The sequence below is a fragment of the Micromonospora sp. CB01531 genome, assembly GCF_001905095.1.
GTDB lineage: Bacteria > Actinomycetota > Actinomycetes > Mycobacteriales > Micromonosporaceae > Micromonospora.
In genome coordinates this window covers 1-50,133 of sequence record NZ_LWLS01000099.1, presented here as the reverse complement: position 1 = coordinate 50,133, position 50,133 = coordinate 1, and the positions used below count along the sequence as shown (strand labels likewise).

Sequence of the window (50,133 nt, the reverse complement as noted above, 5' to 3'; positions counted from 1 at the left end):
GCTGGTCCGGGAGTTCCCGACGGTCACGTTCGAGCGGTATTGCGACGATGCGGTGATTCACTGCGGTAGCGAGGAACAGGCCCGCCAGGTGCGCGACGCCCTCGCTCAGCGATTGGCGCAGGTCGGTTTGGAGCTACACCCGGACAAGACGCGCATCGTCTACTGCAAGGACGCCGACCGGCGTGGCGATCATGAGGTCACGTCGTTTCACGTTCCTGGGGTACACGTTTCGGCCTCGGCTGGCCCGTAACAAGTGGGGGAAGAACTTCGTGAACTTCCTGCCCGCGGTCAGCAAGGACGCGATCAAGGCGATGGGTCGGGAGATCCGTTCCTGGCACATCGCCCGCCGCAGTGACAAGTCCCTCGGCGACCTGGCACGCATGTTCAACAGCATCGTGCAAGGCTGGATCAACTACTACGGGCGCTTCTACAAGTCCATGTTGTATCCCCTCCTACGGCGCATCAACGAACACCTGGTGCGCTGGGCCATGCGCAAATACAAACGGCTACGCCGACGCGAAACGCGGGTGCGACAGCTGCTGGCGGAAGCCTCCCGAAGGTCCCCACGACTGTTCGCCCACTGGCGCATCGGCCTCAAACCTGACGGCTGGACGATGGGAGCCCGGTGAGCTGAGAGGCTCCCGCCGGGTTCTGCGAGCGGCGGGGGGTGAAATTCCCCCCGCCGACTCTCCTGTTGGTGATGTGCAAGTCCAGCGAGCAAGCCGACGCCGCCCTGCAGCGGCTGCGGCAGTTGCTGGCCGATCTCGGCCTGGAGCCGAAGGAGGCCAAGACCAGGATCGTGCACTTGCAGGCTGGTGGGGAGGGCGTGGACTTCCTCGGCTTCCACCACCGCCTGGTGCGGTCCCGGCCTCGCGACGGGCGACGCCCGTTCACGTTCCTCGCCCGCTGGCCCGCGGACAAGGCCATGCAGCATGCCCGTGACCGGATCCGGGACCTGACCGCCCGGCGCAGGCTGCTGCTGCCTGTTGAAGCAATCGTGCAGGACGTCAACCAGTTCCTGCGCGGCTGGACCGGCTACTTCAAGTACGGTCACTCCGCCGAGCGCTTCAGCAAGATCAGGTACTACGTGCGGATGCGGATCGCGTTGTGGTTGAGCAAACGCCATCGCCGCAGCCGACACTTCGGCCGTTGGGCGCTGCTGAACTTCACGCCCAACGAGTTCGGCCTGATCAGGCTCTACGGAATCGTCGTGCAACCCAGGGCCGGCAAGCCCTGGCGGGACAAGCCGAATGCCGGCGGTGAACGACGTCGGTAAGCCGTGTGCGGGAGAACCGCACGCACGGTTTAACGGGCGGGAGTTGGAAACGGAGCACGTCAAGGCCAGGGTCACAGCAGTGGGACAACCTCACGGGAAACCGCAGGAACACGAAGGCTGCTGGACCTACCGCAATGGCACGCCACCGCGCCAGCTCCCGACCCTCCATCCTGGGTAGCGGTTGGCTTCGACGTGGTGCAGTACAAGGATGGCTTGCACGATCGCGGTGGCGCGGCGTGGGCAGCAGCGTAGCTTGGCCAGGATCTTCCAAATCTTGAGGATGGCGATCGCCCGTTCGCCGCGGGCGCGGACTTTCGCGTGCGCCCGGTTCACGGCCTTCTGCCGGCGTGACAGCTTCGGCCGATCACGGCGCCGCTTGAACGGGGTCCGCACGCTGCCGCGGGCACCTTGGTAGCCCTTGTCCGCGAAGGTCATTACGTCTGCGCGGCTCAGCGCTTCGATGATGCCGTGGGTAGGTGTCGGCGTTACGCAGATGAGCGAGAGCAAGCAATGCCTGCCGTCCCGCACCGAGGCGCCGCCAGCGGGATCGATGCTGCTTACGGTAGCTGCGGATGCGGTCGGCGAGGTGGTTCAGGGTGCGGCTGGACAACGTGATCGTGGACGGGGGTAAGACAGCACAGGCGAGGCTCCCGGTCGGGGCATCGGGTTTTGATCGACTGCTGTCTTACCTGGAGCCTCCTCCTTATCGATGTTTGATCAACCTGCACCTGCCCTGAGCTGCACGATCAGCTTGGAAAGGCTCTATGAAGCGTCAGCCTCGCGGGAGCTGCGCAATGCGCCGACGGCCACCAGTCCCGCACCGGCGAGCGCGATTGCCGCCTCTATGGCCCGAGATACCTGAGGAAAGTCTTCCGTTGGCGTGCTCACCATCACTCCTAGCGTCAGGACGACGCCGTCGGCAGGTTCGGCTAGGTTCCACCAGCCTGACCACACCCCGGCGAGATCCGAGTAGGCGCGAGCCGCTCCGAGTGACAGCAGGAACAACCCCACCGGGAGCAGCCAACGCCGGTCGGCCCGCCACCCTGACAGCGCGAGTGCCCCCATGGCCACGAGGGCAGCGAGCAGCGCTGGCCACACCGCCCCGAGCAGGTCGATCAGCGGATAACGGCCGAACTCCCGCGCGGCGCTCAGCCCGAACCAGGCGAGTAGGAGCAGCGCGAGGACTGTCGTCGCGACACCCCGCCGCCTGCCGCGTGACGGTAACGCCAACGCACCGGCCGCGAGACAGAGAACGCCAAGCGCCAGACCCAGCGCGGCGAGCCTCTCCCGGTCGATCATCTCCTGCCAACGCGCCAACATGGACGTCTTCGCTACCCCTTGGCCGTATGTCAGCCAGCCTGCTTCATCGACCTGCTCCTGGTACCAGAACAGTCTTACCGCCGCGACCACGGCAAGTAGCCCGATACCGGCGGCGACGGCCCACCTCACGCGGCGCACACCCCGGCTCGCCAGCACGTAGCCGAGCAGTGCGAGCAGCATGACCAGGCCGAACTGCAGCGACGCGGCTGGCATGGCGAGCAGCGCCGCCGCAACCGAGAGCAGACCAGCCGCGACGGATGCAACGAGCAGACCGAACGAAAGACGCATGGCCAAGATCGTGACACATGCGCCGGGCGAGCGGTCCGCATCTGGTCCGCAAGAGGCCGACGCGCAGCGGGGGAGTGGTGTGAGATGTCAAAGGTGTTTCCGCTGCTAGACCGCCATGTGCCCATGCCCGCGGGACGGGCAGTTTGATCTCGTAAATGCGTAGGTCATCTCAGCCATAAGTCCAGCGCGCACTTGCGCCGTGAGGACCACCTCGTCGCAACTGTTGACGATCGCTTGCCTGCTGCGGCCTCCAAGGTGATCGTCTCCGTATCATCCAAGTCAACGTGGATCGGTCGGCTGCTCTGCCGGTCCAGACGAACCCGAACCACGTACGGTCCCGGCGCTACGACGAAGCTCTGACTGGCACCGCGCTCCAAGCTCCCGATGATCTCCCCGTCGATTTCGATCATCATTTGCCGAGATATCGCAACGTCAAAGGCTCGACGGAACGTGATGACCGGCATGAGTCGTGCACCCCTTATTAGAAGGCTGTACAGCCATCCGTACAGCCAAGACCGCCGCCAAGCGCCGACACTGACGGACGACGACGGACGGCATAACCAGGGACATCGTCACCCGACCAGCCATCCGCGATCTTCTTCTAAACTCCGGGCGGCTCGGTCCGCCGGCGCTTGACAGCCGACATTGAGACCTCACGGGTTATGAACGTTCGCCGAGCGTGCCAGTTTGCGCTGAACGGCCCGGAGGAGAAAGATCGTCTCTTCGTCTGATAGGCCGGTCGTGGTCGACCAATCACAACCGGATCCGAAAATGTCGCTGGCAAAAACTACCTCAGTGGCTATCAGGACACGTCGCCAGTCACGACGGCTAAGCGGCGCTTCAGCGCGGATCGACGCGTGCAAAGGACCGGCCTGCGCATAGAAATCCTCGACCCCCTCGAAGCCCATGGCGACCGCCAACGCCTCAGTGCTATGAGCCGGCCCGCCCCACTCCATGAGCCCCCGGGCGAGTAGGTGGCGTTCAGCTTCCGTGAGGTCGACCATGACCAGGTCGCCGAGAGCCGCGGCTGGCTGACCTGGTTGCGCGTCCGCTCCGTCCATGCGTCGATCGTGCCAGCCTGCGAGCAGGTGCGGGCCATCCCACCACACCGCGCGCACCTGCTCTGCCACCGTCGCCCGGTCATCGCCTTGGCGCTCGATGGCACTCGGCCCCACGCTCTCCAGCTTCGACGGTGGTCGGGCTGAGCTGGTCATCTCGTCGCGGTAGTCGCGCCACTGCTGGCGCAGCTCGTCGTGGCGGGGCTCAGCGAGTACCCGCGACAGGCCCAGCTCCTCACCGGCGCTGAGCTTCAGGAGCCAGACCGTGGCTGCCGCCTCTGGCGTCGCCTCGCCGCGCTCGGCTTCCAACTGCTTCCGCACGGCCCATGATGCGGCCATGACGGCTGACCTTGCCCGTCGGCCAGCCAGGCTGGTTCCATTTGGTGGTGGCTAGCGCGCCGTGTGACCTGGGTAACAGCCGTTCATGGGGTGCGGGACCGTCTCGTCTCTGTTGGTGAGCACGAACGAACGGAGACGTCATGAAGATCTTCATCGCCGGAGCGTCGGGCGCGATCGGCAGCCACCTGGCTACCCAGCTCGTGGCACGCGGCCACGAGGTCGTCGGCACCACCCGCTCGGCCGCCAAGACCGGCGCTTTGCGCGCGCTGGGCGTCGAACCGGTCATCGTCGACGCGCTCGACCCCGAGTCGGTGGCCGATGCCGTGGCCAAGGCCGAGCCGGAGGTGATCGTGCATCAGCTGACCGCGCTGAGTGGACCGGCGGACTTTCGGCACGCCAAGCAGATGGCGGCCGCCACCAACCGGCTGCGCACCGAGGGCACTGACCACCTGCTGGCCGCAGCGCGTGCCGTCGGGGTGCGCAAGTTCGTAGCGCAGAGCAACGCGATGTGGATGGAACGCACCGACGGGCCGGTCGCTGAGGAAGACGGCCGGATCGAGCCGAACCCGCCCGCTGATGCCGAGGAGGCCGTAGCCGCACTGCGCCACGTGGAGACCGCGGTGACCGGTATTACCTGGGCCGAGGGCATCGCGCTTCGCTACGGATGTTTTTATGGTCCGGGGACCGGAATCGAGGCCGCACCGGATGCCGTCATGGCCGTGCAGATCCACGCGCGGAAGTTCCCGATCGTCGGCAGCGGTGCTGGGGTGTGGTCGCTAGTGCACATCGCCGATGCCGCGTCGGCCACGGTCTCGGCCATCGAACACGGCAGGCGCGGTATCTACCATGTCGCTGACGACGATCCGGCACCGGTCCGTGAATGGCTGCCTTACCTTGCCCGCGCGCTCGGTGCCAAGCCTCCCCGCCGCTTCCCGGCGTGGCTTGTCCGCTTGCTGGCCGGCGAGGCGCCGGTGAACCTGATGACCCAGGCTCGCGGGATCTCCAGCGAGAAGGCCAAACGCGAACTGGGCTGGACGCTGCAATACCCGAGCTGGCGCAAGGGTTTCATCGAGGGGCTGGGCTGACCGGTGTCATCCGCTGATCTCTACGGCGAGCTGCGCCCGCGGGCGTTTGCCATCGCGTATCAGATGCTCGGCAGCGTGAGCGAGGCCGAAGACGTGGTGCAGGAGGCGTTCTTGCGGACGCATCAGACCCTGCGGCGCGACGAGGCGATCAGCTCGCCGCGGGCGTACATCGCCACGCTGGTCACCCGGCTGTCCATCGATCAGCTCCGCTCGGCCCGGGCGCGGCGGGAGCGGTATGTCGGGGAGTGGCTGCCCGAGCCGTTGGTCACTGGTCCGTCACCCGCGGACCACGCGGAGACCGCTGATTCGCTGTCGCTGGCGTTCCTCGTCCTCCTGGAGACCCTTTCGCCGCGGCAGCGGGCCGCGTTCCTGCTGCGCGAGGTATTCGACTATCCGTACGCCGAGGTCGCCGACATCATCGGCACCGACGTCGACAGCACCCGACACCTGGTGGCGAAGGCTCGCGCCCACGTCCAGGAGCGTCGGCCGCGGTACCACGCATCTCGGCAGCAGCGAGAAGAGCTGGCCCAGCGCTTCTTCGCCGCCGCCGAGCAGGGCGACCTGCGGGCGTTGGAGGCACTGCTGGCCCAGGACGTGGTTCTGCACGGCGATGGTGGCGGGAAGGTCCCCGCGCTGGCGCGGCCGGTCAACGGCCGGAATCGTGTGGCACGGCACCTGGTGACCGCGATGTCCGTGGTGGCACCGCACGGTGGCGTGCGCATCCAGATCGCCGAGGTCAACGGCCTGCCCGGCGCCATGATGTTCGACTCGCAGGACCGGCTCTTCGGTGTGCTGGGACTCGACATCGCCGACGGTGAGATCCAGGCGATCCACTCCATCGTCAACCCCGACAAGCTGCGCCACCTCGACTCGGTCAGCGACCTCGGTGCTCAGATCCGCGCAGCCCGCCGATCCGGCAGCGACACCTGAACCATTGATGACGCCGGCGCCACGACCCCGAGACGGACGTGCCGCATGACGGCTCATCACCGGACCCGACGATGCCCCTCACACGGATCCGATCGCCACTCCGGCTTCAAGACCGGAGCCCCCTCCAACCCCGCAAGGAGAAACCCCATGAACCTGACTCTGTGGATCATCGCCGCACTGCTGTCCGCTGCCTTCCTCGCCGGCGGCGCCATCAAGCTGACCCAGCCCAAGCAGAAGCTGGCCGCCGCCCCCAGCGGGGGATGGGTCGAGGACTTCAGCGCCGGTGCCGTCAAGGCCATCGGAGCCCTCGAGGCCCTGGCCGCGGTGGGCCTAGTCCTGCCCGCCGCCATCGGCATCGCGCCGATTCTTGTGCCGCTGGCCGCTGTCGGTCTGGCGTTGATGATGGCCGGTGCGATGATCACGCACCTCCGCCGCCACGAGACGAAGGTGATCGTGGTGAACCTGGCCTATCTCGCCCTGGCCGCCTTCGTAGCGTGGGGCCGCTTCGGCCCCGAGTCCTTCACCAGCTGACCGGGCGCGGCGTCCGGCCACACCGAATTGCCCCTCGACTCGGGCGAGGGGGCCATTCGACGCCCACGCCACCGGCGCCACCCGGCCCGAGCGGGTCGCCCTCAGCTCAGGCTAACCGATTTGATTATCGATGATCAGTGATCATAGATTGGCCTGTGTGGAATGTTTTCGGCTTTCCAGGGCCGGGAAGCGTGTCGGTGTTCACCCCGTGCACGTTTGGGTTGGCTCGGGGAGGGTTCCGGTGGTGTGGGTCGGCGGTAGGGCCGGTTTTTGTGGATCGGTGTTGAGGCGTTGAGTCGGTGAGCGGGAAGCTGCGGCTGGCCGAGGGTGAGGCGGCCCGGACCGCGTGTGCCCGCGGTGTGCTGCGCGCGGGGGTGGACGAGGGGACCGGTGAGGTCCTGTCGCAGGCGGTGCTTGCGCAGCGGGTCGGCTGGTGTGCCGATCTGGTGGCGGGGATGGTCTCCGCGTTGTTGGCGGAGCGTTGGAACGCGGGCGATGTGGAGGTGCTCGCCTCCGGTGTGGACGCCGGCGGCCGGAAGCTTCCGTCGAACGCGTGGATGGCGCTGCGGCGCTTGGGCTGGACGGTCGCCCCGCCTGGGGGTGTGAGGGTCAATGATCGGGTCGTGCGGATGGCGCAGGAGCAGGCGGGGCGTGCGCTGCGTTCGGCGGCGTGGCGTGCCGAGGTGACGGCCGGGGTCCTGACGGCCTGGCCGGCTGATCCGCGTAAGCGCACCCCCGCCGAGTGGGATCAGGTGCGGGCCTCGATCCCCGGCGGGCAGCATCTGCCGTCGAGTGTCATCAAGGGCCGCACCCGGCAGATCGTCACGTTCGTCAAGGCCAATGGTCGCCTGCCGGTGGACGTGTTCGAACTCGAAGGCGTCCCGAGGATTCCGCGGATGTTGCTGTTGGCCGCGTGTGATCGGCAGCAGGCCACCATCGAGCGCAGCGACACCGACCCGGCGAGAGCGCTGCTGCGGCTGCAGCTGCCCGCCCGTCCGGATCCGCGAGGGTATCGGGACTGGACGTGGGTCGAGTGCCGGATCACGTTGCCGCCTACGGTTCCCGCCACGGCGGTGCTGCACCTGCCCACCCTCCGCCTCACCGACGGGACGGTGCGTGCCGACATGGCATACACGCACGCCGTGCCGAAAGCCCGGGCCACCGGTCACTCGGTGGCGCTTGGCGTGGATTGGGGCCTCAACACTCTCCTCAGCGCCGGAGCCCTGCGACTGCATGACACCGGGCGGATCACGGCGTTGGGGGCTGGTGGACAGTTCCGCGCCGCTGGGGTCCTGGCCAAGCAGCACCGCCTGCGCCGCCTGTCAGAGCGGCTGCATGCGAAGGCCGACCAGTACGCGCGGCTGCTCGGCGGCCGCCCCGACGAGCATCTGAGCGCGAAACAGGAGGTGCTGGCCGGCGAGATCCGCCACGTGTCCGCCCGCCGCGCGAACCTGAACGACGCGCTCGCGTGGGCTGCCGCCCGCTGGGCCGTCGACCAGGCGATCGCCGCCCGGGCGTCCGTCATCTATCTGGAAGACCTGCGGTCGATGGAAGCCAAGGGCATGGGCGCCACCGGCAACACCCGCTTGTCCCAGCAGGTCCGCGGAAAGATCAGCGACCGGATGCGGCACCTCGCCGCCGAGCACGGTATCGCCGTGGTCACCGTCACCGCCCGCAACACCTCCAAGCACTGCCCGCAATGTTTGACCCCGCTACAGCACCGTAAAGCCCCCGACAAGCGGACCGTCGCGGGCTGGAAGTGGGCCATCTGCCCCAACCAGTCCTGCCGCTGGCAGGGCGACCGTGACCACGGCGCATGGCGGCGGATCGCCGCCCGCGGCCTCACCCATCAGGGCAAGACCGTCATCGACAAGACCAGCGGGCAGATGGTGATCCGCTCGGTCGTGGACACGCGCGAAGCCGCAGCCGTTGTCACCCCGAGCACCTTCAAGACCAGTCGGAGGGATCGGTCGAAGACCGGCCCCACCCGGCCCCGCACCTCACGCCCCGCGCCCAGGCGACGCAGGGCACCCTCCCCCACCCGGCCCCACAGCCGAGCGGGAAAGCGTCCGGAGGGACACGCACCAACGGACCGGCCGAGGCTGCCCCGCGCAGCCCACCGACACCAGAGCGTGAACACGATCAGCACACCCACCACCACCGGCCACCGGCCCCGAGGAGCCGCACTGGGCGCGGGATTCCATCTCCACGTCCATGCATCTCCACCACGGTGGGAAACGATCCCGGAAACCCCATCCGACTCAGGATCGCTAAGCTGATCAGGGACGCTTCGTGATCATCATGCGTTCGTGACCATCGACGAGCCTGACGGCCTGGGGCGTAAGTTGCATGGCCCGCTCATCGTCGTCCGCGAGCTGACTCGCGCCTATGAGCGCCACGACTTCCGGACAAGTAGCCGAGATGAGGGCGCCGGGCCTCCCGGGCGCGCGACAGGTGCATCGGGCGTGGGATAACGGTCTAGCATCGAGCGGTGAATTCGTCCCTTGACACGTTGCCGAAGATCGGCGCGCCAGCGACGCGGGCGCTGAACGCCGCCGGCTACACCGCGCTACGCCAGCTCGCGGGTGTGCCACGCGCAGAGCTTGCCAGGTTGCACGGCATGGGGCCGAAAGCATTGGACATCATCGAGGCCGCCCTCGAACAGCACAATCTGCGGCTGAGCTGACGTCGGCCTGACGCGACGCGCCAAGTCCCGTTGCCAGTGGGCGAGGGTCAGGCGTTGGCGTACTGGGCGGCGACGTCGAGGATCCAGGTGATGCCGAAGCGGTCGGTCAGCATCCCGAACGCCGGCGCCCACTGCGCCGGGCCGTACGCCTCGACGACGGTGGCGCCATCGGCCAGCTTCTCCCACAGCGCGCCGACCTCTTCGACGGTCTCGCCGCGGACGGACAGGAAGAACGGCTCGCCGGTCAGCGTCATGCCGTTCTCGCGCCGGGTGGAGGGCGCCGGCGCGATGCCGGCTCCGGCCTGGCTGGGCACGTCGTAGGCCATGACGTGGAAGCCGTCGTCGGCCGAGACCTGGCCCCAGACGACCTTGCTGGCGTCGGGCAGGTCCTTCGGCATCCCGAAGTCGCCGTACGTGATGACCATGATCTCGCCGCCGAACACCGAGTGGTAGAACTCCAGCGCCTGCATCATGGCTGAACATTCCAGGACGCGGCCAACGAACCGCGCACGAGAGAGGCGTCCTAACTCGGCGGGCCGCCGAGCATGGCGGCCCGCAACAGCGCGTCTCGCAGCCACAGTGGCCGCAGGCGGGTCAGTCCGGCCGCCGCGCCGGCGATGCTCGCCAGCCGTTGCACAGTACGGCGACGCTGCCGGTCGTACCGCTGAAGCCCGTCCGCGACGGTCGGCGCCCGTTCCAACGCCTCGGCGAGTGCGACGGCGTCGATGAGCGCCTCGCAGGCGCCCCGGCCCAGATCAGGTGGCATGCCGTGCGCCGCGTCGCCGATCAGCGCGACGTTGTGCCGTACGAAAGACGCCAGGCGCGGCACCGCGTACAGATCGTGGCGCAGGATGCCGTCCTCACGGATCGCGTCGAGAACCGGCCTTACCGGGGCCGTCCAGTCCCCGAAACGGGAACGCAGTTCGGCGAGCTCGGCTCCGGGCGAGAACGCACCCTCCGGTGCCGTGGTGGTGGCGTACCAGTTCGTCCGGTCGCCCTCCTGTGGCGTCACGCCGAACTTCGCACCCGCCCCCCAGGTTTCGGTGAACGCCTCGGTCGCCATGCCGTCGAGCCAGCCACGCCACGCAGTTTTTCCCGTGTACCGCGCGCGCCAGCCGGCGCCGAACAGTCCCACCCTGACCCGGCTGAAGATCCCGTCCGCCGCGACGACGAGGTCATGCTCCCGGCGCAGCGGATCGAGGTCGCGTACCGGTGTGGCGAACCGCAGCACCGACGGATCGACCGCCTCGCACAACAGGGCAAGCAGCGCCGGCCGGGACAGCAGGATGACCGGGTCGCCGGTGCGCCGCTCAAGCTTGGCGACGTCGATGGCGGCGATGCGCCCACCGTCGAGCCGCTGAAACGTGCCGGCACGCTGGGGCTGGCCCAGTGTACGGACCCGGTCACCGAGGCCGATTGTGTCCAGCGCGCGCAGCGCCGCGGGCCAGATCCCCAGCGCGGTGCCGGCACCCGACAGGTCGGGCTCTCGCTCGTACACGGTGGGGCGCCAGCCACGCTGGTCCAACGCGACGGCGGCGGCGAGCCCGCCGATGCCACCTCCGATGATCGCCACGGTTCCCTTCATGTCCTCAACGTACTACAGATGTAGTCCACAGACTACTGATGTAGTGTCCGTAGCATGCCGACCCGTCAAGAGCAACTGCTCGACGCCGCCATCGCGATCCTCGGCGGCCAGGGCGTCCGCCACCTCACGCACCGCGCCGTCGATGCTGCGGCCGGGCTGCCAGCCGGCTCCACTTCGAACTACTTCAAGACCCGCGACGCGCTCGTCGAGGCCGTTGTCGACCGCTTCGCCATGCGCGAACAGGCCGTATGGGAAACGATCGCCGGCCTGGTGCGCCCCAACACGCCGGATGAGCTCGCCAGCGCGCTCGCCGCGTTCGTACACCGGGCCACCGGCGAAGAACGGGCGACGACGCTGGCACGGTACAGCTTGTTCGTGGAGGCTGCGCTCCGGCCGACGCTGCGCCAGAAGCTCGCCGAGACCGCCGAGGCGATCCGGGATTGGGCAGCGCAGTGGCTGCGCGACCTGGGCTCGGCCGACCCGCACGCAGACTCCCGGCTGATCCTCGACCAGCTCGACGGGATCATGTTGCACCGCCTGGCATTCCCGGACCCGACGGCGGAACCGACCCAGCAAATCACCAAGCTGGTACGCGCAGTGCTCGGGAAGAAGGTGATCGACCAGGGGCTGTCGGCATGATCAGCCGGGGTGCCCGCGGATGTGCAACGCTCAAGATCAAGTTAGTTGTAGACCAAGGTCGGGCCTGGAGGTCAAGAGGGCTCACGACCTGCACGGATGCCCTTCTCGGCAGGTACACGGTCAGCACACCGCAGGTCGGCTCGACCCCGCCGAACTACTCCCGATGGTCGACCCGGCCGCTTCGGCGCCGGCAGCAACGGCTCCGACACCGCCCACTGCACGTCAGTCAGGTCGAACCGCGTCGTCACCGCTAGGGTGTCCACGAGGTCTCCGGTTTCAGGTTCTGCTTTGGTCGCTGAACCATCTACCGGAGACCTCGCCCATTTTCGATCTCCGACACGCGAAGACCCTCAAGCCAGCTCAAGCCCCTGACACAGGCCCTAGCCCGAGGGCGGTTCACTCGCTAACCCGACCCGAAGCTGGTCCACGGATCGTAGGTAAGTGCGCGGCCTCTAGATAGCAGTCCGGACGGCCGGCGGGGGACGCACCTGCCGGCCGTCACGGATTTCGGGCCGGATAGCGTCTCTGATCAGCTTTGCGATCCTGAGTGTCGGATTGAGTTTCCGGGATCGTTTCCCACCGTGGTGGAGATGCATGGGCGTGGAGATGGAATCCCGCGCCCAGTGCGGCTCCTCGTGGCCGGTGGCCGGCGGTGGTGGGTGTGCTGATCGTGTTCACGCTCTGGTGCCGGTGGGCTGCGCGGGGCAGCCTCGGCCGGTCCGTTGGTGCGTGTCCCTCCGGACGCTTGCCCGCCTGGCCGTGGGGCCGGGTGGGGGAGGGTGCCCTGCGTCGCCTGGGCGCGGGGCGTGGTGGTTTGTGCCGAGTGGGGCCGGTCTTCGACCGGTCCCTCCGGCTGGCATTAGAGGTGCTTGGGGTGACGACGGCTGCGGCTTCGAGTTCGTCGACGACCGTGCGGATCACCATGTGTCCGCTGGTCTTGTCGGTGACGGTTTTGGTCTGGTGGGTGAGGCCGCGGGCGGCGATGCGCCGCCAGGCGCCGTGGTCGCGGTCTTCCTGCCAGCGGCAGGACTGGTTGGGGCAGATGGCCCACTTCCAGCCCGGTGTGGTGGGCCGGTCGGGGGCTTTACGGTGCTGCAGCGGGGTCAAACATTGCGGGCAGTGCTTGGAGGTGTTGCGGGCGGGGGCGGTGACCACGGCGATACCGTGCTCGGCGGCGAGGTGCCGCATCCGGTCGCTGATTTTTCCGCGGACCTGCTGGGACAGACGCGTGTTCAGGCTGTGCCCCAGGCCCTTGGTTTCCATCGACCGCAGGTCTTCCAGACAGATCACCGTCGCCCGGGCGGCGATCGCCTGGTCGACGGTCCAGCGGGCGGCAGCCCACGCGAGCGCATCGTTCAAGTTTTGGCGGCGGGCGGACACGTGGCGGATCTCGCCGGCCAGCACCTCACGTTTCGCCCTCAGCTGCTCGTCGGGGCGGCCGCCGAGCAGCCGCGCGTACTGGTCGGCCTTCGCATGCAGCCGCTCGCTGTGGCGGCGCAGGCGGTGCTGCTTGGCCAGGACCCCAGCGGCGCGGAACTGGCCACCCGCCCCCAACGCCGTGATCCGGCCATCCTTTCCCAGTCGTAGGGCACCCGCGCTGAGGAGAGTGTTGAGACCCCAGTCCACGCCAAGCGCCACCGAGTGACCGGTGGCCCGGGCCTTCGGCACGGCATGTGTGTATGCCATGTCGGCACGCACCGTCCCGTCGGTGACGCGGAGGGTAGGCAGGTGCAGCACCGCCGAGGCGGGAACCGTGGACGGCAGGCTGATCCGGCACTCGACCCACGTCCAGTCCCGATACCCTCGCGGATCCGGGCGAGTGGGCAGTTGCAGCCGCAGCAGCGCCCTGGCCGGGTCGGTGTCGCTGCGCTCGATGGTGGCCTGCTGCCGGTCACACGCGGCCAGCAGCAGCATCCGCGGAATCCGCGGGACGCTTTCGAGTTCGAACACGTCCACCGGCAGGCGACCATTGGTCTTGGCGAACGTGGCGGCCTGCCGGGTGCGGCCCTTGATGACATTGGATGGCAGGTGCTGCCCGCCTGGGATCGAGGCCCGCACCTGATCCCACTCGGCGGGGGTGCGCTTGCGCGGATCGGCCGGCCACGTCGACAGGACCCCGGCGGTCACCTCGGCACGCCACTTCACCGAACGCAGAACACGCCCTGCCTGCTCCTGGACCATCCGCACGACCCGGTCATTGACCCTCACACCCCCAGGCGGGGCGACCGTCCACCCCAGACGCCGCAACGCCATCCACGCATTCGACGGCAACCTGCGCCCACTCGCATCCACCCCGCCAGCCAACACCCCCACATCCACGCTGTTCCAATGCGCGCCGACCAGCGCGGCTGCCATGCCCGCCACCAGATCGGCACACCAACCGACCCGCTGCGCCAGCACCGCCTGAGACAAGACCTCACCGGTCTCCTCGTCCACACCGGTGCGCAGCAAGGCGCGGGCACACGCGGTCCGGGCGGCCTCACCCTCGGCCAGCCGCAGCTTCCCGCTCACCGACTCAACGCCTCAACACCGATCCAGAAACACCGGCCCTCACCGACGACCCGCACCACCGGAACCCTCCCGAGCCAGCCCAAACATGATGCGCCACAGGGTGAACACCGACACGCCTCCCGGCCTGAGGAGAGCCGAAAACGTTCCACATAGGCCAATCTATGGTCACTGATGATCGATAATCAAATCGGTCAGCCTCATGAGCGGGGCCGCCCGGCTTTGTGGTGGTGGCGAACTTTAGTACGGCAGGTCGATGCGTTGCCGGCGGGCGAACTCACGGTGGGCGGTGACGACCGTGTCGATGAAGTAGGCCGCCATCTCATCGGCCCGTAGCACCCGGGCCGTTTCGACCCTGAAGTTTTCATCGCAATAGCGTTCGGCGGAGACGACGCAGGGCTGCACCTCGAGAGCGTCCCTGAGGAGATCTACGGGTTCATCCCCGGCATCGACGATGAACTTCACGCCGTCGCCGAAGCTCAACTCCCAGTGCAGCCCGTCGTCAGTACCGACCCAGAGCTGCTTGCAGACTGTGTCTGGGGTCTGGGAGAACATCTTCCGCATCAAGCTGTCGTCCGAGCAGATCGCCGACATGACGCTCGGGGCGCCGCCGATGGCCGCGGCGACCGGGGGGAACCCGGCGAGTCGGTCGACGCGGTAGAGGACGTAGCTCGGGTTACCGCTGGGTTCCTCGGACTCGATGTCGGGCACCGCGTACGGGGGGAGTTCAGATGTCATGGCTTCATGTTCCTTCATGGTGCGCCGGGGGCCGGGCTGGCGACCCGGCCCCCGGCCTACTTGGCTAGTCGCCTATCGGGAAGTGGATCGTGAAGGGGATGTTGTTCTTTTGCAGGCAATCGAGCACGGCGTCCGATATGCCAAGTGAGTCATACTTTCCGTGTGGCATGAAGTGCCAGTGCTTCCCCTTGACCGCCCTGTCCCCGAGCTCATTTCTCCGGAACTGAAAGTTGCGCTCATTGTCTTGCAGGACCTTGGCCTGGTTGGCCGGGTCGGCGTACCAGGCGTCCTCGTTGCACTGAATCAGGTTCTTTCTGTCGTCTTCAATGGGGATCCCGGTCTTGACCTCGTGGAGGGTCCAGCCGTCGGGGGAGAACTCACCGTAGTCCATCGACCGGCCGCTGGGCTCGAACTGCCCTGGCGCCCCGGCTTGCATCAGCCACAGTTGGGGCTGGCCGCGAGTGCGGTCATCACGGAATCCCATGATTTCGTCGACGAAGATGTTCTGGCCGTCGGTACTGCCCCTGGCCCATCTGACGTCGGGACCGGGGAGGTGCAGTTTTTGTCCGTTGGTGCCCACCGCCTGCATCGCGAAGTGCAGCTTCTTGAGGTCGGTGCGTTCGCCGCTGAGCAGCCTGTTGAAGTTTTTCTTGCTGATCTTGCTGCTGGCCGCTGGTGCCAGGCCTTCCGGTTCGACGAGGGCTGCCCAGACCTCCGGCATGATGAGCTCGTAGGTGAGCTCCTTGACCGTGTCGGGGATCTTGTCGTACTTTGCGACGAACCGGGCCGCCGGCATGAGGCGGTGGGTGTACTTGAGGACGAACTTCGCGACCTTGGCCGGGATAGCGATCGCATCGCCGGCGTAGGGGACGACGCCGAGGATGCTGAGCCCCGCGCTGACCCACTCCCCGTGGATGAGCGCGGCAATGGTGTCGCGGATGTCGGCGAGCCCGCCGAGGATCCAGCCGACGACCGGGATGACGCTCAGCCCGCCGCTACACAGGTTGCCGGCGAGCCATGCCATCGAGTCCTTTTCGGCGAAGTCGCCGGCGAACATGCCGAGCAGGAAGTCGCTGACATACGTCCACTTGCTGATCTGCTCGTCGAAGCGGCCGGGGTCGAGGCCCTGGGACTCGGCGTTGGCGACCTCGTAGTCGTCGCGTAGACCGTCTCCGTCGCTGTCCTGAGAACGCGCGTTGATCGAGAGGTCGTCCTCGGTGTAGTCCGAGAGCCCGTCGCCGTCGGTGTCGACGTTGGCGGGGTCGGTGAGGCCGTCCTCCTCCACGAGGTCTGGCAGGCCGTCGCCGTCGGTGTCGGTGTCGGTGGGGGTGGGGTCGATCGGCGGGACGTCGCCGGGCGTTGGCGGGGCGCGTGGCTGGTCGGCCACGAGCGGGTTGCTGCCCTGGGCCACCTCGGCACCGTCAGTGGCTCCGTCGCCGTCGGTGTCCGGGTTGGTGGGTGACGTGCCGAGGTCTTGTTCCTGGAGGTTGGTGAGCCCGTCGCCGTCGATGTCCTCGGCGCCGTCGGCGATCGAGTCCTGGTCGGTGTCGACCGCGTTGGGTCGGGTCCAGCCCGCCAGTTCGGTGATCTCGAACTTGTCGGTCAGTCCATCGCCGTCGGAGTCGACCAGCAGCGGGCTGGAGCCGAACCGCAACTCCACTACGTCGATGACGCCGTCGTTGTCGTGGTCACCGGTGTAGGTGATGCCGAGCCGCGTGAGCACGTTGAAGCCGTTCGACCACGCGTTTCCGGCCTGAATGGTCGCCGGCTCCGGGTTGGCCTTGACCAGCATGTCGTCGGCCTTGGCCAGGTTGACCTTGGCCGCATCCAGGTCCGCGAACGCCTCGGCCAGCCCCGCCGGGGCGGGCGCGGGCGGCGGGCTGGCCCGGAACGGGCCGATCGTCGCCTCAGCGTCCTGGATCGCCGCGTCCGCCAACAACCGCACACCGGTGAGGGTCTCCACCACGGCGGCCACGTGGGCCTGCTCGGCCTCCCCGTTGGGCGGGCTGGCACCGTTCAGCCGGCCCTTGAGGAACGCCTCAAGGTGCTTCAGATTGTCGAACGCGACCGCGCCATCAGCGACGCTCTTCAAGCGGGCGCCATCGAAGTACCGGCTGCCGACATCCGCCAACACCGTGTCGATCCGGCTGTCACCCAACCCGCCACCGACATACGGGCGCAACGCCTGCGTGGCCTCGGTGACGTAAACCTTCGCGTCACGCGTGTACTTGGCGGTGGGAATCTTCGCGACCTCCACCTCCCACAGGCGGCCCGACCCTGCCGACGCCGGGGCGGCAACGAGCGCCACCTGCGCGGCAACCAGAGCCGCAACCACCGCGGCAAGTCTTGACCGCCATCGTCTTCTGTTTCTCACCGGCACCTCCGTCGATACGTAACCAACCAAGAACCCGCCAAGCATATTCACAAAAGTAATTGTCCAAAGTGCCCACGGGAACTACTGGTCGAAAATGGACAGGCCCGCGCGAATGGTCGACTCCCAGTGGCGCTTCGAAGAGTTGTTCCAAAACCGGCAAGGGTTTGACCCGAGCAGCCGTGCGTCCACTATGGAATCGACACACGCGATCGGCTGATCTTGTTGCATTCCTGCGCGTCGCATTGCAGGCCGATGCCCTCTCGTCCGGCGCACGGTCGCCCCGGCGTGCGAGGAAGCGTGTCCGCCTCAGCTGGCGTCGTCGATGAGGGCGGCGAGGCCGTCGAGGGTGCGTGCGAGCCGGATCGGCACGGGGATCGACCCGGCGGCATTCGCCTGGGCTGGCCTACCATCGCGCCCGTGAGCGATCACCGCTGGCGCGGATTTTGCATAACGCGACGGCAGCTTCGCACCGAGCGGACGGTCCCGGTCGCCGTCGCTCGCCTGGTCGGGACCCTGACGGCGGTCACGCCGGCGCGGCCTTGCCGCCCAACCGGCTGCCCTGCCCTACTTCGAGGTTGGTCAGGCCGTCATGACGGCTTCGCGGCCGCCGGGCGAGCGGATCGGGCCGGACAGGTCGCCTCGCGTGACGGCTGCAGCCACGATGCGTTCGGCGCGGCGGCGGCGCATGCGCAGGACCGGCGCGGTCACGCCCTGCTCGGCGGCCAGGTGCTCGATCAGCGTGTCGCCGAAGCGGGTCGCGCTGATGAGCTCGGCGGCTTCGGCGGTGATCAGGCCGGCGACGGCTGCTCGCCCGAGCAGCAGGTCTGGGTGCCCGTAGGGCATCCTCGGCGACCGCGAGCCGCTGGGCAGGTCCAGCGGTAGTTCCTCGCCGTCGTCGGCCTTGACGACCGCGGTGCCGGCGCGCCATGCCGCCCAGCACAGCCGCAGCCACAGTCGGGGCGGGGCGAGGTCCGCGGTGCGCAGTGCGAGGAGGAACCCGGCCAGGACTTCGGAGTCCACGTCGTCGGCGTGCCGGGCGTGGCCGCGGCTGATCTTTGCGGCGAGGTGTGTCAGTGCGGGCAGGGCCACGCCGATCGCGCCGACGACCCAGGCGGGTCCCCGGTCGCGGGCGTGGTGGGCCAGCTGCCGCCACAGCTCGTCGGTGGTGTCGCTGTCGTAGCGCTCGTGCACCAGCAGGCTGCGCAGCTCGTCCAGCGGCATCGTCGTGTCCGGCAGGCCCGGCACCGGACGCGCGTTGAACACCAGCGGCGCGGGTTCGCAGGTCAGCAGCTCGAACGCTTTCTCGGCGGTGGTCAGGGCCGTGTCGGCCGTCCTCGTGCGGGTGGTCGTTGCCATGCCGATGTCCTCTCGAAGGGGGAGCGCTTCGCGATGTGCGATGGCTCCGAGACCTCGATTGGGACAGCCCGACCTGACACCAGAAGCGTTTGTCAGACCGGGACAGGTCGTGCCCGGTCGTGTCAGGTTCGCCGCTGCGCCGACCGCCCGCGCCCACCGACGCGGCCGTCAGAGATCGGGCTGACTGGATCTGTCAGGCCGGGGACGGGTTCGATCGGCCTGTCAGCGGCGCACTGAGGACCGTCAGTACGCCCGCCGGTCCGGGGGCCACCATGCCCATGACCGAGAGAAACCATCACAACGCACCCGCCCCCGTCGGGGACGTGGTGCCCGGCGACCCGCCCGTGCCCATCACCGTCTGGCCGATACCCGCCCCGCAGCCGGGCGAGACCATGTCCACCGCGATGGGCATGCGGCTGGTCTACAACCTCACCCACCCGTCCGACCTGATCATCGACCTGACCGAAGGGCCGCAGCTTGCCGGCGCCATCCTCGCCGCTCACCGCCACCTGCAGGCGCCGCGTTCGACGGGCTGGGGGAGCGAGACGGCGATGCTGATCGTCACCGGCTGGCCACTCGCCCCCGACGCAGGCGAACCAGTCGAGTTCTTCGCTCGTGGTCGGGCGAAGCTCCTGCCCGGCGGCTGCCTGGTCGTGCTGCTGGCGCACGGCGACCCGATCCTTCCGGTCGACGTCGTCATCGCGGCCAAGCAGGCAGGTCTGTCCTACCTGCAGCACATCGTGGCGGCCGACCAGCCACCCACGCGCGGCCAGCGGACACAGCTGGACATCCACACCGACGTCCTGGTCTTTGCCCGCCCGACCGAGGGAGGCGACCGCGATGCCTGAGCCGATGCCGATCACGTCCGTGTGGCTGACCTGCCAGCAGCCTGCTCGTGACCAGCGACGCGGCCGGTACGTACCGGAGTCGTCCACTCATCCGGGCAAGATGCTGCCTCACCTCGCCGCGCACGCCATCGCCGCCTACACCGCGGCGGGGGACCTTGTGCTCGACCCGATGTGCGGGTCGGGCACCACCCTCGTCGAGGCCGTGCACCTTGGGCGGCACGCGCTCGGCGTGGACATTGAACCGCGGTTCACCGCCTTGGCAGCCGCGAACGTCGCCCTCGCCGCGTCCCAGGGCGCCGCCGGCATGGCGAAAGTCATCACCGGCGACGCGACCCGCCTGCTCGATCTCGCCCCCGCGTCCGCGGTCGGCGAGGTCGGGCTCGTGCTCACCTCACCGCCGTACGGACGGTCCACCCACGGACTTGTCCGCATGACCGGTACCGGGGTCAGGAAAAGGGCCCACCTGTACGGCGACCGCGCAAGCGGCAACCTCGCCTACGCCGGATGGTCCGGGCTGCTCGACGGGTTCACCGCGATCCTGTCCGCCAGCTACCAGCTGCTGCGCCCCGGCGGCACGGTAGTCATCACCTGCCGCCCGGTACGCCGCAGCCCGGACGACTTCATCGACCTGCCCGGTGAACTCCTGACAGTCGCGCAGACGGTCGGGCTGATACCGGTGCAGCGGTGCGCGGCGATGCTCGCCGCCGTCCGCGACGGCCAGATCGTGCACCGCGCCTCGATGTTCGGGCTCATGGCGGTACGCAAGTCCAGGGCCCAGGGCCTCCCTGTGCACCTCGTCGCGCATGAGGATGTCCTAGTCCTGCGACGTGGCCAGCCGAACTCCCGCGCCACGCCCGCCGACGGCTGACAGCAGGTGAGCTGGGCTGTCAGGTTCTGCCAGGCGGCCGGACCTGACAGCCCCAGCTCCACCGGCAGCAACGCGATTAGCCTGAGGGCTCTTCTCCCTATTTCATGTGCTGATCTGACACGCCCGCGACGGCATCGCGCCCACCCCTCCCGGTCGGCCGCCGTCCGCCAGCCTCAGACCCTCAGCACTCATCACCCCGCCCCTCGCCTCACCTGCGACCGGGGCAGGGCACCCCCATCCCTGCAGGCGGCCACCACCCGATGGCCGACTTCCTTCGAGTCCCAAGGAGGACCGATGCTTTGTCGCGCCTGGTATCTGACAGGCGGTGATCCCCTCGCCGACCACAACGCAACCCCGCCCGATCTCCTCAGCGGTGTCACCCCAGTCGTCGGCGGAGACAGCGGCTCCGGCCGAGCCCACGACATGGCCACGTTTCGGCTGGCGTCGTGCGCCGGGCTGGTCACCGGCATCCACTCGGCTGCCGCCGGCAATCGGGCGGCGCAGCAGCAGAAGGCCGTTGAATGCTGACCGGCCGCCGCTACCTGCTCGCCTTCATGCCGGAGCAGGCTGCCTACGCGGAGACGGTGGGCGCGATCTGCCGGGCGGTGTGGAACACCGCGTTGGAGCAGCGCCGTGAGTACCGCCGACGCGGAGCCTGGATCAACTACAGCGAACAGGCCCGGCAGATGGCCGAAGCGAAGAAGGACTCGGACTGCGGGTGGCTGGCCGACGCCCCGTCGCACACGTTGCAGCAGACCCTGCGCGACCTGGAACGCGCGTGCAAAACGCACGGGACGTGGAAGGTGCGGTGGCGGTCCAAGACACGCACCGCGCCGTCGTTCCGGTTCCCCGACCCAGAGCAGATCGCGGTGCGGCGGCTGAGCCGGCGGTGGGGTGAGGTGCGGCTGCCGAAGTTCGGGCCGGTGCGTTTCCGGTGGACCCGTCCGCTCGGCGGTGTCATCCGCAACGCCACGGTCTCCCGCGACGGTGGCCGCTGGTACATCTCGTTCTGTGTCGAGGACGGCGTTGCCGAGGCCGCACCGAACGGTAAACCGCCGATCGGCGTCGACCGGGGTGTGGCCGTCGCGGTGGCCACCTCTGACGGTGGTCTGGATGATCGGGCTTTCGTCACCCCTGGCGAGGCGGTCAGGCTTAAGCGGTTACAGCAACGCATGTCCAGGTCGTTGCGCGTGCACGGCCGTAACCGCGGGTCGAAGCGCCGCGACAAGGTACGCGCTGAGATCGGCCGGCTCAACGCCCGTATCCGGCATCGGCGGGGCGACTTCGCCGCGCAGGAAGCCGTGCGGCTCGTGCGTGGCCACGGGCTGGTCGCCGTCGAGCGCCTGCGGATCAAGGACATGACTGCCAGCGCACGGGGCACTGTCGAACAGCCCGGCCGGAATGTGAAGGCCAAGGCCGGCCTAAATCGAGCCATCCTGTCCAAGGGTTGGGGCGGGTTCCTGCTGAAGTTGGAGCATGCCGCCCGCTACCACGGTGCGAAGATCGAAAAGGTCAACCCCGCGTACACGTCGCAGACCTGCAACTCCTGCAAGCATGTCGCACCGGAATCCCGCAAGAGCCAAGCGGTCTTCCGGTGCGTTGCCTGCGGACACCAGGACCACGCCGACGTGAACGCGGCCAAGAACATACTCGCCGCCGGGCTGGCGGTAACAGGGCGTGGAGACCTCGCCGTTGGGCGGTCCGCGAAGCGCCAACCATCCGCAAGGCTCACGGCGTGAACACGCCTCAGCCACGGGAATCCCCCCGCCTGCAGGCGTGGGGAGGAAGTCAACTGCCGGCCCGGCTGCGAAGACGCCCTCGCCACATGGGGGCTTGAACCGCTGCCGCAACGATGGACCATCTCCTCCGAAGGCTGGCGGATTCCGGGGCGCCACGAGTATGAGATCTGGCTCCGCGGCCACACCGCCTCAGCCGGCGCTACCGCAGCCACCGAAGCCCTCGTCCGCGCCGACCTGACCCGGGCGCTCGCCGGCATCGACCACCACCCGACCACAGTGACCACCAGCCTCGAGGGTGTCGGTATCGACCTGTACCCGGACCCCGACAGCGACCGAACCCTCAGGCGCGCCGATCCGGTGATCGGCACGCCTGTTCCCGCAGGGGCCGCGTCGCGCTGCGCCCAGCCGACGCCGGGCACGCGCGGCGCCTACCCGCTCGCCTCCGGCCAATTGTCGACCTCAACCAGCAGTGGAGATCATCATGTCGTTTCCAGACAACAAGCTGACCGTGCGATCCCCAGCCGACCTGGTAACCGCGGTGCCGTACCTCCTCGGTTTCCGGCCCGGCGACGGCAGCATCGTCGTTCTTGCCAGCAGGGACCGCCACGTCGTCTTCGCCGCCCGGGCCGACCTGCCCGCCCCCGGCGCCCCCGCAAGCCACCTGTTCGACCTCGCCGCCAACCTGGTCCCGGTCGTGCGGCGGCAGCAGCCGATCACTCACATCATGCTCATCGGCTACGGCGACCCCGACCACGTCGACCCGGCAGTAGGCAGCGTCGGCGACGCGTTCACCGCCAGCGGCATGACCATCCGGCAACTGCTACGCGTCACCGGCACCCGGGTCTACAACCTCACCTGCGACAACCCCGCCTGCTGCCCACCTCAAGGAACTCCGCTCGATCCGGCCTCACTCGTCGCCGTGCAGGCCACCGCGGCCGGGCTGGTCGCGCTACCGGACCGGGCCGCCGTTGCCGCCCGGTTCGCACCCGTCGACGGCGCCGCCCGTGACGACATACGCCGCGCAACCCGGGAGGCGATCGCCCGCCTGAAGGCGGTGAGCACCGCCGGCAACGCCGCCGTGGACGAGGCCGGCGCCCAAGCGGTCCGCGACGCGCTGCGACAGCACGACGGCGGCAGGCGCCTCACCGACGACGAGGTCGCCTGGCTCACCGTGCTCCTGAAGCGGCCATCGGTGCGGGACCTTGCCGCGGACCTCACGCAGCCGCACGACCGGCACGTCACGTTCTGGGCCGACGTCACCCGCCGCGCCCATGAACCGCTTGTGCCGGCACCGGCCACCCTGCTCGCGCTCACCGCGTGGCGCTGCGGTGACGGCGCTCTGGCCGCCATGGCAGCGCACCGTGCCCTGCAGGTCGATCCCGCGTACCAGCTCGCCGACCTGCTGCTGCAGTCGCTGCACGGCGGACTCCCGCCATCGGTGTTCGAGCAGGCAATCGCCGCCGCCCGAACCAACCCCTCAACCCGCTAGCCGAAAACCCCTCAACAACAGGAGAACCCAGTGGATCCCACTCGCAGCATGTTGCTCGCCCTCGCCAGGCATGCCGAAGAAGCCCGGCTGCGTTGGAACGCCGAACGCGCCGCCCTGCGGGCTCGCGGCGAAACGCCGACCCGCAGCGAGGCATACGCCTACCAGGTACAGGCGAACCTGTGCCTGATCACGGCGATCGGCGCAGCGGACCTCCCGGCGAACTTCCGCATCTACGACATCATCCTGTCCCGCGACCCGCTTGCCGCGGCCGAGCAGCTGCGCCAGGTCGCCGTCGCCCACGACCACAGCGGCGCGATCGAAGCCGCACACGAGGCAGCACGCCTGGCCTACAAGTCGGCGTTCGCGCAGCCGATCACCGCACAGGAACAGCAGTACGTCGACTTGCTCGCCGGCCTTCCCGCCGCCCGCCGCGACAAGATCGTCGACCTGGCCGAGGAACGCGCCCGCCCCCCCGAGGCATGAGAACCGGTCCTCCGGCGCCCGCACCGGCCCTCATCAGCCGCCGCCGCGGCACGACCCGCCCGGTGCACCTCATGTCAGACGGGCTCGGCCGTACACCTCCATGGAGGAAACGATGAGCATCTACACCCTCACGCCCAAACCCGGCTTCGAGCGCTACACGATCCAGGTCGGCTGGAACCCACACCGCACCTTCTTCGCGACCGTCGTCGACTTCGCCTGGGACCCGGTCACCGACCCTGACAACAAACCCAAAACGATTCGGATCGGTCTGGTCGAGACGATTCTCGACCCGGCCGAGGTGTTCCTGGCCGTCGAACCCTACGCCGTCATTCCGGGGGACCTGGCCGCCACACTCCGCGCGGACCAGGCCGCGCACCCGGTGCGCTAACACGAACAGCCGAGGTTCGCCGTCGCACCGGCGCCAAGGGCCCGCATCGCACTCACCGTCAGCATCTTCCGATTCACCGGCCGTCGCCCGGCCGTCTGCCGCGAATCCCGCGCATGAGCCGCCTCCTAACCAGGGCCACGTACCGACGAGCCGTACCGGCCCGCCTACCGGCCGGGCGAATCCAGGGCCGGGCGGTACCCCGCCCGAGCAGGCGCCACCTGGAGCATCGACGGCTCGACACCGCCGGCGCATCCCCTGATTGAGCCACGCCAGCGCTGTCTCCCCATGGAGACAGCCACAGCTGTGCCGCCAACGAGCGGCACCAACACGAAGAACGGCCCGCCGCAAGGCGGGCCGTCGTCGCATCTGGACCCGGGACGCAGCGCCTAGGAAACGTACGCGTCCCGGGTTCTCCAACCGAATGGAGGACTCCAGTGTCCCTACCACTGATCATGATCGCCACCGCCTCGGTGGCGTTCACCCTCGGCGGCCTCACCATGTGGCCGTTCATCCGCCGCCTCCGCAACCACCTCACCGACGCCATCTGGCAGCTGGAACACGACCCGGTCACCGGCCTGCTCAACCGCGCCGGCCTGATCGCCGCGCACGCCGCCCTCGCCGAGGCCGACAACGCTGGGCCCATCATCGTCGTTCTGATCGACCTCGACGACTTCAAACCGGTAAACGACACTCACGGCCACGACAGGGGAGACGACCTCCTGGTCGCGGTTGGCGACCGCATCCACGACATCGCCGCCCTCCACGGCGGCACCGCCGGACGGCTCTCCGGCGACGAGTACGCGGCACTGCTGCCCGTCCGCACCCACGACCTGGCCCGCGTCGCCGACACCTTCGTCGCCCTGATCGCCCAGCCCGTCGAACTCACCGCGGACGGCGAACCCGTCACGGTCACCGTCACCGCCAGCGTCGGCCTGGCGCTCGCCGAAGCCACCGACCCTTTCGAAGAGGTGGCCCTACGCCGCGCCGACATCGCGATGTACCACGCCAAACACCACGGCCGGAACCGGCACGCCGTCTACGAGCCGGGCATGGCGATGCCTGCCGCCGACAGCCGCCGAGGACCTCGCCTCCGCGACCACCGGGAGTTGAACGACGAGGCGATGGCATGACGGCCACCCGGCAGGAGATGGCCTGCCAGATCTGCCTGGCCCCACTGAACACCCTCGGCTCCCCGCCCACCTACGTGCACCCGATCCAACTCACCACCGACGGACACGAACCGGTACCCGTCCCGGTCAGCCAGCTCGACACCGTGCACCGCACCTGCGACTTCTGCGGCGACCCATTCCCGACATGGACGCTCCTGGGCGGCGACGTCGCCGCCATCGCCATCGGCACGACCGGGGGACTGGTGCAAAACTTCGGCCACGCATGGGCGGCGTGCGCGACGTGCCAGACCTACATCGACGACGGCAGAAACGACAAGGTCATCGACCGAGCAGCGCAGACGCTCGGCCTCGGGAACCATCCAGAGGCGCGAGAACGCATCCAGCAACTGCACCTCGCGTTCCTGAACACCCGGGTCCCCGGACGAACGCTCATCACCACGACCGCCTGGCCTGCCACCGCCATCACCGCACGAGAACTGCCAAAAGTACGCGACCGGCTCGCCCGCTTCTACCGAGGCAGCGATCACCTCCCACTCGCGCTCGCGGACACCGACGCACGTCAACAGATCGCCGCCGGCCTGGACCGATCACGCCTGTTCTGGATCGACAGCGACTTCACCGACCTCGCCGAATACGCCGCACAGAAACTCCCCGACGTCACCATCAGCCGCGACCTCATGCCCTCGACCGACGGACTGCTCGTATGGTCGCGGCCGGTGACGCGACGGCAGATCACCGCCGCATCCTGGACCACCACCAGCGACGGCTGGCACTTGGTCAACTACCGCACAATCGGCGGGGGACTGGACGGCAGACCACTCCAGCGACTCCGCGAACACGTAGGGTGGCTCGCCCCAATGAGCGCTGTCCAGGTCCATGAACAGCACCTGCTGCCCGGTGACCATTCAGCGGCAGCGCTGCTCGCGACATGGCTGCTGGTGGCACAGCAGGCCGCCGAGGTCACGACAGCAGAAATCGACAGAGTCCTTCGGAGAAGCTACGCCCGCACCAACCGACCCGCGCCCGAGGTGCGGGTCGTCCGCATTCGTGCCAGCCGCGGCAGCACGTCGCCCAGTACCCGATCGGCACCCGGCGACCCAGAACGCTCCCAAACCAGCCGGTTCTGGGTGTCCGGCCACTGGCGCAACCAGCCATACGGACCAGGCAGAGCGCTGCGCCGCCCCGTCTACATCAACCCGTTCCTCAGAGGCCCCGACGACGTGCCAATCAAACTCAGCACAACTGTGCGCATGCTCGGCAGCCGCAAACCGAAGCCGGAGACTTCATGAGTAGGTGTCAGTGATCAGGTGTTGGCAGGGGCACGAGTCCCTGCCAACACCGACATCGGGAGCCGAGCATGTACAGCGCCGTCGGCGTCCGGTCTGTAGCCGACCGCTGCCGTTCAAGCGCGTGGAGTCGCCGAGCGCGGAGGGAAGGAATTTACCTATTCTGCACCAGAAGCTGTCCACAGATTAGGAGGTTAGCGATTCTTCGAGCCCCTTCGGGCGCGCAGTGAATCAAGGTCGTGACCTGCAGGAGCAGACGGCGGCAAACGCTGGCTGCAGTTCTCCTCGCCGTCGCGACCGGTGCGATCCGCTCGATCAAACGGACCGTCGTCTGTATTGGAGCCCTGGTGCCCGCTTGAGATCGACGACGAAGCTGTCAGGCGTCTGCTCGCTGCCGTCGACCAGGGTGGTCGGGAGTGTAAGGGTGTATCCGTCCGCGGCGTAGTCGCTGGACCCGGTGCAGGTGAGACGGTCGCGGGTTCCCCGACGCCACAGGTAGAGCGACCCAGCACTGCGGCTCAGCCGTACGGTGCCTGGTACCTCGTCGCAGGCGTAGGTCCCGAGCGGAGCGTGGGGTGCTTCGGGTTCAGTAGTGCCGACGAATGGGGTCTTAGACGCAGTGCGCCTCTGAACGGCACGAGACAGAAGTTGCCTTAGGTCGATGTCGGGATCGCGGTTGAGGTGCGTCAGGGCAGCGGTAGCTATGTGGTCCGCGGCTATTCCGCCGCCGTTTGACAGGCAGATGACGCGGAGCCCTGAGCTAGTGAGATGGACTGCGGAAGAGAACCCCTGTTCGTGGCCGTAGTGGAAGACCACGGTGCGGCCGGGGCGAGGGTCGGCATAAAGCCCCGCTCCGTACGTGAACGGGGCATGGTCGCTGGGCTGATAGCTTAGGTGCTGTTCGAATGGAAGCGCGTCGTCGACCGAGTGACGCCATTCGTACCAGAGGTGGGCGAGCCAGCGGTCCAGGTCAGCGGCGGTGCACCACAGAGATCCGGGGCCGGGCAGGGTGACCGGGCGCTGCTGGTGCTGCCATCCACCGGCGACGGCCTGGTAGCTGGCGGCGGCGCCGGGAATAACCTCGCGTGGATCGGTCTTGAAGCGGGCCGAGGTCATGCCGAGCGGGGTGAAGACGTGCCGGTCGGCGATCTCTTGGAGTCCGACGCCGTAGGCGTGCTTGAGGGCTTCGGCCAGAAGGAGGTAGCCGGTGTTGCTGTACAGGAAGCGGCCCGGCTCGACGGCCCGGCGCCGCTGGCGGTAGGCGAGTTGAAGCAGATCATCGGCGGTGTAGTGGTCGAGTTCGCGGAAACCCGCCAGGGACAGCAGGGACTCGGCGTCCCGGACGCCGCCCTGGTGTTGGACAAGGTCGCCGATGGTGACGTTGGGGATGCGGAAGCGGGGCAGGATGTCGCCGATGGGCTGGTCCAGAGTGAGGAGGCGGTCGCGGGCGGCGCGGATACACAGGTACGCGGTGACCTGTTTGGCGACGGAGCCGATGTTGAAGGCGGTGTTCTCCCCGACGGGCGCGGCCAGTTCGAGACTGGCCAATCCGGTGTGCGCCTGCGCCGTCGAACGGCCGGCCCGGCCGACGCGCAGGATAACGCCGGGCTCGCCCAGCCGGTCCGCGAGGGCGGCCTCGGTAGCGGCGACCGAGGTGTCGGAGGAGTTCACAGGCTGAGGGCTTCGCGGTGGACAGAGTGTAGGCCTTCCCGCAATTTGGGGTCGGTGACCAGGGTGAGCGCTTGGTCGTGGTCGGCGGCGGTGGTGGCGAGCAGTCCGCGCTGCTGCTCCAGGTAGGCGGCCAGGAATCGGTACAGGTCGCCGCTGGTTTCGGGCAGGACGCGAGCGGTGTAGATCATGGTGAGGGGGAAGGCGAAGCACGCGTGCAGGAAGCCGAAGGCAGGCCTGCTCGTCTTCTTCCAGGGAGAGTAGAACCTGACTTCGTCGCTGATCTCGCAGGCGGTGGCGCTAAGGGCGTCGTTGAGCCAGTTGTGGCCCGCCTCGTGGATCAGGTCGCGAGCCAGGACGAGGGGCTCGTTGACGTGGTCGCAGTAGATGGTGCCAGGTAGCCGGGTAATGGTCCAACTGTCGAGGGTGTCGCCGAGTTGCTTGTGGCGCAGCAGGCAGACGACGACTGCGTGGCCGGAGAGAAGGTCGGCGAAGCCGTACTTCGCGCCGGTGATGTATGCGGCGCCAGCCAGTTCCTGCAGGTTCGGCGGGGCGGCGGTGGTGTCCGGGCCCAGTACGTAGTAGGGGGTCTCGGAGATTGTTGAGCGCGGCAGGCGGTCCAGGTCGGGGGCAAGGACGATGCGCGGACCGACGGCGGTGGGTGTCGACAGCGCCGAGGCGTTCGCGTCGGGGTGGGCGCCGTACCAGTTGAAGGTGGCGGTATCGCGGGCACGAGCGGCGGCCTCAGCACCTTCAAGGACATGATGGGCCAGGCAGTAGTCGGCGGCGGCCGTTTCCGCCGGCGCGTCGGGGATCATGGCTGTCGGTTGGGCGCCGGGCTTCAGGGCGGTGCGGATCCGGCGGGTGCGATCGCGGTGGTGGGCCTGGATGGAGTCGAACGAGAAGGAGATAGTGGGCGCGTCCACGGGGTGTCCTTCCGACAGGCTGGGCCTGGGGCCGGCCGGTGAGGGTCCGGCCCCAGGAGGTACTCACCGGCGGCGTGCCGTCGATGGGGTGCGGGGCGTTCAGACGTCGGTGCCCTCGGTTGCCACGGTGCTCGCCGGGGCCTCAGCGGTCGGCCAGCCCTCGGCGGAGACGCTGGAGGTGTGGCGGGTGCTACGGACGGTGTCGTCGTCGCCGCGCAGGTCGTCCACGGCGGCGAGGAAGTCGCTGATCCGGTCGTTGTCCATGAGTGCGCTCGTCCTTTCCGAATGGGGGTGTGAGCCTCGCACCTTCTGGAGCCGAGTCCTGGGGCGGTGAGCGGGCGGTGGGCACCGCATCTCCTTTCGGTTGTTGGTGGGTCAGTTGCTGCGCTGGGCTGGCGTGGCGGCATGGGTGGCCGCTTGGCGCAGGGCGTCGCGCAGCTCGCTCATGGCGGGCCGGTCCGCAGGTGTTGGGTCGAGCGCCGCGGTGATGACCGGGCGGAGTCCGGCGGGTGCGATGTGCAGCCGCGAGGGGCCGTGGCGCGGGATGTCGGCGCACAGGTAGCGGTAGGTCAGGACCCCGAGGCTGAAGGCATCAGCGGCCGGAGTAGCACGGTCGTAGGAGGTCGCGTACTCCGGGGGCCAATGCGCCTCCGGGCCTCGAGCGGTGGGGCCGCGCGGTGTGTCGGTGCGTCGCGCGGCACCGAGGTCGGTGATCAGCCCGTGGCCGTCGTGGATGAGGATGTTCTCCTGGTAGACGTCGCGGTGCACGATCCCGCGCTCGTGAAGGGTGCTCAGGCCCTCGGCGACGTCGGCCAAGATGCTCAGCCCGACCGTCACGTCGTCTCGGTTAGGGTTGGTGGCGAGGTAGGGCCGGAAATTGCCTCCGCGGCAGTGGGGCATGGCGTACCAGTCGAACCGGTCGGTGCTGCCCTCCTCGATCAGCGGCACGACGTTCTCGGCGCCTCGGGCGGCGCGGGTGACGGCAATCTCGTGGCGGAAGTCCTCGCGGGTCAAGGCCCTTTCGGCCTCGGTCATTTCCGCGTACCAGTAGAAGCCGTAGGCGGCCTTTCGGGTGGCCGCGTCGAGTTCGGCCAGGACGTGGTTGCTGCCGAAGCCGGCCTTGAGGACCACCGGAGGCGTCCCGTTGCGGCTGGCGAGCACCAGGGTGCTGGCGCGGGTGAAGCAGAGGAGATCGTGGACGTGCCAGCCGACGTCACGAAGCTGGTCAAGGACCCAGGCGGCGGGGTGCATCGGATGTAGGTGCATGCGCTGCCTCCTCATGTTGGCACCGCGTCCGGTGCGGTTTCGCGTAGCCGATCCATGCAGGTGGCGGTTAGCAGGTCGAGGTCGGGTTCGGTGGTGCACGGGTGGCGCAGCACGGGCAGGCCGGTTGCCTCGGTCCACGCGTTGGCGGCCTGCTCGTAGAGGTCGGCGAACCGATCGGCGGTCGAGCGGTCCTCCCCGAAGCGGCGCGATGTAGGTCGATGGGACAGCCGGGAATGACACAGCTCGGCCTCGGTGGTGAGAAGGACGGTCAGGTCCGCCCGGGAGGTCCTGATCTGGGCGAGCTGCTCGACGTAGTGGGCGACAGGACGGTCGTGCAGCAGGGCGATCAGGCAGGCGGTTGACAAGATGAGCCGGTCGGCGATGACCGGGCCTAGAGACAGGGCGGGGGCGAGGTTGTGTCGGGCATGGAGTTCCAGGTCGCCGCGGACAGCGGCCATCGCCCGCATGCCGTCCGTGGCTGGACGGCCGGCCCGCAGGCCGATGATGGAGCGGGTGGCCTCCAGCGATAGCCAGGAGAACTGGCCGATGTGCCCGAGGCGGATGTCTTCGCGGGCGGCGGTGGCCAGGATCCGGTCGCGTAGCGTGGTCTTTCCGGCTCCAGCAATTCCCTCCAAGGCCAGCAGCATGCCGCGCTCCTAGTCTTTCTCGGCGATCAGCCAGCTGATGAACTTCGCGATGCGGCCGCTGGCGACCGGTTCGGTGCCGTGGGTGAGCTGGGAGCCGTAGAGCAAGGCGGTGCCCGGGGCGGGGCTGACGCTCCATCGGGTTCGGGGCATAGCCGTGTACCAGTCTGCCGAGTGGTCCGCACCGTCGTGGGCCAGCCACATGCCGCCCGCGTAGCCGTGTCCCTGGGCGTCGTGGTTCAGCCGGGTGCTCCACAGCCGGTCGCTGGACGTGCTTTCGACATAGAACGCACCGCCGGCCTCCGGCTCGTGGACCACGACGCTGATACCGGCGATCTGTCGCGGCCAGGCGAGCGGGTCGGGAGCGATGCCGTCGAGGTGGCCGGTGATGTGCTGGCCGGGACCATACTCAACGTAAGTCCACGGGCGGCAGGCGGTGATCGATGGCATGACGCGGGACAGAGCGGGGCGGGCACGGTCGAAGGCGTGCTGGAGCAGGGCCTCGGCTCTGTCCGGAACTATCGGGACCTCGATCCGTCCGGCCGGCTCGTAGACGGCCATGGCTTGCTCGTTGGAGCGACCGGGGATCTCATGGATGGAGGTGGCCCGCTTCGCGCCGAAACGGAGCCGGGCCTCGTCGGTGAGGAGATCGTTCATTGTGGCGGCGAGCCGGTCCCGCTCCTCGGCGTCGATGAATCCCTCGACGCTGCCGACTGCGACGGTCTCGGCGATGTGGATCACGAGTCGGTTCTCCTCGTCTCGAGCACCCGGCGGACGTCGTCCAGGCCGGTGCAGTGATTGAGCCAATTGGCCACAGGGTGGTGGACGTCAGTGATTGGGCTGGCCCATAGGGCCAGCAGCTCTCCCGTCAGCGGCAGTTCCTCCGCGCCGGGCAGCGTCTCCGGCCCGGTCAGCTGGTCCAGTGCCGGGCACCAAACCGCGTGCTGCATGGCGAAGGCCCGCCCCAGCCGTGCCGCCGCCGCGAGCCGGCAGGAGCGCAGGAGCGTTTCGGCAGGCTCAGCCCGCTGGTAGCTGCGATGCTCGGTATGGGCCCATCCAGCCCCGACCGCTGCGGCTGCGGCCACAACGCGGCAGGTGGCACAGCACACGTCGTTGGCCTTCGGGCACGAATGATCGTGGGCGGGCAGGGTGGTGGCGACCTCGACGAGAGCAGCCCAGGCGGAGTCCGTCAACGGTTTGCCGACGGTGCCGCGGTCCGAGTCCGGGCCATGGTTGCAGCACACCGGACCAGGCCGGCGCGGAGCGCTGGGAAGGAGCGAGGGCTCGATGAATAGGGCGTGGAAGTACACGATCCGCCCCAGCAACTGATGGATCGTCAGCGAGGCTGCGACGCTACCCATGCCGCCTCCTCATCAGTCGAAGCAGTGATCTGAGGCGCTGGGCAACAGCAGCCGTCCTCGGTTGGCCGCTCGCCCCGCAGCGCGCCGGCGACGGCACCGGTGGCCACGTCAAGGGCGTCGAAGTACGCCGGCCAGCCGTGCCCGGGACGCGGGCGCAGCGCCAAGTCGAGTACGGGGCTCGCGCGTCCGGTGGTCTCGCACGTCAGCTCCGCCCGTCCGATGGCCACCTGCACCGCAGCGGGCAGGTCGTTGGTCACAGCGGTGACCGAACGACATAGGGCAGCAGCAGCTCGCGCGTACTCGGTCCGGTCCCGCGGAAGGATGCCGACCCGGCGCTCGGCAGGCGGCAGGTCAAGCCCTGGATAGAGATGTCCCTGGCAGCTGTCATACGTAATCAGGCGCCAGTCCTGGGTGACAGCGTCGACCAGGGAGCGAACGCCGGGCTCGATCGCCTCTCGCCACTGCGGGTGGGCCGGGTCGAGGTCATCGGCCTCGTGCACGCCGGGCAGGCCGACGGTGTTGATGTTGCCGTGCGAGCTGGTGCGCAGTCGCGCGTACGGACGGCTCGCCTCGGCGTGGTCCCAGCGGGCGAGGAAGGAGGCGACGTCACGCATGCAGTTCGGCGTACGGGGGCGCAGGCGCACCCTGCGGCACCAGGCACCTGCCGGGTGGGCGGGCTGGGCGAGGAGTGCGGCGATGCCGTCGATCATCCGCATCCGGTAGTCGCAGTAGGCGTCCTGGTCACCGGCCTGGTCCTGACGCCAGCGGGTGGCCACGCAGCCGCCGCCGCAGGTGGACTGGTACGCGCAGGTGGTGCACCGCCCCATGAGTGCCTTGCCCTGGTTCAGCAGCGGCAGCCGCCGCTGAGCCGCGACGACCGCATTCTGCCCGGAGACCTGGCTCAGGCGGGTGAGCTGGGCCTGCGGCCAGGGCAGCTCGTCACAACTGCCGAGCCGTCCGTCCGGATAGAGCGTGAAGACGTGGTCGCACTTCAGGTTGGAGAAGTGGCAGAAGCCGGTATCCAGTCCGCGCAGCCGTCGGATGGTGGAAACGGCCGGTTCCAGTTTGAGCCGGGTGAAGTGCCCAGCGCCGATCCAGCGGACGGTGGCGGCGAGCACGAATTCGGCGTACTGGTCCGGGGTGGTCGCCCATCTCGGCCCCTGCGGGCCGCGCAGAGCCGCGCGCTGAAGGAGTCGGCTCGCGGGAATGCGCTGCCCACGGGCAGCGGTAGGGCCTTGGACGGAGGCATCGAAGCAGGGCACGAAGCTGACAGCGTTGACCGCTTCGAAGCCGGCGAGGTGGTCCAAGACGGCTCCGGCGCGGCCGAGCACAGTCGGGGTGACCGCAGCGATCACTCCGACCCTCCGGCCACGCTCGGCCAGCAGGCGCAGCGCGGCGGCTACACGCGGATACACCGCTTGGCCGTCGTAACCGACCCGCCAGGCGTTGCCCGCCTCGTCTCCGTCGAGGGAGATGCCGATCTGGAGGCGCGGGTACAGGGCATCGATCAGATCCAGCCACTGCCCATCGAGCAACACGCCGTTGGTTTGCATCGAAACCCGCACGACGCCGGGCTGAGACGCCAGTTCGCGCAGGACCTCGGCGACATGATCGCGTCCGGCCGTCAGCGGCTCGCCGCCATGCAGTTCGACGGCGAGTGGACGCCCCGGGAAGAGTTCGGTGAGCCGACGCACTTGCCCGGCGTCGATCCGGGCTCCCCCCGGGACCTCCTTGCGTTTCTCGTAGCAGTACAGGCAGTCGATGTCGCAGGTCTCACCCCGTAGCTTCAGGATCACCGACACGGCACTGCCGGCGTCTTCGACGTCGAGGCCGCGGTACAGGTGGGCCATCAGGTCGTGCTGATCGGTGGTGCCGTACATCGGCTGCCTCCCAGGGTTGGCCGTGACCGGGCGGGGATCAGTCGTACAGGCGTCCCAGCAGAGCGCCCTGGCCGGACTGGAGGATGTGGGCGGCCTCTAGCGGAATCCAAAAGCACTCGAAGCGCGTCGGCTCCTGCTCCCCGTCGTGGTCCTCCTGGCTCATCCACCGTTCCGAGGTCGGCTCGGTCAGTTCCAGGTGGAAAACGTGGCGGCGCTGGAGCTCGAACCGGTACGGGCTGATGTCGTACTCGGTCTCGCCGAGCTTCCGCACGATCTTGAAGTCCTTCAGGCAGGTCTCCTCGCGGGCCTCGCGTAGCGCCGCCGCCTCTGGCGTTTCGTCGGCGCGGATGCTTCCGGCCGGAACCTGGATGCCGACCTCCTCGTAGCTGTAGTCGGTGTGCCGAAAGACCAGCAGCTTGCCGTCACGTACGACGTAGCAGAGAACCTTGTCTTTGGTGACCCGCTCCGGCATGGGAGAACTCCTCTTCATTCGTTGGAATCAGACGCCCGTAGGCCGGTGGTCACGGCTAGAAAAGGGGCTGAGTGCGGACCGCCGACCGCCGGACAAGCGGCCTTGAGTCTAGGTTCGGTAACCAGGCGTCACGAAGATCGGCATACCGCGTGGTGCCCAAGCTCAAGCCCCCATTCCTCGTTCCGCTGTTTCCGAACGATCGGCTGGCAGTAGGATCTCAAGCCCTGAGCGGCCTGCGTCAGCTCTTGATGAGGGTCCATGATGTACCCCCCAGCGCGACTGGCCGGAGGAGGTCGCCGTCGAAGGCGACGATCTTGCGGATGGTGGTCACAACCTGACCCGCATAGCCTGGTCTCATGGAGGTCCAGGATCGTCCATGGTCGTCTAGGCGCGGGCTGAGTGGCGACCAGGCTGTCGGGCTGGTGACCCAGGTGGTTGCCGGGGCGGGTTACTGCACTGACGGGATTGCGCTGCTGCGACCACCTGCCGACAACGCCATGGTGGCTATCCCGAGACTCGGTCTCGTAGCGCGAGTGGGTATTGACGTTGCGTTTCATGATCGCTTGGTGAATGAGCTAGATGTTGCAGAGTGGCTGACATCACGGGGCGTTCCCTCCATCCAGGCTGCGCAGCTTCCTGGCTTGGCTCAGTTGGAAGTCATAGACGGTCGAGTCTTTACCTGGTGGCGCTATATCGAAGCAGAGGGCACGGCCACGGCAGGAGATCTGGGGAGGGCTCTGAGGCAGTTGCATGACCAGCGTCCTCCATGGCCACGACTACCGATTCTCGACCCTTGGTCTCGGGTCGCATCGCAAATTCGGGCCGCGAACCTGCCGTTTGAAGACAGGAATAATCTTGAGCGGCACTGGCACCGTCTCGCCGATCGATGGGAGCGGTCAGATTGGCCTCATCGAGTGTCTGCTGTGATCCACGGAGACGCCCACCGGGGCAACGTCTTGATGTCGGGTGGAGTTGGGCACCTCCTCGACTTCGAAGACACCTGTCTCGGGCCGTGTGAGTGGGATATCGCGTACGTCGTCGCCTCCGAGCGGGTGGGATGGCTTTCCCCGGTTGAGGCGTCAGATTTCTGGCGCGAATACGGAGGCGATCCGCAGCAAGGTCACGAGTTAGACCTTCTCGTGGATATCGCGCAATTTCGTCGAACATGCTGGCTAGCCTCAAGGCTGCCGTTTGAGCCCGATCTGATCCGGGACGTTCAGCACCGGATAGCCACGCTGCTCGATCCTGGACTGCCCCGCCGCTGGCTGCCGGGATAGGCGCGGCTACAGGCTTGGGGTCCACCGCCATGGACGCACGCCGTGCAGCCCTCGCAGACAGTCGATCCGGTACAACGCCTCGCGGGTGAGCCTCGGGTCCTGGCCGGCGCGCTGCACCAGAAACGTTGCCATGCGCAGTTCTCGAGTGTCACGCATGAGCGTGTAGCCGGGCCAGTAGGTGACGTCACTGCCGTATACGTCGATGAACCGCTTGTACTCCTCACGCCGGATCCAAAAGAAGGATCCCAGCTTGATCGCTGTTGACACCAGATCCCACTCGGGTGGACCTATCGAGAAGCGTTCCAGGTCCAGCAGAACCGCCGTCCCGTTGACATCAACCGCCACGTTTCCAACCCAGGCATCCCCGTGGATCACAGACTGCGGAAGCCCGTCCGGCAGCAGTTCCCATTCGACGCGCAGATCGTCGATGCGCCGCAGGATCCAATCCCGTCGCGCAAGATCGATCACGTTGCTTCCGGAGACGCGCTCCGGCAGCCGAACGAACGGATCGAGTTCGGGCAACCCTAAGTCCGTCGGCGGATCGAGGTCATGCAGTTGGCGCAGGAGACGCGCTACATCCACCACGTGACCCGGTTGGTGAGGTGGAAGCCGGCGCCAAAAGACCACCGGTATGTCACCGACAACGACTGGTTGAGGGTTGACCTCGGCGAGCGAGACGCTTGGAACCGCGGCTGTGCGCAGCCACTGCGCCACTCTCACCTGACGAGATGAGTGCTCAACGGAGCCGGGCCTGCCGACCTTGGCGATTGTCTCGGCGTTCACCGCCCAGACGGTATTCTCCCCCTCACGGATCAGCTCCAGGCCGGTCGTGTCGAGCCCAACCTGCTCGCAAGCAGCACGGACAGCGTCGTAAGTTGCGGTACTCACGCGTAGTTCGTCTCGAGGATCGCTTCACAAAGTTCCGCAACTGCAGGCGCTCCGCGGCGGCTCACCGAGACACGGACGAGCTCTCTGAGCCCTTCGGCCACGCGAGCTGACTTCAGGCCGTCGATGTCGCGGACGGTCCTGATCCCAAGCTCAGCTGCCTCGGCGAACTCGCCGCTGACCATCAGAAGCGAGGCAAGCTTGACTGCGGACTGGACCGTCGAACGAGCATAGGCGTCGCCGTGTCCTTCAACTGCCGCTCGCAGGCGCCGGACCGCTTCTTCAGCAGCATGACCGCTCGTAGCGATACCGAACAGTGCGTGACCGGTGTCGCCGAGATGCTGGGCTCGGTCGTAGTACGTCATCCACGGACGCTCCGGCTCCGACCCGACGTGATCGAAGGCCTCGTCGGCTGCGGCGACGGCAGCCACCGTCTCCGCGCTCAGGCCCATCCTGGCCAACGCCCTCGCCCGGCCTGTGTGCAGCATCGCCCTCTCTGCCGGGGTCAGGCCCCGGAAGCGGAGAGCCGTGTCGAGTAGTTGGAGGCCCTCTGTCGGTGATCCGCACCAGATTGCCTGCCGAGCTCGGTGGGACAGCAGCTTCGCTTGAAGATGAACATTGCCGGCGGTTACCGCACACTCCCACGAGAACTCGAAGATTTTCTGTGCACGGGGCTGGTTGTCGGCATCGAAGTTCATGAAGCCGGTGACGGCACCGAGGCGCGCGACGGCGGAGAAGAGATCGGAAGCTAGACCGTCAGCACGACGCTGGCGCAGTAGGCCGGCGCTCCACCGTAGATGCGCCTCAGCGGCCCGTCGGGCACTCCCGCCGCCGTGGGCGAAATCCCAGGACGTCAGCAGCGAGGAAAGGCTGTCGATCTGCTCGACCTCTTCGGGAGTGACCACCTCCGGAAGGCTGTCGGCAAACAGCGGAGGGGTGTGATCGTTGGCGTTACTTGCAGCTGGTGACACGTCGTCGAAGGCGAGTCCCATCATGTGCCGCGGGATGCCAAGACCTTCCGCGATCCGCTCAAGTACCTCGTACGCGGTCACCTGCTGACTTCCGTTGGAGATCGCACGGACCCTGGTTTCGGCAAGCCCGGTACACCCCGCCAGGTGCGACCGGGAGTAGCCCTGGGAGCGCAGGAAGCGGAAGAGCAGCGAGATGTCGTGATCTCGAAGAGCGGACGCGACCGGATGCCCCTCGAAGGTGGCCTGCCGCCACCAACTCTCGTCATGCCGTCGCGAGACAGCCACGGCTCACCTCCCCAGCGTTCCACCCTTGCTACGTAGCGTACGTGCGCATCGACCGATGAGACTGCCCGATTCACGGCGGTGCTCACGGTGTCTCGGATGTCCAGGCAGAAAAGAGACATACCACTTGGGTCGGTGAGGGTCCAGCATGAACCCTCAGCGAGGGCTGATGCGCGAGCGGCAGCGCTGTGAATGTGTGTGGATGCACGCGCCAGTACGTGTCTTCCGAAGGCCGTCTGGTGACGTGACGTGCCCAGATGGCCAGGGCGACAGATCTTGGCTGAGCAGGGGTCGAGCGACCTCGCGTGCAGCCTCAGTCTGCCTGACCTCTCTAGACCCCTCCCGGGAGGCGTTCTCATGAACCACCAGGATGACCTAGCGCGATATGGCTACCGGCAGGAGTTGGCGCGCCAGCTCCGGTTCCGGGACCTGCTGTCCTATGGGCTCGTGTATATGGTGCCGATCGCGCCGATGGCGATCTTCGGCAGCGTGTACGCCGGCTCCGGTGGCATGGTGGCTCTGGCGTACGCGATCGGTGTGTTGGCGCTGGTGTTCACGGCTTTCTCGTACGCGCAGATGGTCCGGGCGTTTCCAATGTCGGGCAGCGTCTACAACTACGCCGGTCGGGGCATCAGCCCACCGGTCGGCTTCCTCGCCGGGTGGGTGATCCTGCTCGACTACGTCCTCGTGCCGGGCCTGCTGTATCTGGTGGCGTCGGTGGCGATGCACGCCACTGTGCCCGGGGTGCCGGTGTGGGTGTGGCTGCTCGGGTTTGTCGCGGTCAACACGGTCGTCAACTCGGTCGGGATCCGCATGACCGCGGTGGTCACCCGGGTCATGCTGGTCGGCGAGCTGATCGTCCTAGCAATCTTCATCGCCGTCGCCGGCTGGGCCGTCGCCTCTGGGAAGTGCCGCTTCAGCTGGGAGGCGTTCTACAACCCGGACACGTTCACCTGGTCCGTTGTCGCGGGAGCGGTGTCGATCGCCGTGCTTAGCTTTCTGGGCTTCGACGGCATCTCGATGCTGGCTGAGGAGGCCAAGGGTGGGGCTCGGCAGATCGGCCGAGCTATGGCCGCAGTCCTGGTGCTGGCGGGGGTGTTGTTCGTCGCCCAGACGTGGCTGGCCGCGATGCTCGTCCCCAACCCCGACGCGCTGCTGACCGACGGTGACCCAAACGGCACCGCATTCTACGACGCCGCCCAGGCCGCAGGCGGGAGCTGGCTGGCGACCCTGTGTGCGGTGGCGACAGCAGTCGCCTGGGGGTTGCCGAACTCGATGGTCGCCCAGGTCGCCACCTCACGGCTGCTGTACGCGATGGCCCGGGACCGGCAGCTGCCCGCGTTCCTGGCGAAGGTGTCGATCCGCTGCAGCGTGCCGATCAACGCCACCCTGCTCACCGGCGTCGTGTCCCTCGCCCTGGGCCTGTACATGGCGACCCGGGCGGATGGGATCACCGTGTTGTCGTCGTTGATCAACTTCGGGGCGATGGTCGCGTTCCTGGTCCTGCACGGCTCCGTGGTCGTGCACCACCTCATCCGAGCCCGGAGCGGGAACTGGTGGGCGCATCTGGTGATGCCCGCGGTCGGGTTCGCGATCCTCGCCTACGTGGTGGTCAACGCCAACATCGCCGCCCAGCGGCTCGGCCTGGCCTGGCTCGCCCTCGGCGTCCTCGTCCTCGCCGGCCTGTACCTGTCGGGACGCCGACCGGTGCTCTCCGGCATGGCACCCGCGCAGCCGCAGCAGCGTGACGTGGAGCGGGTGTGATGGCCATGGACAAGGTCACCTACCGCCCGGCGCGAGACGAGCTGGCCTACACCTTCGGCGGCCGGATGCCGGTCGCACACCTGCGCTCCGGGGACGTACTCGAGGCGTTCACGGAGGACTGCTTCGGCGGGCTCGTGCGAGGGCCGGCGGATCTGCCGTCGCAGGTGTGCCGCATGCCCTACCTCAACCCCGTGTCCGGACCGTTCTTCGTCGAAGACGCCGAACCCGGCGACACCCTCGCCATCCACCTCATCTCCATCACACCCGCCCGGGACTGGGGCGTGTCCTCGACGTTCCCGCACTTCGGTGCCCTCACCTCAACCTCCCACACCGCCACCCTCCAGCCACCGCTTGAGGAGCGGGTATGGGTGTACGGCATCGACCGGCAGGCCGGGACCGTGCGGTTCCAGGCCACCGAAACCGACCACACCATCGACCTGCCCCTGGAGCCGATGATCGGCACCATCGGAGTCGCCCCCGGCGGCTTCGAAGCCCGCTCCACCATCGTCCCCGACCGCCACGGCGGGAACCTCGACACACCGCACCTCCGGACCGGCACCACCCTGTACCTGGGGGTGAACATGCACGGGGCGATGCTCGCCCTCGGCGACGGCCACGCCCGCCAAGGCGAAGGCGAAGCCTGCGGCGTCGGCGTCGAGATCGCCACCACCACAACCCTCACCATCGAACTCATCAAAGGCGCGCCGACCATGTGGCCACGTCTGGAAACCGACACGTCGATCATGGCGATCGGCTGCGCACGCCCACTCGAGGACGCCTACCGCATCGCCCACACCGACCTTGTCGGCTGGGCGCAGGCCCTGACCGGGCTGGAGACGCTCGACGCGTACCAGCTCGTCTCCCAGGCCGGGCGGGCGCCGATCGGCAACGTGTGCGACCCCAACTACACCGTCCTCGCCGCCGTCGACAAGGCGCTACTGCCATCACCGGAACCCGCCTACAGCGGGGTGCACAGCCGGCTGCGGCAGCTCGTCCCAGGGCTGGGTTAGGGGCGGCGCCATGACCCTTCCTCGACTGCCGCTGCGGGATGAGCTGTTCCTGCTCGGCCACAACGACGACATCGGCCAGCCGCACATCCACCGGCAAGCATTGGCACTCGGGCTCGCAGGCGCCGTCCTGATCGACATCTTCCTCGCCGGACGGATCGCCCTCGACCCAAACGACGACCGCCCAGCCGGCGAACGGTGGCTGCGCCTACACACCGACCAACCAGTCGGCGACCTGATCGCCGACACCGCCATCGCCGCCATCCGCCATGGGCGCACCGCCCCACCGGTGAAGGCGTTCCTGCGTGACTTCGCCGACGACCTGTACGAGCGCACCCGCGCAGGTCTCGTCGCCGCCGGGATCCTCCGCCACAGCACACGCCGGCGCCTCGGCGGCCTCGCCCGCACCGATATCTACACGGCGACTGACAGCAAGTGGGCGATCGTCGCCCGGGCCCGCCTGCGGTACCTCGCGCAAGGCCGCGAGCAACCCGACAACCACACCGCCGCCCTCGCCGGCCTGGTCGCCACCCTCGGCCTGACCAGCCACCTCTACCTCGACGGCGACACGGCCACCCTCACAGAACGGCTGAAGGCAATCGCCGCGCAGCACCATCGGTCGGTGCGGGACATCACCGCCGCCGTCGACGCCGCGGTCGGCGACCTCGCCACCGCCACCTACCGATGACCCAACCCGAGGTACCCATCCGATGGAGACTGCCGTGCGTATCCGCGCCGCCCGCTGGACAGACAAGGACCTGGTCGCCGCGCTGATCGCCGACGCCCTGCTTTCCAGCCCGCTCGCCGCGTGGCTGGTGCCCGACCCGCAACAGCGGCACCAGGTGCTGACCGACGTGGTTGGGATCTGGGTGGAGCACGCGATGTTCTTCGGCGACATCCACCTCACCGACGATCTCACCGCCGCCACCGTCGGCTTCCACCGCTACCGGCCCATCCCACCACCGGCCAACTACCGTATCCGCCTCACCGACGCCGCCGGGAGCCACGCCGACCGGTTCGACCTGCTGGACAGCCTGCTATCGCTGAAACAGCCCACCGAACCGCATTACCACCTCGCGTTCCTCGCCGTGCGTCCTGATGCTCAGAAGGCCGGTTACGGCACCGCGCTGCTTACCTATCACCGCAGCCGACTCGACAGCATTGGCCTACCGTCCTGGGCTGCCGTCCCTGCAGAAGGGGAGCACCTGTTCGCGCGCTACGGCTACACACCGCGACCACCGATCACCCTGCCCAACGGCCCGACCTTGCGTCCGGTACGTCGCAACGCTCACAGCAGCAGCAGCGGCCTGCCGATCAACACCAGCCGCCCGGTCGACAACCGCTGGCAGGGCTTTCATGCGTAGCCCCAGCGCCCTCGTCACCAAACGGACCAAGCCGGTGACACCAACGGCGGCTGACCACACTCGTCCCCAACCGATACCGCGGATCATGGCCTTCCCTCGTAGATACCCTCCGGAACTCATCGACGCCGTCGTCCAGCGTGTCGCGGATGCCCGCACTATCAGGGCATACGGCGCCGTCACCACGGTCGCCCGTCAAATGGGCCTCGACCCACGCCTGGTCCAGAAATGGGTCACCAAAGCCACCGCCCCAGTCCCACTCCACCCGAGCAGGTCGGCCGCCGACTCGCGAGATATGTACCTGCCGCCGGGACTGCTGCACTGCAGGTTCTGCCACCAACCGATGGCCTACGCGCAGCTGCACGACTCTGGACAGGGCTACCAGTGCCAGCAGGATTGCCGGCCGCGGCCGGTCGATGCCGCAGCCATCGCCCACACGGTCGGTCGAACCATCCTGCGACACGCGGCTCGGGCCATCCCCTCGACCACTGCGCCGACACCCCCGCAGCTGGCCGCCGCCCACGCCCACCGGATCCTCGCCCGCATCACCGTCGGCGCCACTCCCGGCGATATCGCCCTCACCTGGCGAGCCACCCCTGTTACCGGACCCGGCCGGTTCGACGCCGAACGTGGACAGCGCATCGCCGCTGCCCGCAACCTCGCCCACACCGAGCCGCTGCGCGCCCGGCAGCTCCTGCACGACAGCCTCACCGGCGTCGACCCCGCCACCGCGCCCGCCGACCCCCTGCACGCCGAAGCCGCCAACCTTCTGGCCGAACTGCAACTCCGCCTCGGCCACCCCGCCGACGCCATCGCCTGGGCCACCTACGCCCACCACAGCACGATCCACATCCACGGGCCCGGCCACCCGCGGAGCGTTCACGCCCTCCACCTCCAGGCCGTCGTGTATCGGCATGCCGGACACCACCAACGCGCCTACCACCTCTATCGGCAACTCGGCGAACACTTCGCCGCTACCGCCGGGCCGCACGCCCATCGAACCCTCGCCACCCACGCCACCACCGCTCTCGTCCTACACGCCCTCGGCCACTGCCAGGCGGCGCGCGCCCTGCTCGCCGACACCATCGCCACCCACCGGCGCGAACACCCCGGCCATCCCGCCACGGCCCGCATGACACAACACCTGACACACATATGGCAGGACTGCGCCGCCAAGGGGCACAAGCACCAAGACGCCTGACTACCCCCCGCCTATTCCAGGAGATCCCGACCGTGTCCGCACACGCAAGCAAGACCGGTGCCCTCAGCGTCTCGGCATCGTCACCATCTCCTGGCCCATGACCAGCTGAGCTTCGCTCTCAACCCTGCTCGCCGGACCAGGTGACAACAACCCGCTATCCCACCCGGAAGGAGAGTGATGTCGGCGCCGCCGCACAACGCGGGACTCTATTGCGCCGAGCGAATACCGCATCAACCAGCGCGGCGTCCCATGGGCGAAGTAGGGCTTGTACAGCCGACAGATTCCCACCACAAGGACTGCGATGACACTGCGAGTTGACGCCGCCGCCACTCTCCGTCAGGCCATGGTGGCCACACTGCGTGACGAGGGTCTGATCACCACCGACAGCGTGGCCGCGGCCATGCACACTGTGCCCCGCCATGACTTCGCGCCCGGCGAGCCGCTGGAAAAGGTGTATCAGACGAACACCACCTTGGTTCCCAAGATCGACGCTACTGGGCGTCAGACCAGCGTGGTCTCGGCCTCGCACATTCAGGCCATCCAGCTCGAACTGGCCGAGGTGCGGCCGGGCATGAACGTGCTGGAGATCGGCTCGGGCGGATACAACGCCGCCCTGATCGCGGAGGTGGTCGGGCCGACCGGTTCGGTGACGACCGTGGACATCGATGCCGACGTCGTGGACCGTGCCCGCGCCGGCCTGCGCCGGGCCGGGTACGAGCAGGTCAACGTCGTGCTCGCCGACGCCGAGCACGGCGTGGCACAGCACGCGCCGTATGACCGGATCATGGTCACGGTCGGGGCGTGGGACATCCCGCCCGCCTGGCTCGATCAGCTCACCCCGGACGGCCGGATCGTCGTGCCGCTGCGCTTTGCCGGGATCACCCGCCTGGTCGCCTTCGACCGCGCCCCCGGCATGTCGGTGCTGAAGGCCAGCAACTACCGGCTCGGCTCGTTCGTGCCGATCCAGGGCCACGGCGCCGCCAGTGAGCAGCTGATCCCGGTCACCCCCGACGTCGGTCTGCGCCTCGATCAGAACAGCAGTCTCACCTCCGACGTGCCGGCGCTGCGCAAGGCGCTCAACACCAAGCCGATGCAGAGCTGGTCGGGCACGCCGTTCGACATGCCCGACGAGCTGGAGCTGTACCTGCTGACCAGCGGGCCGGAACTGCCGATGCTGCACGCCGCGCACGCCGCGATCGACCAGGGCGTGGTCAACCGCACGGTACGCAACGGCACCCCGGCGCTCATGCGCGGCGGCAGCTTCGCCTATCGCATCAAGCGGGAGAATCCGCAGACCGTCAGCGGCTACGAGACCGGCGTCATCGCCCACGGGCCGGAAGCCGAGCAGGTCGCCAGCGAGCTGCTCGCCATGATCCGCACCTGGGCGGACTGCTACTACCGGCGCGGTGCTGCCCGCATCACCTACCACCCGAACACCGCCGATACCAGCGGCCTGACCGGGTGGCACAGCACCAAGCGACACGGCGTCCTCGCCGTCGCCTGGCCGTAGGAGACTTCGGCGCTCCCCTCAGCGACCACGGTGGGGGAGCCCTGCGGCCGACTGGACCTCGGCCATGCCCGCAGGCCCCTCCACGCGGTAACGGTGGTATCGCCGGCACCCGACCGGACAGCGCCGGAGCACGTCCCTCGGCGACCCTGGCTGCGAAGGGCAGCCCAACCCCAGGTAATGGTCGGCCAGTCGAGTGGATATTCTGATTGGCTGTGAAGTGAGCCCCCGCCCTGCGGTGTGAATTCCACCGACTGGTCTGTGAGCTTGACGGTTCCCAGGAGGGACATAGGTGCCGGACTCCGGACTTGCGTCGCAGTCGCCGGGTGACTCTGCCGGCGCAGATCCGCCGGCGCGCAATCGACGGACTTCCGCTGCCTCGGCCGGAGGCGCTGCAGGGGCTGCCGGTGTCGAGTTGCAGAACCTTGTGTTTGCATGGGTGGCCGTAGCTGTGATCGCGGAGCGGCCGCTGATGGCAGCGGACTTCCTGGCAGGCACGGTCATGCATGTAGGCGCCCAGACCGGCCACCACCTGGACGATGTTGTTGCCCGTACCGACGCTGACAACTACGCGCTGATCCAAGTCAAGGCATCGATGCCGCTGGGGACTGCGGCGAACAGTCCGCTCGGCAAGGCGCTGGAGCAGGTTGTCCAGCAGTACCTGCAGGGACAACTTGCCGTCAATGACGGGACCAGCCGTCCGGTCGATCCGCAGCGCGACGCACTTGTGCTGTGCACCGACGGCGCCGCACCGGCGTCCGTCCGGGTCCACCTGCCAGCAGCACTCACCCGAACCGGATCCCAGCCGCCCGGAACGCCACTCGGACATGAGCTGACTGAGGAGCAAAACGCCGCGTTCCGCGTTGTGGAGGCGCACATTCGGAGGCTCTGGAAGATCTGCAAGGCCATTGAGCCGGACGACGAGCAGGTACGTGGTCTGCTGCGGGCTCTGCGGGTCCTCGTCCTCGACCTCGACGAGGGTGGAGCTAGCCAATCCGCTGCGGTCGCCGAGTTGTCGACGGTCCTGGACAGCAACGCCGAAGCCCGTACCGCGTGGCCCGTGCTCGTCGCGCAGGGCCAGGCTGCAGCCATTGGGCGATCCTGGCGCGACCGGGCGGCGCTCGGCGTCGCGTTGTCATACGAGCGCATCCACCTGACGCCGCCGGCCCGGTACACCGCCGACATCGCGCGGCTACGTGACTTGTCCGAAGTGAACCTGCGGACGCTGCGCTCCGAGGCCGTGCTGCCCGTTGCTGGCGGCCTGTACATCCCCCGCTCCGGCGCCACCCGCCTGGCCGCAGCCGGCGACGGGAATGTACTGGTCATCGGCGACGCCGGCGCGGGTAAATCCGCAGTGACGCAGGAACTCGCTACGTTGCGTTCAGTGTCACAGCAGGTCGTGGTTCTGCGTGCCTCGGACATTGCGGGCGCCAACCGGATCGCCCTGAGCGCGCCGTTAACCGTGGTGCTGCGGTCCTGGACCGGGCCGGCGGCGCTGCTGGTTGTCGACGGGGTCGATGCTCTGCGCGGAGCGGAAGATCGAGAGACGCTCAGCACGACGGTGGCAGCCCTCGCGGGATCACGCTGGCAGGTCGCGGCGACGGTGCGCACCTTCGACGTGCGCAACAGCAGCCAGCTACGGGCTGTCTTCGCCGGCAAACCGGTGTCGGAGGAGCCGGGCGAGGTGGATCAGCAACTTCCCGATGTCCGCCACCTGCGGGTGAGTGATTTCACCGAAACTGAGCTTGGCGAGGTAGCGACCGTGCTGCCGATCGCATCGGCGCTCATGGAATCGTCCACCGAGCTGCGTAGACTGCTGCGCAACCCGTTCAACCTGAGTCTGGTCGCCCGGCTCGCCAATTCGTTATCCGGTGACCGCCCCGCGCAGCTGCACACCGTCCGGACCCGCGTCGGCCTCATGATCGCGCTATGGCGTTGGCGGGTCCAAGACCATAACCGCACCGGGCGTGAGGCGCTGCTGACTCGGTTATGTCGAGAGATGGTCACCACGCGCAAGCTACGGGTGGTCGAGGCCGAGCCGACCGTCGCCGCAGCGGACGGCGCCGCGCTCGAAGAGCTGTTCAGTGCGGGCGTTCTCTCCGCCGAGGGCAGCGGGCCGGCCACCGGCCGGCGGGTCGTGTCGTACGCGCACAACATCCTGTTCGACTTCGCTGCCGCGCTGTATCTGCTGCATGACCCGGTCACACCCGAGCGCCTGCTCGATCTGCTCGACACGGATCCGTCGCTCCCACTGGTTGTCCGGCCCAGCTTCGAGATGCTGGTAGAGCTGCTGTGGGCTGATCGAAACACCGGCGCATTCTGGCCGTTGTGCCTGAAACTTGCCGGCTCACGACACGTCCTCGCGTCGCTCGCGTTCGCGGCGCGGCTACTGCAGCTGATCCGCGCCGCAGACGACCTCGCCGCCCTGGCACCCGAGCGAGGCTCCCCGGACCAGACCGGCGGATTCTCGCCCCGCCAGGAGTTCATCAGGCAGGTTACTGGAGCGCTGCAGACAACCGCACTGCTGGCCGACGTGAGACCGTCGGTGCCACCGCTGGCTCGCCTCGCTCGTCATCTCGCGGCGAACGCCGACACCTCTCACGAAGACGCGGCGCTGGCCATCAATCTACTGGCGGCCCTGCACCGGCGAACGCCCTTGTGCCTCGGCGACCCCGGTGCGGACGACCGGGGCAGCGCTCTGGCCTCGCTGCTCGACAGTTGCCGCACTGAACCCCAGCAGCGCGAACGCATGGTCCGCGCGGTCGCCCGCTTATTGCCACAAACGATCGCGGTAGGTGCCACCCGTGACGCCGTCATCCGGCTCCTCGACGACAATTCGGTACTGGATGCCTGGGGCGGAACCGTGTTGATCTGGCTCGCTGACACTGTCGTTCCTGCCGCTGAACACGACCGTGACCTGGCCCGGCGCCTTGCCGCCACCATTTTGAAGTTCACCGAGACCCGCGACGAGCAGGTCGACTTCGTCGGTGGAGCGTTGCTCTCCCTGACTCAGTCACGCCGAGACCAGGCCTTGCACAGCATCTATCGGCTCAGCCGGTCGTTTGAACACCTGTGTAGCGCTGACCTGCTGCTGGCCGCCGAGATCTTCTGCGACATGCTTGATGACGGGCACCCGCCGCAGGCGAACGAGCCGTGGCCACTGTCGATCCCGGGCGGCATCACCGGATGGTTGGGCTGGGGCCGGGACATTTCGTTGGTCGGGCGTGGGGACGAGGGGGCCACCATCGCCACAGCGCTCAGCGCTGCCCTCAGTCACAGTGATCCGGGCGACGCGGCCCGCGTGGTCGCGATCCTCGTCAGCCGTCTGCACGACACTACGGGCTGGCAGGCGCTGATGTCATCGAGCAGTGACACCGCAGCCCTGGCCCGCCTGCTGCTGCCCGCTTTGGAATCGGGGGCACTGCTGATCCACCCTGACACTCACGTGTCTTCCGCCGCGCTGCTTACCGAACTCGCCAGCAGTGAGCCCTCGCTGGCGGCCCGTTTGGAGGCCGCAGTGCTACGCGCCCACACGCTCGCGGACGCCAACGGCAGGCCGCAAAACGTGAAGGACGCACTGATCGGAATCTTGAGCCCTGAGACGATCACCTCGGCAAGTCTCACCAGCAGATTGACAGAACTCGGGCCTGACGGACCTCCCCGGCCCCTGCCACGGCCTCGCCCGACTGCAACATTCGGACATCATTCGATCATCGACCGTCTCGGCCCTCGAGGAAAGGCGCTGTCGCCGGCGGTAACCGACGCGGCCCTTGCACTCGACGAGGAACTGAACCGCGTGACCGGCGGCGCGGACGACCGGCCCGCCGCTGAGCGGAGACTCGCCCCGCTGTTCATCGCAGCCGACATTGCATTTTCTGCCCACCCGCCAGTGCCCGCGGAACTGTCGCTATTACTGGCTCGGGCTGCCCAGGTTCTCGCATCCGCTCCCCAGACCCTGCCTAGCACTCCGCTCGGGGAGCGCGTCCTGGCCGTGCTCACCGCCGCCGCAGGCAGCCCACAAGCCGGGGAACTTCACACATGACCTACTGGATCTCCGACATGCGTGACACAGGGGTGGGGGGACTGGCCGCCCTGCTTCAACGAACACAGTGGCGTGCCAGCGACGCCGCGCCGGCGCTCGCCGGTGGGGTTGCCATGGGCCTTTACGACCCTAACCCCTTGGTCCGGATGCACGCGGTCCGCGCCGCGCACGCGCTGAACCCCGACGCCACCGCGGATCAGCAAGCGTCCGCAATCGGTGAGTTGGCGCTCAGCGAGCAGCACCCCGTGGTGCGCTCTATACTGATCGACCAGCTATGGTTCACGATCCGTGAGGCAGCGCCCACCGTTGACGCCGTGCTGGAATTGCTCGTCGGTATGGACAACACTGTTCTAGCCGACCCCAACCACGAACCCGCAGGTGTCGTTCTCGCGTTGGTCACTCACCTCGCACTGGTGGCCCGGACTCCGTTCGCGGCAGAGACAGTCCAGCGCTGGTGCCAGGACGCGCCAGTACACGCAACACTCGTCGAGGCGTTCACCCGCCACGCCCGCGACTATCTCGCGGCCGCAGGCACCACGGAGCAGCGGACCGCCTTCGAATTGTTAGACACAGCCGCGCGTTCGGTGCTGAAACGCTGGACCCGCACACCAACCGAGCATCTAGCCGGTACGACCCTCCCCCCTGAGAGAGTGTTGTGTAACCGGGTGATCACAT

At 68.1% G+C, this 50,133-nt stretch carries 46 protein-coding genes and 1 pseudogene; 27 read left to right on the top strand and 20 right to left on the bottom strand.

Annotated features, from left to right (window positions below; all coding sequences use genetic code 11):
* The 3 genes from A6A27_RS45295 to A6A27_RS45285 form a co-directional block, all read left to right on the top strand.
* A partial coding sequence (locus A6A27_RS45295; protein WP_241825527.1) for a reverse transcriptase domain-containing protein occupies positions 1-250 on the top strand: 250 nt, incomplete at its 5' end.
* 19 nt (positions 251-269) lie between these two features.
* Positions 270-629 (top strand): group II intron maturase-specific domain-containing protein, encoded by a 360-nt coding sequence (locus tag A6A27_RS45290; RefSeq protein WP_198940517.1) that lies wholly within the window; start codon positions 270-272, stop codon positions 627-629.
* Between the two features lie 71 nt (positions 630-700).
* A complete protein-coding gene (locus A6A27_RS45285) occupies positions 701-1,276 on the top strand; it encodes a group II intron maturase-specific domain-containing protein (protein WP_198940516.1) in 576 nt (191 codons plus the stop codon).
* 126 nt (positions 1,277-1,402) lie between these two features.
* Here A6A27_RS45285 and A6A27_RS30565 read toward each other — a convergent pair.
* The 3 genes and pseudogenes from A6A27_RS30565 to A6A27_RS45280 form a co-directional block, all read right to left on the bottom strand.
* Positions 1,403-1,892, bottom strand: a pseudogene (locus A6A27_RS30565) (transposase family protein).
* A 146-nt stretch (positions 1,893-2,038) separates the two neighbouring features.
* Positions 2,039-2,884 carry a hypothetical protein gene (locus A6A27_RS30560; protein ID WP_073838111.1) on the bottom strand — a complete coding sequence of 282 codons (846 nt, stop codon included), beginning with the start codon at positions 2,882-2,884 and terminating at the stop codon, positions 2,039-2,041.
* Between the two features lie 653 nt (positions 2,885-3,537).
* Positions 3,538-4,281 (bottom strand): hypothetical protein, encoded by a 744-nt coding sequence (locus A6A27_RS45280; RefSeq protein WP_198940515.1) that lies wholly within the window; start codon positions 4,279-4,281, stop codon positions 3,538-3,540.
* A 140-nt stretch (positions 4,282-4,421) separates the two neighbouring features.
* Here A6A27_RS45280 and A6A27_RS30545 point away from each other — a divergent pair, with 140 nt between their 5' ends.
* The 5 genes from A6A27_RS30545 (at position 4,422) to A6A27_RS30525 (ending at position 9,513) form a co-directional block, all read left to right on the top strand.
* A complete protein-coding gene (locus tag A6A27_RS30545) occupies positions 4,422-5,366 on the top strand; it encodes an NAD-dependent epimerase/dehydratase family protein (RefSeq protein WP_073838109.1) in 945 nt (314 codons plus the stop codon).
* 3 nt (positions 5,367-5,369) lie between these two features.
* On the top strand, positions 5,370-6,296 hold the full coding sequence (gene sigJ, locus A6A27_RS30540; protein ID WP_073838108.1) for an RNA polymerase sigma factor SigJ: 927 nt from the start codon (positions 5,370-5,372) through the stop codon (positions 6,294-6,296).
* Positions 6,297-6,443: 147 nt separating this feature from the next.
* Positions 6,444-6,827 (top strand): DoxX family protein, encoded by a 384-nt coding sequence (locus tag A6A27_RS30535; RefSeq protein ID WP_073838107.1) that lies wholly within the window; start codon positions 6,444-6,446, stop codon positions 6,825-6,827.
* Between the two features lie 299 nt (positions 6,828-7,126).
* A complete protein-coding gene (locus tag A6A27_RS46945; protein ID WP_073838106.1) occupies positions 7,127-9,106 on the top strand; it encodes a zinc ribbon domain-containing protein in 1,980 nt (659 codons plus the stop codon).
* 212 nt (positions 9,107-9,318) lie between these two features.
* On the top strand, positions 9,319-9,513 hold the full coding sequence (locus A6A27_RS30525) for a helix-hairpin-helix domain-containing protein (RefSeq protein ID WP_073838105.1): 195 nt from the start codon (positions 9,319-9,321) through the stop codon (positions 9,511-9,513).
* 47 nt (positions 9,514-9,560) lie between these two features.
* On the opposite strand, the gene A6A27_RS30520 is transcribed toward A6A27_RS30525, so the two are convergent.
* Positions 9,561-9,986 (bottom strand): VOC family protein, encoded by a 426-nt coding sequence (locus A6A27_RS30520; protein WP_073838104.1) that lies wholly within the window; start codon positions 9,984-9,986, stop codon positions 9,561-9,563.
* 50 nt (positions 9,987-10,036) lie between these two features.
* Positions 10,037-11,098, bottom strand: coding sequence for an FAD-dependent oxidoreductase (locus A6A27_RS30515; RefSeq protein WP_073838103.1), 1,062 nt, complete (start codon positions 11,096-11,098; stop codon positions 10,037-10,039).
* Between the two features lie 54 nt (positions 11,099-11,152).
* Here A6A27_RS30515 and A6A27_RS30510 point away from each other — a divergent pair, with 54 nt between their 5' ends.
* Entirely contained in the window at positions 11,153-11,737 is a 585-nt protein-coding gene (locus tag A6A27_RS30510) for a TetR/AcrR family transcriptional regulator (RefSeq protein ID WP_073838102.1), read from the top strand.
* A gap of 498 nt (positions 11,738-12,235) precedes the next feature.
* On the opposite strand, the gene A6A27_RS30500 is transcribed toward A6A27_RS30510, so the two are convergent.
* The 4 genes from A6A27_RS30500 to A6A27_RS30485 form a co-directional block, all read right to left on the bottom strand.
* Positions 12,236-14,248 (bottom strand): zinc ribbon domain-containing protein, encoded by a 2,013-nt coding sequence (locus tag A6A27_RS30500; protein WP_073838101.1) that lies wholly within the window; start codon positions 14,246-14,248, stop codon positions 12,236-12,238.
* A gap of 237 nt (positions 14,249-14,485) precedes the next feature.
* The gene (locus tag A6A27_RS30495; protein ID WP_143194255.1) at positions 14,486-14,956 is read right to left on the bottom strand and encodes a hypothetical protein; all 471 of its coding nucleotides are present in this window, start codon (positions 14,954-14,956) and stop codon (positions 14,486-14,488) included.
* A 91-nt stretch (positions 14,957-15,047) separates the two neighbouring features.
* A complete protein-coding gene (locus A6A27_RS30490; protein ID WP_073838099.1) occupies positions 15,048-17,318 on the bottom strand; it encodes a hypothetical protein in 2,271 nt (756 codons plus the stop codon).
* A gap of 618 nt (positions 17,319-17,936) precedes the next feature.
* Complete coding sequence (locus A6A27_RS30485; RefSeq protein WP_073838098.1) at positions 17,937-18,713, bottom strand: hypothetical protein; 777 nt, start codon at positions 18,711-18,713, stop codon at positions 17,937-17,939.
* Between the two features lie 278 nt (positions 18,714-18,991).
* Between A6A27_RS30485 and A6A27_RS30480 the strand changes: the two genes are divergently transcribed.
* From A6A27_RS30480 to A6A27_RS30440, 9 genes are all read left to right on the top strand, one after another.
* Positions 18,992-19,561, top strand: coding sequence for a hypothetical protein (locus tag A6A27_RS30480; RefSeq protein WP_241825526.1), 570 nt, complete (start codon positions 18,992-18,994; stop codon positions 19,559-19,561).
* Complete coding sequence (locus A6A27_RS30475; RefSeq protein ID WP_073838097.1) at positions 19,554-20,429, top strand: TRM11 family SAM-dependent methyltransferase; 876 nt, start codon at positions 19,554-19,556, stop codon at positions 20,427-20,429. Before A6A27_RS30480 ends, A6A27_RS30475 begins: the two co-directional genes overlap by 8 nt.
* A gap of 294 nt (positions 20,430-20,723) precedes the next feature.
* The gene (locus A6A27_RS30470; RefSeq protein ID WP_073838096.1) at positions 20,724-20,957 is read left to right on the top strand and encodes a hypothetical protein; all 234 of its coding nucleotides are present in this window, start codon (positions 20,724-20,726) and stop codon (positions 20,955-20,957) included.
* Positions 20,951-22,168 carry an RNA-guided endonuclease InsQ/TnpB family protein gene (locus A6A27_RS30465; RefSeq protein ID WP_073838095.1) on the top strand — a complete coding sequence of 406 codons (1,218 nt, stop codon included), beginning with the start codon at positions 20,951-20,953 and terminating at the stop codon, positions 22,166-22,168. The genes A6A27_RS30470 and A6A27_RS30465 overlap by 7 nt, the downstream gene beginning before the upstream one ends.
* Before the next feature lie 481 nt (positions 22,169-22,649).
* On the top strand, positions 22,650-23,657 hold the full coding sequence (locus tag A6A27_RS30460; protein WP_073838112.1) for a DUF4192 domain-containing protein: 1,008 nt from the start codon (positions 22,650-22,652) through the stop codon (positions 23,655-23,657).
* Positions 23,658-23,687: 30 nt separating this feature from the next.
* A complete protein-coding gene (locus tag A6A27_RS30455; protein WP_143194254.1) occupies positions 23,688-24,140 on the top strand; it encodes a hypothetical protein in 453 nt (150 codons plus the stop codon).
* A 112-nt stretch (positions 24,141-24,252) separates the two neighbouring features.
* The gene (locus tag A6A27_RS30450; protein WP_073838093.1) at positions 24,253-24,528 is read left to right on the top strand and encodes a hypothetical protein; all 276 of its coding nucleotides are present in this window, start codon (positions 24,253-24,255) and stop codon (positions 24,526-24,528) included.
* Positions 24,529-24,962: 434 nt separating this feature from the next.
* On the top strand, positions 24,963-25,658 hold the full coding sequence (locus A6A27_RS30445; protein WP_073838092.1) for a GGDEF domain-containing protein: 696 nt from the start codon (positions 24,963-24,965) through the stop codon (positions 25,656-25,658).
* On the top strand, positions 25,655-26,947 hold the full coding sequence (locus tag A6A27_RS30440; RefSeq protein ID WP_073838091.1) for a hypothetical protein: 1,293 nt from the start codon (positions 25,655-25,657) through the stop codon (positions 26,945-26,947). The genes A6A27_RS30445 and A6A27_RS30440 overlap by 4 nt, the downstream gene beginning before the upstream one ends.
* 312 nt (positions 26,948-27,259) lie before the next feature.
* Here A6A27_RS30440 and A6A27_RS30435 read toward each other — a convergent pair whose 3' ends face one another.
* The 9 genes from A6A27_RS30435 to A6A27_RS30400 form a co-directional block, all read right to left on the bottom strand.
* Entirely contained in the window at positions 27,260-28,615 is a 1,356-nt protein-coding gene (locus A6A27_RS30435; RefSeq protein WP_073838090.1) for a serine hydrolase domain-containing protein, read from the bottom strand.
* A complete protein-coding gene (locus A6A27_RS30430) occupies positions 28,612-29,538 on the bottom strand; it encodes an aKG-HExxH-type peptide beta-hydroxylase (RefSeq protein ID WP_073838089.1) in 927 nt (308 codons plus the stop codon). The genes A6A27_RS30435 and A6A27_RS30430 overlap by 4 nt, the downstream gene beginning before the upstream one ends.
* Positions 29,539-29,637: 99 nt before the next feature.
* Complete coding sequence (locus tag A6A27_RS45275; protein WP_198940514.1) at positions 29,638-29,802, bottom strand: hypothetical protein; 165 nt, start codon at positions 29,800-29,802, stop codon at positions 29,638-29,640.
* A gap of 111 nt (positions 29,803-29,913) precedes the next feature.
* The gene (locus tag A6A27_RS30425) at positions 29,914-30,804 is read right to left on the bottom strand and encodes a protein kinase domain-containing protein (protein ID WP_073838088.1); all 891 of its coding nucleotides are present in this window, start codon (positions 30,802-30,804) and stop codon (positions 29,914-29,916) included.
* Between the two features lie 11 nt (positions 30,805-30,815).
* Positions 30,816-31,451 carry an AAA family ATPase gene (locus tag A6A27_RS30420; RefSeq protein WP_073838087.1) on the bottom strand — a complete coding sequence of 212 codons (636 nt, stop codon included), beginning with the start codon at positions 31,449-31,451 and terminating at the stop codon, positions 30,816-30,818.
* A gap of 9 nt (positions 31,452-31,460) precedes the next feature.
* Entirely contained in the window at positions 31,461-32,189 is a 729-nt protein-coding gene (locus A6A27_RS30415; RefSeq protein WP_073838086.1) for a hypothetical protein, read from the bottom strand.
* On the bottom strand, positions 32,186-32,809 hold the full coding sequence (locus A6A27_RS30410) for a hypothetical protein (protein ID WP_143194253.1): 624 nt from the start codon (positions 32,807-32,809) through the stop codon (positions 32,186-32,188). The genes A6A27_RS30415 and A6A27_RS30410 overlap by 4 nt, the downstream gene beginning before the upstream one ends.
* The gene (locus A6A27_RS30405) at positions 32,785-34,689 is read right to left on the bottom strand and encodes a radical SAM/SPASM domain-containing protein (protein WP_073838084.1); all 1,905 of its coding nucleotides are present in this window, start codon (positions 34,687-34,689) and stop codon (positions 32,785-32,787) included. The genes A6A27_RS30410 and A6A27_RS30405 overlap by 25 nt, the downstream gene beginning before the upstream one ends.
* 37 nt (positions 34,690-34,726) lie before the next feature.
* On the bottom strand, positions 34,727-35,161 hold the full coding sequence (locus A6A27_RS30400) for an NUDIX hydrolase (protein WP_073838083.1): 435 nt from the start codon (positions 35,159-35,161) through the stop codon (positions 34,727-34,729).
* A 356-nt stretch (positions 35,162-35,517) separates the two neighbouring features.
* Here A6A27_RS30400 and A6A27_RS47760 point away from each other — a divergent pair, with 356 nt between their 5' ends.
* Positions 35,518-36,438, top strand: a complete 921-nt coding sequence (locus tag A6A27_RS47760) for a phosphotransferase (RefSeq protein ID WP_073838082.1) — start codon at positions 35,518-35,520, stop codon at positions 36,436-36,438.
* A gap of 6 nt (positions 36,439-36,444) precedes the next feature.
* On the opposite strand, the gene A6A27_RS30390 is transcribed toward A6A27_RS47760, so the two are convergent.
* Complete coding sequence (locus A6A27_RS30390) at positions 36,445-37,326, bottom strand: phosphotransferase enzyme family protein (RefSeq protein WP_073838081.1); 882 nt, start codon at positions 37,324-37,326, stop codon at positions 36,445-36,447.
* Positions 37,323-38,579 carry a helix-turn-helix domain-containing protein gene (locus tag A6A27_RS30385; protein ID WP_073838080.1) on the bottom strand — a complete coding sequence of 419 codons (1,257 nt, stop codon included), beginning with the start codon at positions 38,577-38,579 and terminating at the stop codon, positions 37,323-37,325. Before A6A27_RS30385 ends, A6A27_RS30390 begins: the two co-directional genes overlap by 4 nt.
* 354 nt (positions 38,580-38,933) lie before the next feature.
* Between A6A27_RS30385 and A6A27_RS30380 the strand changes: the two genes are divergently transcribed.
* From A6A27_RS30380 to A6A27_RS30345, 8 genes are all read left to right on the top strand, one after another.
* Positions 38,934-40,340 carry an APC family permease gene (locus A6A27_RS30380; protein WP_073838079.1) on the top strand — a complete coding sequence of 469 codons (1,407 nt, stop codon included), beginning with the start codon at positions 38,934-38,936 and terminating at the stop codon, positions 40,338-40,340.
* Positions 40,340-41,350 (top strand): acetamidase/formamidase family protein, encoded by a 1,011-nt coding sequence (locus A6A27_RS30375; protein WP_443190017.1) that lies wholly within the window; start codon positions 40,340-40,342, stop codon positions 41,348-41,350. The genes A6A27_RS30380 and A6A27_RS30375 overlap by 1 nt, the downstream gene beginning before the upstream one ends.
* A 10-nt stretch (positions 41,351-41,360) precedes the next feature.
* Complete coding sequence (locus tag A6A27_RS30370) at positions 41,361-42,035, top strand: GOLPH3/VPS74 family protein (protein WP_073838077.1); 675 nt, start codon at positions 41,361-41,363, stop codon at positions 42,033-42,035.
* A 34-nt stretch (positions 42,036-42,069) separates the two neighbouring features.
* A complete protein-coding gene (locus A6A27_RS30365; protein ID WP_241825525.1) occupies positions 42,070-42,711 on the top strand; it encodes a GNAT family N-acetyltransferase in 642 nt (213 codons plus the stop codon).
* 340 nt (positions 42,712-43,051) lie between these two features.
* Positions 43,052-43,909, top strand: a complete 858-nt coding sequence (locus A6A27_RS30360; RefSeq protein WP_143194252.1) for a tetratricopeptide repeat protein — start codon at positions 43,052-43,054, stop codon at positions 43,907-43,909.
* A 301-nt stretch (positions 43,910-44,210) separates the two neighbouring features.
* The gene (gene fxlM, locus A6A27_RS30355; protein WP_073838074.1) at positions 44,211-45,419 is read left to right on the top strand and encodes a methyltransferase, FxLD system; all 1,209 of its coding nucleotides are present in this window, start codon (positions 44,211-44,213) and stop codon (positions 45,417-45,419) included.
* Positions 45,420-45,888: 469 nt separating this feature from the next.
* Positions 45,889-49,458 carry a hypothetical protein gene (locus A6A27_RS30350; RefSeq protein ID WP_206745066.1) on the top strand — a complete coding sequence of 1,190 codons (3,570 nt, stop codon included), beginning with the start codon at positions 45,889-45,891 and terminating at the stop codon, positions 49,456-49,458.
* On the top strand, positions 49,455-50,133 hold a 679-nt coding region (locus A6A27_RS30345; protein WP_143194250.1), incomplete at its 3' end, for a hypothetical protein. The genes A6A27_RS30350 and A6A27_RS30345, both read left to right, overlap by 4 nt.

Excerpts from the sequence above, each read along its gene's own strand:
- fxlM (WP_073838074.1), top strand. The coding sequence starts at position 44,211 with ATGACACTGCGAGTTGACGCCGCCGCCACTCTCCGTCAGGCCATGGTG.
- A6A27_RS30485 (WP_073838098.1), bottom strand. The coding sequence starts at position 18,713 with ATGGCAACGACCACCCGCACGAGGACGGCCGACACGGCCCTGACCACC.
- A6A27_RS30405 (WP_073838084.1), bottom strand. The coding sequence starts at position 34,689 with ATGTACGGCACCACCGATCAGCACGACCTGATGGCCCACCTGTACCGC.
- A6A27_RS30535 (WP_073838107.1), top strand. The coding sequence starts at position 6,444 with ATGAACCTGACTCTGTGGATCATCGCCGCACTGCTGTCCGCTGCCTTC.
- A6A27_RS30465 (WP_073838095.1), top strand. The coding sequence starts at position 20,951 with ATGCTGACCGGCCGCCGCTACCTGCTCGCCTTCATGCCGGAGCAGGCT.
- A6A27_RS30350 (WP_206745066.1), top strand. The coding sequence starts at position 45,889 with ATGGCAGCGGACTTCCTGGCAGGCACGGTCATGCATGTAGGCGCCCAG.
- A6A27_RS30380 (WP_073838079.1), top strand. The coding sequence starts at position 38,934 with ATGAACCACCAGGATGACCTAGCGCGATATGGCTACCGGCAGGAGTTG.
- A6A27_RS30440 (WP_073838091.1), top strand. The coding sequence starts at position 25,655 with ATGACGGCCACCCGGCAGGAGATGGCCTGCCAGATCTGCCTGGCCCCA.
- A6A27_RS30475 (WP_073838097.1), top strand. The coding sequence starts at position 19,554 with ATGCCTGAGCCGATGCCGATCACGTCCGTGTGGCTGACCTGCCAGCAG.
- A6A27_RS30560 (WP_073838111.1), bottom strand. The coding sequence starts at position 2,884 with ATGCGTCTTTCGTTCGGTCTGCTCGTTGCATCCGTCGCGGCTGGTCTG.
- A6A27_RS30420 (WP_073838087.1), bottom strand. The coding sequence starts at position 31,451 with ATGCTGCTGGCCTTGGAGGGAATTGCTGGAGCCGGAAAGACCACGCTA.
- A6A27_RS30360 (WP_143194252.1), top strand. The coding sequence starts at position 43,052 with ATGGCCTACGCGCAGCTGCACGACTCTGGACAGGGCTACCAGTGCCAG.
- A6A27_RS45285 (WP_198940516.1), top strand. The coding sequence starts at position 701 with ATGTGCAAGTCCAGCGAGCAAGCCGACGCCGCCCTGCAGCGGCTGCGG.
- A6A27_RS30515 (WP_073838103.1), bottom strand. The coding sequence starts at position 11,098 with ATGAAGGGAACCGTGGCGATCATCGGAGGTGGCATCGGCGGGCTCGCC.
- A6A27_RS30480 (WP_241825526.1), top strand. The coding sequence starts at position 18,992 with ATGACCGAGAGAAACCATCACAACGCACCCGCCCCCGTCGGGGACGTG.
- A6A27_RS45275 (WP_198940514.1), bottom strand. The coding sequence starts at position 29,802 with ATGGACAACGACCGGATCAGCGACTTCCTCGCCGCCGTGGACGACCTG.
- A6A27_RS30425 (WP_073838088.1), bottom strand. The coding sequence starts at position 30,804 with ATGCACCTACATCCGATGCACCCCGCCGCCTGGGTCCTTGACCAGCTT.
- A6A27_RS30510 (WP_073838102.1), top strand. The coding sequence starts at position 11,153 with ATGCCGACCCGTCAAGAGCAACTGCTCGACGCCGCCATCGCGATCCTC.
- A6A27_RS30450 (WP_073838093.1), top strand. The coding sequence starts at position 24,253 with ATGAGCATCTACACCCTCACGCCCAAACCCGGCTTCGAGCGCTACACG.
- A6A27_RS30520 (WP_073838104.1), bottom strand. The coding sequence starts at position 9,986 with ATGATGCAGGCGCTGGAGTTCTACCACTCGGTGTTCGGCGGCGAGATC.
- A6A27_RS30400 (WP_073838083.1), bottom strand. The coding sequence starts at position 35,161 with ATGCCGGAGCGGGTCACCAAAGACAAGGTTCTCTGCTACGTCGTACGT.
- A6A27_RS30370 (WP_073838077.1), top strand. The coding sequence starts at position 41,361 with ATGACCCTTCCTCGACTGCCGCTGCGGGATGAGCTGTTCCTGCTCGGC.
- A6A27_RS30375 (WP_443190017.1), top strand. The coding sequence starts at position 40,340 with ATGGCCATGGACAAGGTCACCTACCGCCCGGCGCGAGACGAGCTGGCC.
- A6A27_RS30470 (WP_073838096.1), top strand. The coding sequence starts at position 20,724 with ATGCTTTGTCGCGCCTGGTATCTGACAGGCGGTGATCCCCTCGCCGAC.
- A6A27_RS30460 (WP_073838112.1), top strand. The coding sequence starts at position 22,650 with ATGTCGTTTCCAGACAACAAGCTGACCGTGCGATCCCCAGCCGACCTG.
- A6A27_RS47760 (WP_073838082.1), top strand. The coding sequence starts at position 35,518 with ATGGAGGTCCAGGATCGTCCATGGTCGTCTAGGCGCGGGCTGAGTGGC.
- A6A27_RS30545 (WP_073838109.1), top strand. The coding sequence starts at position 4,422 with ATGAAGATCTTCATCGCCGGAGCGTCGGGCGCGATCGGCAGCCACCTG.
- A6A27_RS30410 (WP_143194253.1), bottom strand. The coding sequence starts at position 32,809 with ATGGGTAGCGTCGCAGCCTCGCTGACGATCCATCAGTTGCTGGGGCGG.
- A6A27_RS45280 (WP_198940515.1), bottom strand. The coding sequence starts at position 4,281 with ATGGCCGCATCATGGGCCGTGCGGAAGCAGTTGGAAGCCGAGCGCGGC.